At 64.9% G+C, this 56972-nt stretch carries 60 protein-coding genes (1 of these 60 cut by a window edge); 21 read left to right on the plus strand and 39 right to left on the minus strand.

Annotation, left to right across the window (positions count from 1 at the left end):
• Positions 1-144: 144 nt before the first annotated feature.
• The 12 genes from F600_RS0124375 to F600_RS0124430 form a co-directional block, all read right to left on the minus strand.
• Positions 145-681 (minus strand): ComF family protein, encoded by a 537-nt coding sequence (locus F600_RS0124375; protein WP_245541619.1) that lies wholly within the window; start codon positions 679-681, stop codon positions 145-147.
• 110 nt (positions 682-791) lie between these two features.
• The gene (lpqB, locus tag F600_RS0124380; RefSeq protein WP_018163285.1) at positions 792-2561 is read right to left on the minus strand and encodes an MtrAB system accessory lipoprotein LpqB; all 1770 of its coding nucleotides are present in this window, start codon (positions 2559-2561) and stop codon (positions 792-794) included.
• On the minus strand, positions 2558-4240 hold the full coding sequence (mtrB, locus tag F600_RS0124385; RefSeq protein WP_051090907.1) for an MtrAB system histidine kinase MtrB: 1683 nt from the start codon (positions 4238-4240) through the stop codon (positions 2558-2560). Before mtrB ends, lpqB begins: the two co-directional genes overlap by 4 nt.
• 3 nt (positions 4241-4243) lie before the next feature.
• Positions 4244-4921, minus strand: a complete 678-nt coding sequence (mtrA, locus tag F600_RS0124390; RefSeq protein WP_026306907.1) for an MtrAB system response regulator MtrA — start codon at positions 4919-4921, stop codon at positions 4244-4246.
• Positions 4922-4940: 19 nt separating this feature from the next.
• The gene (locus F600_RS0124395) at positions 4941-5591 is read right to left on the minus strand and encodes a dTMP kinase (protein WP_018163288.1); all 651 of its coding nucleotides are present in this window, start codon (positions 5589-5591) and stop codon (positions 4941-4943) included.
• A gap of 73 nt (positions 5592-5664) precedes the next feature.
• Entirely contained in the window at positions 5665-6828 is a 1164-nt protein-coding gene (locus tag F600_RS0124400; protein ID WP_026306908.1) for a GGDEF domain-containing protein, read from the minus strand.
• Positions 6829-6944: 116 nt separating this feature from the next.
• The gene (gene ahcY / locus F600_RS0124405) at positions 6945-8396 is read right to left on the minus strand and encodes an adenosylhomocysteinase (protein WP_018163290.1); all 1452 of its coding nucleotides are present in this window, start codon (positions 8394-8396) and stop codon (positions 6945-6947) included.
• Between the two features lie 86 nt (positions 8397-8482).
• On the minus strand, positions 8483-9076 hold the full coding sequence (locus tag F600_RS0124410; protein WP_245541620.1) for a TetR/AcrR family transcriptional regulator: 594 nt from the start codon (positions 9074-9076) through the stop codon (positions 8483-8485).
• Positions 9066-10289, minus strand: coding sequence for a mannose-6-phosphate isomerase, class I (gene manA, locus F600_RS0124415; RefSeq protein ID WP_018163292.1), 1224 nt, complete (start codon positions 10287-10289; stop codon positions 9066-9068). Before manA ends, F600_RS0124410 begins: the two co-directional genes overlap by 11 nt.
• Positions 10289-11386 (minus strand): hypothetical protein, encoded by a 1098-nt coding sequence (locus F600_RS0124420; RefSeq protein ID WP_018163293.1) that lies wholly within the window; start codon positions 11384-11386, stop codon positions 10289-10291. Before F600_RS0124420 ends, manA begins: the two co-directional genes overlap by 1 nt.
• Positions 11387-11477: 91 nt before the next feature.
• Positions 11478-12842, minus strand: coding sequence for a phosphomannomutase/phosphoglucomutase (locus tag F600_RS0124425; RefSeq protein ID WP_018163294.1), 1365 nt, complete (start codon positions 12840-12842; stop codon positions 11478-11480).
• Between the two features lie 178 nt (positions 12843-13020).
• On the minus strand, positions 13021-13419 hold the full coding sequence (locus tag F600_RS0124430; protein ID WP_026306909.1) for a DUF3499 domain-containing protein: 399 nt from the start codon (positions 13417-13419) through the stop codon (positions 13021-13023).
• A 147-nt stretch (positions 13420-13566) separates the two neighbouring features.
• Here F600_RS0124430 and F600_RS0124435 point away from each other — a divergent pair, with 147 nt between their 5' ends.
• A complete protein-coding gene (locus F600_RS0124435; protein ID WP_018163296.1) occupies positions 13567-14043 on the plus strand; it encodes a metallopeptidase family protein in 477 nt (158 codons plus the stop codon).
• A gap of 9 nt (positions 14044-14052) precedes the next feature.
• Here F600_RS0124435 and F600_RS0124440 read toward each other — a convergent pair whose 3' ends face one another.
• Positions 14053-14475 carry a hypothetical protein gene (locus tag F600_RS0124440; RefSeq protein ID WP_018163297.1) on the minus strand — a complete coding sequence of 141 codons (423 nt, stop codon included), beginning with the start codon at positions 14473-14475 and terminating at the stop codon, positions 14053-14055.
• A 161-nt stretch (positions 14476-14636) separates the two neighbouring features.
• Here F600_RS0124440 and F600_RS0124445 point away from each other — a divergent pair, with 161 nt between their 5' ends.
• Both F600_RS0124445 and F600_RS0124450 read left to right on the plus strand, forming a co-directional pair.
• The gene (locus tag F600_RS0124445; RefSeq protein WP_162141476.1) at positions 14637-16592 is read left to right on the plus strand and encodes a sensor histidine kinase; all 1956 of its coding nucleotides are present in this window, start codon (positions 14637-14639) and stop codon (positions 16590-16592) included.
• The gene (locus tag F600_RS0124450; protein ID WP_018163299.1) at positions 16589-17233 is read left to right on the plus strand and encodes a response regulator; all 645 of its coding nucleotides are present in this window, start codon (positions 16589-16591) and stop codon (positions 17231-17233) included. The genes F600_RS0124445 and F600_RS0124450 overlap by 4 nt, the downstream gene beginning before the upstream one ends.
• Before the next feature lie 72 nt (positions 17234-17305).
• Here F600_RS0124450 and F600_RS0124455 read toward each other — a convergent pair whose 3' ends face one another.
• Entirely contained in the window at positions 17306-17548 is a 243-nt protein-coding gene (locus F600_RS0124455; RefSeq protein WP_156024853.1) for a WhiB family transcriptional regulator, read from the minus strand.
• Between the two features lie 331 nt (positions 17549-17879).
• Here F600_RS0124455 and cofD point away from each other — a divergent pair, with 331 nt between their 5' ends.
• Genes cofD through F600_RS0124470 form a run of 3 tightly spaced genes read left to right on the plus strand, consistent with a single transcriptional unit; the run spans position 17880 to position 20756 of the window.
• On the plus strand, positions 17880-18860 hold the full coding sequence (gene cofD, locus F600_RS0124460; RefSeq protein WP_245541621.1) for a 2-phospho-L-lactate transferase: 981 nt from the start codon (positions 17880-17882) through the stop codon (positions 18858-18860).
• Entirely contained in the window at positions 18860-20197 is a 1338-nt protein-coding gene (locus F600_RS0124465; RefSeq protein WP_018163302.1) for a coenzyme F420-0:L-glutamate ligase, read from the plus strand. Before cofD ends, F600_RS0124465 begins: the two co-directional genes overlap by 1 nt.
• 10 nt (positions 20198-20207) lie before the next feature.
• Positions 20208-20756: an NUDIX hydrolase gene (locus F600_RS0124470; protein ID WP_018163303.1), complete on the plus strand. Its 549-nt coding sequence runs from the start codon at positions 20208-20210 to the stop codon at positions 20754-20756.
• 11 nt (positions 20757-20767) lie between these two features.
• Here F600_RS0124470 and F600_RS0124475 read toward each other — a convergent pair whose 3' ends face one another.
• Both F600_RS0124475 and F600_RS0124480 read right to left on the minus strand, forming a co-directional pair.
• Positions 20768-21997, minus strand: a complete 1230-nt coding sequence (locus tag F600_RS0124475; protein WP_370670698.1) for a DUF222 domain-containing protein — start codon at positions 21995-21997, stop codon at positions 20768-20770.
• Positions 21998-22077: 80 nt separating this feature from the next.
• Positions 22078-22686, minus strand: coding sequence for a TetR/AcrR family transcriptional regulator (locus F600_RS0124480; RefSeq protein ID WP_018163305.1), 609 nt, complete (start codon positions 22684-22686; stop codon positions 22078-22080).
• Between the two features lie 47 nt (positions 22687-22733).
• Between F600_RS0124480 and F600_RS0124485 the strand changes: the two genes are divergently transcribed.
• From F600_RS0124485 to F600_RS0124500, 4 genes are read left to right on the plus strand one after another with little or no spacing between them, the layout of a single operon-like run.
• Positions 22734-25871 (plus strand): acetyl-CoA carboxylase family protein, encoded by a 3138-nt coding sequence (locus F600_RS0124485; protein ID WP_018163306.1) that lies wholly within the window; start codon positions 22734-22736, stop codon positions 25869-25871.
• 35 nt (positions 25872-25906) lie between these two features.
• Positions 25907-27088, plus strand: coding sequence for an MBL fold metallo-hydrolase (locus F600_RS0124490; RefSeq protein WP_156024811.1), 1182 nt, complete (start codon positions 25907-25909; stop codon positions 27086-27088).
• Positions 27088-28044, plus strand: a complete 957-nt coding sequence (locus F600_RS0124495; RefSeq protein WP_018163308.1) for an NAD-dependent epimerase/dehydratase family protein — start codon at positions 27088-27090, stop codon at positions 28042-28044. Before F600_RS0124490 ends, F600_RS0124495 begins: the two co-directional genes overlap by 1 nt.
• An 18-nt stretch (positions 28045-28062) precedes the next feature.
• Positions 28063-29436, plus strand: coding sequence for a WS/DGAT/MGAT family O-acyltransferase (locus F600_RS0124500; RefSeq protein ID WP_018163309.1), 1374 nt, complete (start codon positions 28063-28065; stop codon positions 29434-29436).
• On the opposite strand, the gene F600_RS0124505 is transcribed toward F600_RS0124500, so the two are convergent.
• The 13 genes from F600_RS0124505 to F600_RS29740 form a co-directional block, all read right to left on the minus strand.
• Positions 29433-30050 (minus strand): DUF6230 family protein, encoded by a 618-nt coding sequence (locus F600_RS0124505; RefSeq protein WP_018163310.1) that lies wholly within the window; start codon positions 30048-30050, stop codon positions 29433-29435. The genes F600_RS0124500 and F600_RS0124505 overlap by 4 nt on opposite strands.
• Positions 30043-30756, minus strand: coding sequence for a hypothetical protein (locus F600_RS0124510; protein WP_018163311.1), 714 nt, complete (start codon positions 30754-30756; stop codon positions 30043-30045). Before F600_RS0124510 ends, F600_RS0124505 begins: the two co-directional genes overlap by 8 nt.
• On the minus strand, positions 30753-31160 hold the full coding sequence (locus F600_RS0124515) for a DUF6114 domain-containing protein (protein ID WP_018163312.1): 408 nt from the start codon (positions 31158-31160) through the stop codon (positions 30753-30755). The genes F600_RS0124510 and F600_RS0124515 overlap by 4 nt, the downstream gene beginning before the upstream one ends.
• Complete coding sequence (locus tag F600_RS0124520) at positions 31154-31867, minus strand: DUF6230 family protein (RefSeq protein WP_245541623.1); 714 nt, start codon at positions 31865-31867, stop codon at positions 31154-31156. Before F600_RS0124520 ends, F600_RS0124515 begins: the two co-directional genes overlap by 7 nt.
• Complete coding sequence (locus F600_RS29730; protein ID WP_018163314.1) at positions 31864-32229, minus strand: DUF6114 domain-containing protein; 366 nt, start codon at positions 32227-32229, stop codon at positions 31864-31866. The genes F600_RS0124520 and F600_RS29730 overlap by 4 nt, the downstream gene beginning before the upstream one ends.
• A gap of 1 nt (position 32230) precedes the next feature.
• A complete protein-coding gene (locus tag F600_RS0124530; protein ID WP_156024812.1) occupies positions 32231-32911 on the minus strand; it encodes a hypothetical protein in 681 nt (226 codons plus the stop codon).
• Between the two features lie 339 nt (positions 32912-33250).
• Positions 33251-33865, minus strand: a complete 615-nt coding sequence (locus tag F600_RS0124535; protein WP_018163316.1) for a hypothetical protein — start codon at positions 33863-33865, stop codon at positions 33251-33253.
• A complete protein-coding gene (locus tag F600_RS0124540; protein WP_018163317.1) occupies positions 33858-34610 on the minus strand; it encodes a hypothetical protein in 753 nt (250 codons plus the stop codon). Before F600_RS0124540 ends, F600_RS0124535 begins: the two co-directional genes overlap by 8 nt.
• Positions 34607-35014: a DUF6114 domain-containing protein gene (locus tag F600_RS0124545; RefSeq protein WP_018163318.1), complete on the minus strand. Its 408-nt coding sequence runs from the start codon at positions 35012-35014 to the stop codon at positions 34607-34609. Before F600_RS0124545 ends, F600_RS0124540 begins: the two co-directional genes overlap by 4 nt.
• Positions 35008-35721, minus strand: a complete 714-nt coding sequence (locus tag F600_RS0124550) for a DUF6230 family protein (RefSeq protein WP_245541624.1) — start codon at positions 35719-35721, stop codon at positions 35008-35010. Before F600_RS0124550 ends, F600_RS0124545 begins: the two co-directional genes overlap by 7 nt.
• A complete protein-coding gene (locus F600_RS29735) occupies positions 35718-36089 on the minus strand; it encodes a DUF6114 domain-containing protein (protein ID WP_018163320.1) in 372 nt (123 codons plus the stop codon). The genes F600_RS0124550 and F600_RS29735 overlap by 4 nt, the downstream gene beginning before the upstream one ends.
• A complete protein-coding gene (locus F600_RS0124560) occupies positions 36089-36772 on the minus strand; it encodes a hypothetical protein (RefSeq protein WP_018163321.1) in 684 nt (227 codons plus the stop codon). Before F600_RS0124560 ends, F600_RS29735 begins: the two co-directional genes overlap by 1 nt.
• A gap of 266 nt (positions 36773-37038) precedes the next feature.
• Complete coding sequence (locus F600_RS29740; RefSeq protein ID WP_040632627.1) at positions 37039-38277, minus strand: PucR family transcriptional regulator; 1239 nt, start codon at positions 38275-38277, stop codon at positions 37039-37041.
• Between the two features lie 261 nt (positions 38278-38538).
• On the opposite strand from F600_RS29740, the gene F600_RS29745 reads away from it, so the two are divergent.
• The 3 genes from F600_RS29745 to F600_RS29750 are packed head-to-tail and all read left to right on the plus strand — an operon-like array spanning position 38539 to position 40542.
• Positions 38539-39441, plus strand: coding sequence for an alpha/beta hydrolase (locus F600_RS29745; protein ID WP_018163323.1), 903 nt, complete (start codon positions 38539-38541; stop codon positions 39439-39441).
• Between the two features lie 19 nt (positions 39442-39460).
• Positions 39461-39682 (plus strand): hypothetical protein, encoded by a 222-nt coding sequence (locus F600_RS0124575; protein WP_018163324.1) that lies wholly within the window; start codon positions 39461-39463, stop codon positions 39680-39682.
• Complete coding sequence (locus F600_RS29750) at positions 39682-40542, plus strand: hypothetical protein (RefSeq protein WP_018163325.1); 861 nt, start codon at positions 39682-39684, stop codon at positions 40540-40542. Before F600_RS0124575 ends, F600_RS29750 begins: the two co-directional genes overlap by 1 nt.
• Before the next feature lie 57 nt (positions 40543-40599).
• Here F600_RS29750 and manB read toward each other — a convergent pair whose 3' ends face one another.
• From manB to rfbD, 3 genes are read right to left on the minus strand one after another with little or no spacing between them, the layout of a single operon-like run.
• Positions 40600-41679, minus strand: a complete 1080-nt coding sequence (gene manB, locus F600_RS0124585) for a mannose-1-phosphate guanylyltransferase (protein ID WP_018163326.1) — start codon at positions 41677-41679, stop codon at positions 40600-40602.
• Positions 41676-42608 (minus strand): glycosyltransferase family 2 protein, encoded by a 933-nt coding sequence (locus F600_RS0124590; protein ID WP_018163327.1) that lies wholly within the window; start codon positions 42606-42608, stop codon positions 41676-41678. Before F600_RS0124590 ends, manB begins: the two co-directional genes overlap by 4 nt.
• Before the next feature lie 9 nt (positions 42609-42617).
• Complete coding sequence (gene rfbD, locus F600_RS0124595; protein ID WP_018163328.1) at positions 42618-43475, minus strand: dTDP-4-dehydrorhamnose reductase; 858 nt, start codon at positions 43473-43475, stop codon at positions 42618-42620.
• Between the two features lie 84 nt (positions 43476-43559).
• Between rfbD and F600_RS0124600 the strand changes: the two genes are divergently transcribed.
• Positions 43560-45110 (plus strand): LCP family protein, encoded by a 1551-nt coding sequence (locus F600_RS0124600; protein WP_018163329.1) that lies wholly within the window; start codon positions 43560-43562, stop codon positions 45108-45110.
• A gap of 9 nt (positions 45111-45119) precedes the next feature.
• Positions 45120-45818 carry a TIGR03089 family protein gene (locus F600_RS0124605; protein WP_040632317.1) on the plus strand — a complete coding sequence of 233 codons (699 nt, stop codon included), beginning with the start codon at positions 45120-45122 and terminating at the stop codon, positions 45816-45818.
• A gap of 90 nt (positions 45819-45908) precedes the next feature.
• On the opposite strand, the gene F600_RS0124610 is transcribed toward F600_RS0124605, so the two are convergent.
• The 4 genes from F600_RS0124610 to F600_RS0124625 form a co-directional block, all read right to left on the minus strand.
• Positions 45909-46289: a hypothetical protein gene (locus tag F600_RS0124610; RefSeq protein ID WP_026306917.1), complete on the minus strand. Its 381-nt coding sequence runs from the start codon at positions 46287-46289 to the stop codon at positions 45909-45911.
• Complete coding sequence (locus tag F600_RS0124615) at positions 46286-47446, minus strand: acyl-CoA dehydrogenase (RefSeq protein WP_018163332.1); 1161 nt, start codon at positions 47444-47446, stop codon at positions 46286-46288. The genes F600_RS0124610 and F600_RS0124615 overlap by 4 nt, the downstream gene beginning before the upstream one ends.
• A 124-nt stretch (positions 47447-47570) precedes the next feature.
• On the minus strand, positions 47571-48068 hold the full coding sequence (gene purE, locus F600_RS0124620) for a 5-(carboxyamino)imidazole ribonucleotide mutase (RefSeq protein WP_018163333.1): 498 nt from the start codon (positions 48066-48068) through the stop codon (positions 47571-47573).
• Entirely contained in the window at positions 48065-49375 is a 1311-nt protein-coding gene (locus F600_RS0124625) for a 5-(carboxyamino)imidazole ribonucleotide synthase (RefSeq protein ID WP_018163334.1), read from the minus strand. Before F600_RS0124625 ends, purE begins: the two co-directional genes overlap by 4 nt.
• Positions 49376-49514: 139 nt before the next feature.
• Here F600_RS0124625 and F600_RS0124630 point away from each other — a divergent pair, with 139 nt between their 5' ends.
• Positions 49515-49982, plus strand: coding sequence for a GtrA family protein (locus tag F600_RS0124630; RefSeq protein ID WP_040632642.1), 468 nt, complete (start codon positions 49515-49517; stop codon positions 49980-49982).
• Here the strand turns inward: F600_RS0124630 and F600_RS0124635 are convergent.
• The 3 genes from F600_RS0124635 to F600_RS0124645 form a co-directional block, all read right to left on the minus strand.
• Positions 49963-51267, minus strand: a complete 1305-nt coding sequence (locus F600_RS0124635; protein ID WP_018163336.1) for a sensor histidine kinase — start codon at positions 51265-51267, stop codon at positions 49963-49965. The genes F600_RS0124630 and F600_RS0124635 overlap by 20 nt on opposite strands.
• Before the next feature lie 9 nt (positions 51268-51276).
• The gene (locus F600_RS0124640; RefSeq protein ID WP_018163337.1) at positions 51277-51957 is read right to left on the minus strand and encodes a response regulator transcription factor; all 681 of its coding nucleotides are present in this window, start codon (positions 51955-51957) and stop codon (positions 51277-51279) included.
• Positions 51958-52103: 146 nt separating this feature from the next.
• Positions 52104-52943 carry a DUF559 domain-containing protein gene (locus F600_RS0124645; protein ID WP_018163338.1) on the minus strand — a complete coding sequence of 280 codons (840 nt, stop codon included), beginning with the start codon at positions 52941-52943 and terminating at the stop codon, positions 52104-52106.
• Between the two features lie 348 nt (positions 52944-53291).
• Here F600_RS0124645 and F600_RS0124650 point away from each other — a divergent pair, with 348 nt between their 5' ends.
• The 5 genes in view from F600_RS0124650 to F600_RS0124670 are tightly spaced (at most 22 nt apart) and all read left to right on the plus strand, a layout consistent with a single transcriptional unit that may run on beyond the window.
• Entirely contained in the window at positions 53292-54074 is a 783-nt protein-coding gene (locus F600_RS0124650; RefSeq protein ID WP_018163339.1) for a GntR family transcriptional regulator, read from the plus strand.
• Positions 54075-54302, plus strand: coding sequence for a 4Fe-4S dicluster domain-containing protein (locus F600_RS0124655; RefSeq protein ID WP_018163340.1), 228 nt, complete (start codon positions 54075-54077; stop codon positions 54300-54302).
• A 22-nt stretch (positions 54303-54324) separates the two neighbouring features.
• On the plus strand, positions 54325-55722 hold the full coding sequence (locus F600_RS0124660; protein ID WP_018163341.1) for an ABC transporter substrate-binding protein: 1398 nt from the start codon (positions 54325-54327) through the stop codon (positions 55720-55722).
• Positions 55722-56579 (plus strand): ABC transporter permease, encoded by an 858-nt coding sequence (locus F600_RS0124665; RefSeq protein ID WP_026306918.1) that lies wholly within the window; start codon positions 55722-55724, stop codon positions 56577-56579. Before F600_RS0124660 ends, F600_RS0124665 begins: the two co-directional genes overlap by 1 nt.
• Positions 56576-56972, plus strand: partial view of an ABC transporter ATP-binding protein gene (locus F600_RS0124670; protein ID WP_018163343.1) — the 5' portion only. It continues 332 nt past the right edge of the window; 397 of the gene's 729 nt are visible here — the first part of the coding sequence; it begins with the start codon at positions 56576-56578; the stop codon falls past the right edge of the window. The genes F600_RS0124665 and F600_RS0124670 overlap by 4 nt, the downstream gene beginning before the upstream one ends.

Consider the following 56972-nt stretch of genomic DNA (forward strand, 5'->3'; position numbering starts at 1 on the left):
CCCGGCACTAGAGAATGGGCACCACCTCCCACCGTGCATCGGGTGTGTGAACCGAAGGTAGTCCCCTTTTGCAGGCAAATCCAGCGCTTCTGTGGACTTCGCACAATTCTGTTACGAGGTTTTAAACAACTCCCCAGCATCGAATTACGTGCGGGCCAACACCAAGATCGCCGTGACGTGCACGCCCGTCGTGGACAAAGCGGACACCGATTCCGCGGTCGTCGCACCGGTGGTCAGAACGTCATCGAGCAGCACGACGTTGGCGTCCTTCGCGTCCGGAATTTCGCGAGCTCGCACGTGCCCAACCAGGTTTCGGGCACGGGAACGGGCCGATAGACCTGACGAATCCGACACCCCCTTGGTGAGCGACAACACCGGCTCCACCGTCGCCCCGACGCGCGCTGCAGCCTCCTGTGCGGCCCGGGTCACCGGGTCACCACCGCGCCGCCGGGCGGCACGTTTCGAACTCGGTGCGGGAATGAGAATGAGCGGCGCAAGCTCCGGCGGATCGAGCTCGCCGAAGGTCCGCATCCAACCGATCGCCGCCGCATACAGCCGGCCGAACGCCGGCGCGGTCTCCCGGCGGCCGTGGTCCTTGCCCGCCAGGATGGCCCGACGCAGCGGTCCGCCGTAGTCACCCATCGCCCAGCACGGCGCGCCGGCATCGTGCCGAGCTCGCACCTGCCGTGGCTGCGGCCACAAGCTCCCCTGGCACCGGTCACAGAAGACCGCACCGGGCCGATCACAACCCGCGCAGATCTGCGGAAGAACGAGATCGAGGAGCGCGCGCATCAGCCGGGCAGCACGGGGATCGCCCGAGTGCCCGCCAGTCCCGGAACTTCCCGCCACTCTCGATCGCCAGCGGAGTCGTTGTTGTTGAGCGAATAAACCGAGCGCGCATCGACGACGAACTCGGTCGTCTGCGAAGCGTCGATGGCCAGCACCGGAGCTTCGAGGTTGCGGGTCGGCAACGCGTCGAGGCGGGCGCCGTCGATCGACGAGACGAGTACCGGAACGTCCGATGTCGCCCGCGCGATGACGATCGTCTCCGCAGTGGCCCAATCCAAGGCGAGAGCCGCGCTGCCGAGTTCGCGCGCGATCTGTCGCGGCGCGGTCAGCGAGACCCCGCCGCCGCTCTGCGGTACCACCGTGGCGAGGTACACCTTGCCGTCGATGATGAGCGCGGCACGGACGCCGTCCCGCGCGAGCCGGAGCTCGGTGATCGAGCCGGGGAGGTCATTGAACTCGTGGGTGTCGACCTCCGCGAGCGAAATCGCACCGTTGTTCCGGTCGCGGGTCGCGGCGATGACCCGACGGCCATCGACCACCGCCCAGGCGGTCGCGCCGTCGGCTGTCCACGTCGGACGCGAAATCGTCGATCCCGCCACGACCGTATCCGCAACCGGCGACTGCCCGCCGAGCATGAGCGCACGCGCCGGTTCCGGCTGGGATCGCCCGGTTTCCGACACCGCCGCGATGAGCGATCCGTCGTGGTTGATCGCGGCCGATCGCAGGCTCGTCGTGCTCCCGAAGTACCCCGGGACGGGTTCCAGACGGCTGCCGTTCACCGTCACGAGCTGTCCACCGGCGAGCGCATGCAGCCCGACTTCGGCCTCGGCCGCGCGAACGGGGTCGAACTCGGACACGTCCGTCGTCGACCAGCCCGAGGCATGGGCCGGGTCGAGAGGCTCGCCGTCCGCGAGGATCACGTACGGACCCGACACTTCGGCCTTGGCGAGGGTCCAGACGATTTGCGCGGCAGCGAGGCGGCGGGTGTCCGGGTTGGCGTTGCCGAGCCCACCGAGATCGATCCGCACGCCGCTTCCCGGCGCAGCAGCCGCCATCGACTCGCCGGCCGCGTTCGTGACGTCGCCCCGAATCGAGACTCCCTCGAGTGCATTTTCCAAGGCCGGACGAAGCACGTCACGAGGTCCGCCGACGAGGAGCGCCATCAGTGCCCCTGCCGTCTGTGGCCGGCTTACCGAAATCCACCGCTGATCCGGCACCGGGATCTGCCCAGCAGCATTGAAGTAGTACAGAGTCCGGCGCTGGTAGGTGTTGAGGAACTGCGACCGCTCGACCAGCACACCCGGCGGCAGCGACGAGACGCGCCACTCCCCATCGGCCTTCGCCAGCGAGACCCGCACTTCGAGGCGTGAGTCGTCCGGCTTGTAGATACCGCCGGAACGCAGTTCGCCAACCTTGTGGGCTCGCACGACGAACGTTGCGTTGTCGCCGGTGCGGCCGTCCGCCACCACGTCGACACTCTCGATGAGCGTCACCGAACCGGCGTCGTCCCAACCCTGCGCAACCCCGGGCAGAAGGAAGCGCCGGGCGGCGGCATGCCGATCGGTCGGATCGCCGCTGGCGCGGATGAAGTCACGCAGTAGCGCCTCCGGCTTCGCGCCCGGCGTCGGCTCGGCGAAATTCGTGCCGACAGCGCCCGGCACAGTCCCCACGGCCTGCGGGGTGGAGGTGTCCGGAAGGCTCGCGCACCCGGCGGTAGACAACGCAAACGCGACGACTGCTGCGATCGCAGCAGTCGACTTCAGGGGGTTCACGAATGGTGCTCCGGAATACGCACATCCAAGGTCTGCTGATCCGCGTCGATCGCAGCCGGCAGCGGTCGGCGGACCGGCGGCTTGAGCGGCAACGGCGACCCGAGGACCTTGCGGCCGCGCTGACGCGGGAGGGTCAGGCGGAAGACCGAACCCTGGCCGGGCTCGCCCCATGCCTCGAGCTTACCGTCGTGAAGGTGCGCGTCCTCGACGCTGATCGCCAGCCCGAGACCGGTACCGCCCGAACGGCGCACGCGCGACGGGTCCGCACGCCAGAAACGGTTGAAGACGAGCTTCTCTTCGCCAGGGCGAAGGCCGACACCTTGGTCGCGCACGATGATCGCGGCCGCATTGTCGTTGGCGCGAAGCCGGATGAGCACCGGTTTCCCTTCGCTGTGGTCGATGGCATTCGCAAGAAGATTGCGCAGGATTCGTTCGACGCGACGCGGGTCGACAGCGACCATGACGCCCTGCGGCGGCACATCCACGATGAGCTCGGTCGATGAGTCGATGGCCAGCTGTCGCACCGTCGCGACGGCAGCGTTGACGCACATGCGCAGGTCCAGCAGCTCGACCGAGAGTTCGGCGACACCCGCATCGTGACGTGAGATCTCCAGCAGGTCGCCCAGCAACGACTCGAAGCGGTCGAGTTCGTTGACGAGCAGCTCCGAGGCGCGACCGAGACTCGGACTCAACTCGTCCTTGTCGTCGTAGATGAGGTCGGCCGCCATGCGGACCGTGGTAAGTGGAGTGCGCAGCTCATGGCTGACATCGGAGGTGAAGCGTTTCTGCAGATTGCCGAACTCTTCGAGCTGCGTGATCTGTTTGGACAGACTCTCGGCCATCTGGTTGAACGACATCGCCAATCTGGCCATGTCATCTTCGCCCCGGACGGGCATTCGCTCTTTGAGGCGACCATCGGCAAAGCGGACGGCGATACGCGCGGCCGAACGGGTCGGAATGACGACCTGCCTCGACACGAGCATCGAGATCGCCACGAGCAGCACCAGCAGCACGACGCCACCGATGAGCATCGTGCCGCGAATGAGCGTCAGGATCCGTTCTTCGCTGGCCAGCGGATAGATCAGATACAGCTCGAGACCGTCGACCTCACCGACCGTCGGCGTGCCCACGATGAGCGCGCGGCCGTTGTAGCCGTCGGGGTCCGAGACGGTCGCATACTGGCGCGTGATCTGACCGGCCTTGACGAAGTCTCGCAGCGCCTGCGGAATCTGATTGGCCGGACCGCTCGTGAGCGCGGGGCTCGTCGCACTCGCCGGAACAATCAACACCGGCTCGAACGTGCCGGCCGCACTCGACTCCTGGCTACCGTCCGGTGAGGGACTGGTCAGCGCGGCGCGCGCACTCTCGAGGCGTGCCTCCGGGGCATCGAGAACGTCTGGTCCCGCGAGTTTCGCCTCGACGGCGTTACGGGCCCGGTCGAGCTCCTCGATGGCGGCGTTGATTTTCGCCTCGAGGAGTCGATCGGTGATCTGGCTGGTGAGAACGACGCCGAGGACGCTGATGACGATCAGCGACAACGTCAGCGTCGATACCACCACACGCAGCTGCAGCGACCGGCGCCAAGCCCGCCCCATCGATCCGCCGAGGTTCTGGAACCACCGCATGAAGGGGGCAAGAGCACGGTCGACCCGTCGCTGCAGCCTAGAAAGTCCCAGCATTTCTTACGGCGGGCCGGCCTTGTAACCAACGCCGCGGACCGTGAGGACGACTTCCGGGTTTTCCGGGTCCTTCTCGACCTTCGCGCGAAGACGCTGCACGTGGACGTTCACCAGACGCGTGTCGGCAGCGTGGCGGTAACCCCACACCTGCTCCAACAGCACCTCACGAGTGAACACCTGACGCGGCTTGCGAGCGAGCGCGACCAGGAGGTCGAACTCGAGCGGCGTCAGGGAGATGAGCTTGTCGTCGCGCGTGACCTTGTGCGCCGGCACGTCGATCACCACGTCCGCGATCGAGAGAACCTCGGAAGGCTCCTCCTCGGTCCGACGAAGGCGCGCACGCACGCGAGCAACGAGCTCCTTCGGCTTGAACGGCTTGACGATGTAATCGTCAGCACCTGATTCAAGACCGAGAACAACATCGACGGTGTCCGTCTTCGCCGTCAGCATGACGATCGGAACACCGGAATCAGCCCGTAGAACCCGGCAGACATCGATGCCGTTCATACCGGGCAACATGAGGTCGAGCAGCACCAGGTCAGGACGGGTCTCTCGAACGGCGGCCAGAGCCTGCGATCCATCCCCGACGACGAAAGGCTCAAAGCCCTCGCCGCGAAGGACGATCGTCAGCATCTCCGCTAATGCTGTGTCGTCGTCGACAACCAGAATCCTTGGTTTCATGTCTCAATCGTGTCACTCATCAGGCCTGGAATAGCTGATTGACCAGTTCATTCGCGTGTTGCGTCGCGTCTGCCGTGTTATCAACGGTTTGCCACGGGCTGATCCAGCCCTGTTCGGCAAGCTGACCGTAGATCGCGGCGGTGCGGGCCTGCAAGTCTGAATCCCGTTCGTAACTGTCCCGCGCACGGTCCGAATCGGTTTCCTCACGCTGGCGCGCACGCGCCTGTGCGATTTCGACCGGAACCGAAACCAGAAGCTGCAGATCCGGTTTCGGCAGACCGAAGCGCTCGAACTCGAGTTCGCGGATCCATTTGACGACCGTGCCCTCCGCATCCTGCCGAAGCCGGGCGGCGCTGTACGCCGCGTTCGAGGCGACGTAGCGATCGAGGATCACCACGTCGTGGCGGTTGATTTGGCGCTGTAGCTCGCCGAGTGCCGCGTGCCGATCGAGCGCAAACATTGTCGCCATCGCATAAACGCTGTCGGCGAGGTCTCCGTGCTCTCCGCGGAGCGCTTCGGCCGCCAAGTCGGCGTGAACGGATTCTCCATAGCGCGGGAAGCCCACGCGGATGACGTCCTTGCCGCGATCTTCGAGTTCGCGCGCAATCGCTCGCGTCAGCGTCTGCTTGCCTGCCCCGTCGACGCCTTCGATGGCGATGAGAATGCCCACTTGCGCATCGTAGGCTCCGCACCACCCGATTAAGGGGCGGATGCCCGACCGCAATCGGTTCGGCGGTGGTCCGTCACATCATCGAGAGCTGATCCGCGAAGGTGCGATTTCGACCCGCTCGCTTCGCGAGGTACAGCTGGCGATCCGCCTCGCCCAGAACCGAGGCCACCGAAGCGCCCGCAGCGACTGCGGCGACACCGAAACTCGCGGTGACCCGCGCCTGCGGAGCGATGTCGTCGAGACTCTCCTCGATGAGCGCTGTCCGCAGCCGCTCGGCCAGGGCGAAACCGCCCGCCAGGTCGACGTCTCGGGCGAGAATCGCGAACTCTTCACCACCGACCCGACCGACGACGTCTCCGAGCCGCACGGAAGCGTTCAGGAGCACGCCAAACCGGCGCAGGACCGCGTCGCCGGCCGCATGGCCGAATTTGTCGTTGACGGCCTTGAAATGGTCGATGTCGCACACGATCATCACGTGTCCGCGCGAGCTGAAGGCGCGAAGTTCCTGCGCGGCGAGAGCCTCGAATCCGCCGCGGTTCAGCACGCCGGTGAGCATGTCGGCATCGCGCTCCCGCCGCAGACCAGCGACGACATCGCCGAGATAGGCGGCCCAGATCGCACCCGTGAGTGCTGCGCCGAGCAGTGCCATCACCAGGTGCATGACGACCCAGAGAAGGGTCCCGACCGAGTACGGGTCCTCACCCGACTTGGCGAGCTCGACCATGATGGCGGTGCGCGGCACGAACTGGAGCGCGAAAATCGTCAGCACCCAGTTGAGGACCGTGTCGACCGAGCGATGGGTGCGCAAGAGCCACAAGCGGCAGGCGGCGACAAGCAGGACAAATCCACAACTGGCACTGCGCAGATAGATCTCGGCCGCGGTCTGGGGATCGAAGTAGACGAGCGCGCCACAGCCGCCGGTCACGACGGCCAGCACCCCGACGCAGAACCGCATCGGGAACGCGAGTTGGCTCCTCTTCAGAATGCCTTGGGCGAGAAGAAGAACCGATCCGATGATGGCGGTATCGGAGAGGACGGCGTTGAGCGCCGGGTTGGCCGGTTCGTCGAAGATCCGGATCAGAACACCGATCGAGAACACGAAGGGCGCGATCCCGATCAGGCGCAGATAGGTCCGCTGCCGGTCGAGAAACCACGCCCAGCAGAAGAAGAGGCCGAACACGGAAAGAACGGCAGGCGCGAGCAGAGCGATGGTGACGGCCCCGCTGGAATCGTTCAACGGAGTCACCTCATCTCAATCGCGAACGCACAGCTAATTGTCGCGAGCGAGACACCGACACGCCAACCCAGTGTGTCCTTCATCAAAGGGACACACCGGGGTGACGTTGGCCACGGTCAGTAGCGGTAGTGCTCCGGCTTGTACGGGCCCTCGACATCGACACCGATGTACTCGGCCTGTTCCTTGGAGAGCTTGGTCAGCGTTCCACCGAGTGCCTCGACGTGAATCCGCGCAACCTTCTCATCGAGGTGCTTCGGCAGGCGGAACACCTCGTTGGCGTACTCCTCGGGCTTGGTCCAGATCTCGATCTGGGCGATCACCTGGTTCGAGAAGCTGTTGCTCATGACGAACGACGGGTGACCGGTCGCGTTGCCGAGGTTGAGCAGACGTCCCTCGGAGAGCACGATGATCGACTTGCCCGAGTCACCGAAGGTCCACTGGTCGACCTGAGGCTTGATCGTCAGACGGACGGCGCCCGACTTCTCCAGACGAGCCATCTGGATCTCGTCGTCGAAGTGACCGATGTTGCCGAGGATCGCCTGTTCCTTCATCGCGCGCATGTGCTCGAGCGTGATGATGTCCTTGTTGCCCGTGGAGGTGATGACGATGTCCGCGTTGGCGATGGCCTCATCGACCGTGACCACGTCGAATCCGTCCATGAGCGCCTGCAGCGCGTTGATCGGGTCGATCTCGGTGACCTGGACGCGCGCACCCTGACCGGCCATCGACTCGGCGCAGCCCTTGCCGACATCGCCGTAACCGCAGATGAGGACCTTCTTGCCACCGATGAGCACGTCGGTGCCGCGGTTGATGCCATCGATGAGCGAGTGCCGCGTGCCGTACTTGTTGTCGAACTTGCTCTTGGTGACCGAGTCGTTGACGTTGATCGCCGGGAACGGCAGGGTTCCGGCGGCCGCGAACTGGTACAGCCGCAGGACGCCGGTGGTGGTCTCCTCGGTGACACCGCGGACCGCGTCCGCGACCTTCGTCCACTTGGTGCTGTCGGCCTCGAGGCTGCGACGAAGCAGGTTGAGGAAGACCTTGTACTCGGTCGAGTGCGAGTCGTCCTCCGGCGGCACGATGCCGGCCTGCTCGAACTCCTTGCCCTTGAGCACGAGCATCGTCGCGTCGCCACCGTCGTCGAGGATCATGTTGCAGGGTTCGCCCGGCCAGGTCATGGTCTTCTCGGCGCACCACCAGTACTCCTCGAGCGTCTCGCCCTTCCAGGCGAAGACCGGAACACCTTGCGGCACTTCGGGAGTGCCGTGCGGTCCGACGACGACCGCGGCGGCCGCGTGGTCCTGGGTCGAGAAGATGTTGCACGAAGCCCAGCGCACCTCGGCACCGAGGCTCACGAGCGTCTCGATGAGGACCGCGGTCTGGATGGTCATGTGGAGCGAACCGGAGATCCGTGCGCCCTTGAGGGGCTGGACCTCGGCGTATTCGCGGCGCAGGGCCATCAGGCCCGGCATCTCGTGCTCGGCGAGGCGAATCTCCTTGCGGCCGAAGTCGGCGAGCGCGAGATCGGCGACCTTGAAGTCAATGCCATTGAGAACGTCGGCGATCAACTCGCCCTCCGTTGATGTTTCTAGGGTGTTGGTCACGGCAGACAGGCTATCGGGCAATTCGCCCCGGTGGAACAAATGGCCGACACTTAATCCTGAGGTTTGTCCAACAAAGAGTGGATAAACGGGGTCAGTATGGCTGCGAAGTCCGCAGCGGGGTCCGCATCCGGCTCTGGCGGCATCGCGATGTAGCTCATCGCCATCCGCACCGCCATCCGCGCGAACTGCTTTGATTCGACGGCGGGAGGGTTGACCCAACTGTCCCGTAGGACACCGTCGAGGCGTTCGCTCGCGTTGACGAGGATCGGCTCGCTGTTGACCGTGACCAGCCGCAGGAGCTCGCCGTTCTTCTCACCGAGCAACAGTGATCGAACCATCGGGTTCGCCGCCGCGTCGAGGAAGAATCCCTGGACCGCGTGCGTCAATCCGAGCTCGAGATCGCCCTGGTGCGACTCAATCGCCACCTCGACATGGTCGACGAAGCCTTCGGCCAGACGCACGGCGTAAGCCTGCGCCAACCCCGTGCGATTTCCGAACTCGTTGTACAGCGTCTGGCGGCTGATCCCCACCGATTTGGCGACGTCTCCCAGCGTGATCTTCGACCATTCGTTGGCTTCGAGCAGTCGATGCAAAGCGTCGAGGACGTGGGTCCGCAGCAACTGCTGCTGGCGTTCAGCTCGCACCGGTTGCGACCCCGTCTGCCGCACAGAAGAGCACCGCGGCATCATCTGCCGACGCAGTCACCGCACCGTTGGCCGCCGGCAGCCAGGCCGACTGGCCCGGAGCGAGGTCCAGCGTGGAGTTTCGGTCCTTCAGCCGGACGTTGCCCTCGGTGCACACCACGATCCGAGGTCCGTCGGCCGGGAGATCGGAGTCGACGCCGGGTTCGATGTCGACGCGATACAGCGCGAATTCCGGCGCCGGTGTTTCATATCGAGCCAGGCCGCGGCCGCACTGGACGGGCACCGCGATCGGCGGGTCGATCGGTCGGAAGTCGAGAACCTTCAACAACTCTGGGACGTCGATGTGCTTCGGCGTCAGGCCCCCACGCAGCACGTTGTCCGAGTTCGCCATGAGCTCGACACCCAGGCCGCGCAAGTACGCGTGGAGGTTTCCGGCCGCAAGGAACAATCCCTCGCCCGCCTGCAACTGGACGCGGTTGAGCAACATGACGCCCAGAACGCCGGCATCACCGGGATAGATGTTTGCGATTTCCAGGACGAGGCGGACGTCTTGGGCATACTCACGCGAGGTTCCGGACAGATACTTCACGCAGCCGTCGAGAACTTGCGCGATGAGCGCCTCCATCGCGGGGGGCGGCATCGTGATCCACGTCGTGAACACCGCGCGCAGGCCGGACTCGTCGGGCGCCCCGGCCAGCAGATCGATGTAGGTCTGCAGAGCGGGCACCTCGAGTGCGGCGAGCAACGCGATGGTCCGGTGAGGGTCGCGGAAGCCCGCGAGCGCGTCGAAGGGACTCAAGGCCACGATCAGTTCGGGCTTGTGGCTCTCGTCCTTGTAGTTGCGGACGGGCGAATCGATCGGAACTCCGGCGCGATTCTCCCTGGTGAATCCCTCTTTCGCTTGTGCCAGGCTCGGATGCGCCTGCAGCGACAGCGGCTCATCGGCGGCGAGAATCTTCAGCAGATACGGCAGCCGAGGTCCGAACGCCGGCAGCACCTGGGTTCCGAGCGAGGACTCGGGAGATGTCGCGATGACATCGAGCAGCGACGTTCGCGCTCCGTCGGATACGACGAACGCCGGGTCTCCCGGATGCGCACCGAGCCAAAGTTCGGCTTCCGGGTGCTTGGACGGCGACGGCCGGCCACACAGATCAGCGATCGCGGTGCGCGAACCCCACGCGTAGGACCTCAACGCTCCTTCGAGTAGTTGCACTACCGTCCACCTACCAATTCGGAATATGCCGCTGTCAGTTCGAGACGAATCGTCAACATCGCCAAGTCGATCAACCGTCCTCCCGGTTTGGGCACCGCCATCGCCGCGACCGCGTCGGCCCCGTCCTCGGCAGTCACGAGCGCGACGTCGGGCAGGGCCGCTGTGCGGCGGCGAACGCCCGCGAAATCCGGCCCCAGGGTCAAGACGAACACTCGTGCCGGGTCTTGCGGGCGCGGACCATCGATCTCGTCATCGTGGAAAATCGGGTCATAGTCATCGGAAATGCCGCCACCAGTGCCGCCGAGTCCGCCAGCCCCGACGAGCACATCATTCATGTGCGCATCCGCGGCGAGAACACCCGAGCGCAGCAGCATCTGCGCACCGTGTGACGCGATGATGACAGTCGCGGGGTCGTCACCAGCGAGGACCACTCGACGATTCTGCATCCGCGCAGCCAGCGACTTGGCCGGATTGCGGAACACTTCGTTGGCCGGACGATCGAGCATCGCCTCACCGTCGATCGCGTCCGCGAGCTCATCGAGCGTCGGAAGGACGCTCGCTCCACGCGGGTCGATCGCGGCGAGGACCGCACACGCGCACGCCAGGAATCGGAGCATCGTGTTGTCTTCACGAACCGTGACGCGGGGCGGCAACGACATCGCACGACCGGCACCGACGGCCCGCAGCGGCCCTTCATCCGGTCCGGCCACCACGACCTCTGCGCCGCGGCGCAGGGCTGCGTCGACCGCCTCGATCATTCGCGGATCGGCCGCGTCGTCGCCGGCCACGAGGACGACGTCGAGCGGACCGACCCAGGGCGGGGTGTTCGGTAAATGGACAATCGGCACGCCAGACACCGAACCAGCAATGGCGACAAGCAGTTTCGCCGCATCTTCGGCGCGCGAATTGCCGGTCACGATCAGCATGCTGCGCGGACGCATCCCCGCCAGCGGCGAGAGAGCGCCTTCGGCGACAGCGGCGCCCGCGGCGCGTACCTGGGCTCCGCCGGATGCCGCCGAGCGCAGAATTCCCCGGCGATCCGCAGCTTCGATCGCAGCAACATCGTCGAGATCGTGGACAGGAGACAGTGCGTTCACGACTGGTCACCGCCCCTTTCCTCGTCGATCGAGCCGCGCCAAACTACATGAAAATACCGACCTTTGTTGCCTCTTACTACAACTATTCCAGCTATCCGCGAACGATGGACAAGATCTCCTTGACAAGATCATCGGTCGCCTGCTTGGAGGGCGACTCCGCGTTGAGGCGAAGCAGCGGCTCGGTGTTCGAGGCGCGCAGGTTGAACCACGTGCCGTTGCCGAGCTCGACCGTGAGGCCATCGAGTTCATCGGTCGACACCGTGCGGTCGGCAAACGCGGCCCGAACCGCTTCCGTGCGTGCCTTGGCGTCGTCGACCGTCGAGTTGATCTCCCCCGACGCCACGTAGCGCTCGTACTTCGCACCGAGGTCGGACAGCTTCTGTTCCTTCTCGCCAAGTGCCGACAGCACGTGCATTGCGGCCAGCATGCCCGAGTCGGCGCCCCAGAAGTCGCGGAAGTAGTAGTGCGCCGAGTGCTCGCCGCCGAACACCGCGCCCGTCTCCGCCATCTGCTGCTTGATGAACGAGTGGCCCACGCGCGTCCGGACCACCTTTCCACCGAGCTCGGTGACGATCTCCGGCACCGCGTGTGAGGTGATCAGGTTGTGGATGATCGTGGCGCCGGGCTCTTTCGCGAGCTCGCGCTCGGCGACGAGGGCGGTGATCGCCGAGGGAGACACCGGGTCGCCCTTTTCATCGACGACGAAGCAGCGGTCGGCGTCGCCGTCAAAGGCAATGCCGATGTCTGCGCCGCATTCGACCGTCAGCTTCTGCAGATCGACGAGGTTCTTCGGGTCGAGCGGGTTGGCCTCGTGGTTCGGGAACGAGCCGTCGAGTTCGAAGTACAGCGGCACGATTTCCATGTCCAGGGGTCCGAGGACCTCGGGAACGGTGTAGCCGCCCATGCCGTTGCCCGCGTCGACCGCGACCTTCAGGTGGCGCAGCCCGGAGAGGTCGACCTGTTCGCGAATGAACTCGGCGTAGTCAGAGAGAACGTTGACCTCACGCGAGGTTCCCGGTTCGCCGTCGTAGGCGGGAACGCCTTCGATGATCTCGGCGGAAATCGCCCGCAGGCCGGTGTCCTGGCCGACCGGCTTGGCACCGGCGTAACACATCTTGATGCCGTTGTACTTGGCCGGATTGTGGCTGGCGGTGAACATTGCGCCGGGGCAGTCGAACTTTCCCGATGCGTAATACAGCTGGTCGGTCGACGCGAGGCCGATGTGCACGACGTTGAGGCCCTGCGACTGCGCGCCCTCGCCGAACGCGCGAGAAAGCGCCGGCGACGAATCGCGCATGTCATGACCGATGACGATCTCGGTTGCCTTATCGCGAACGAGTCGGGCGAATGAGGCGCCTACGTCGCGGACAAGCTCTTCGGTGATCTGCTCGCCGACGACGCCTCGCACGTCGTAAGCCTTGATCGTGGCACTGACCAGTTCGCTTGAATGACCCACGGAATTCCGCTCCCCCGCCTACAACCCAGCCGATGTGACAGGGGTCAGCCTAGCGAGAAAGCGTGCGGTTGGGGCCCCAAGCGCAAGGAGGACGAGTGAGCATCGCAGCGACGAAGGAGCGAGGAGCGGAGCGAAGGACGGTGCGCGCTGAGGCGCTAGAGCGATTGAGGAGCCAAGCTCAGATGGAAGGATCGGGCAAGACCCGGAGGTGGCCGCGGCGGCCCGTTCGGACGGCCGGCCCAGCGTGCGGCATGACCGGAGAGAAATCGGTGTGCGCGACCGCGGCCCGCGCGGCTTCGACGCGGGGACGACCAGCTTCGCGAACCGCTTCCGCGAGGGCGGTCAGGTCGTCTTCGTCCTGGGAGTTGGCGGAGAATCCGCCCTCGTGTCGGACGAGCGCCCAGCCCTTCGGAGCGGTGATCCGGGAGGCGTGCACATCGCACAGATCCCACGAATGCGGCTCCGCGACAGTGGCTAACGGACCGACCACAGCGGTCGAATCTGAGTAGACATACGTCAGCGTCGCAACGGCGGTGTTTTTGCACGCTGGCCTGCAGCAACGACGAGCAAGTCTCACAAAGGGGAGATTATCTGTCTCTCAGGAACTATCGCGTTGGACACACCGGGCATGCGCTCGGCATGCGTCTCAACTGCATAAACATGCCTACCGCGATTAACGCATGCACCGTTACACGGTGCTGGATGCGCTGGGTATTCTCCGACCATGCCTCCGCGTTCCCGCCGCCGTCCGATCACCACTCGGAGCATCGCGCGGCGCGGTCGAGGCCTGCGCGGTCAGCTGTTGCCGCAGACTCTTCCCGGCTGGCGGACCCGTGGCGAGAAGTTCGACGAACTCGTTCTCGAAGCCTTCAGTCCGATCGACTCGCGCTGGCACGACCGGCTCACCAAGCTCGATATCGCCGTCGACGATGTGCCCAAGATCCGCCCGATCGACCCGGAAAGCGTCACGTGGCCGGAGGAAGTCGTCGCGGACGGGCCCGTCCCGTTGTCACGGCTGATTCCGCCCGGCAAGGACAAGAACGGTCAGGCGACCCGGGCGCGGATCGTCATCTTCCGGCGTCCGCTGGAACTTCGCGCCAAGGATCCGGACGACATGGCGGACCTGCTGCACGACATCCTCGTGCAGCAGGTCGCGACCTATCTGCGGGTCGACCCGGACATCATCGATCCGGACCTGTAGACCGGCGATTCAGCCGACCACCGCCAACACGCCAGCCAGAACCACGGTCACCAGAGCCACGCCAATTGCGGTTGTGGTGGCCGCATTCCGCGTCCGGGCCCGCACTGCCGCCGCGACTGCGGCCGACGCCAGCACCGACGGCAGCCCCGCCCAGAACACCGCCAGACTCAGAAAGCCGATCCCGGCCAGAACGAGGGCCACCGTAGCGGTGGAGAAGCGAACCGCCACCGCGACGGCAATCGCCGCGGCGATGACCGTGATCGCCGCCCCGACCAGGTACTCGAACACACCCTGCGAATTGGCCGGGTCGTCGTTTCCCATCACGTCCCAGAACGTGCCGATCGCGGTGAAGATCAGAGACAGCGCGACTCCGATGACCGCCAGGAGCGGCCAGCTCGGTGCGCTGGTCCGTTCGATCGTGGTGCTTGCCATGTTTCCTCCAAGAGTTGTCAGTGGGTGAGGTGTCACCACACTGACTCCCCGGCCGTCCCGTCGAGAAGGTGCGCGCGACCGGCGGGGGCCGGGCAGTCTGCCCGGTCAAACCGGGACAAAAGCCCATGACAACCAGGGCCTCGGTCACCCACACTTGCGCCATGACTGTGAGCGACCGAGGCGCGAGAGCCGCGGCGATGACGCTGTTCGCGGTCACCACCGCACTGGTCATCTCCTACGTGCTGCTGTCCGACGGGATCGGCAACGAGCCGCCGCTCCAGCCCGGCACCACAGCTCTGGACGTCGGGACCGCCACCTCGGCGATGTCGGCGGCTGCTGTGGGACTCGTGATCACCTGGTTCCGCCCGCGAAATCCCGTTGGATGGCTGGTCAGCCTTCCCGGGTTCCTGTTGGCGCTGTGCGATGCCGGCCAGCAGTACGGCGCGCGGGCCGCGGCTTTTCCCGACAGCGGCCTTCCGCTTCGGGACTGGGCGCTGGCGGTCAGCGCACCACTGTGGATCCCGGCGCTCACAATTCCCGCCACGGCCCTGCTCGTCCGGTACCCCAACGGCAACATCGAGAACCGCCCCGCACGCTGGTTCAACGGCATGTACGCCGTCGGTATGCCCCTCGGAGTCGTCCTGTACATGGGTTCTGACAACTCGGTGAGCGACGTGATCATCGGCGGACACAGCCCGATCAACGCCGACGGCATGCCGGGGTGGCTGTGGCTCACCTTGATCTGCGTGGCCGTTGGATTGTGCTCGGTCGCTGCGGTCGGAATCATCGGCGACGCCGCGTACCGAGCACTGCGCAGCCCACGCCCGCAACGCGTTTCGCTGCTGTTGCTCCTTCCGACCGCGGTGCTCGCCGTGGTCCTGGTAGTCCTGGGACCGTGGGAGTGGCTCGGCTCGCTCGCCTATTTCCTGGTTCTCGCCGCGATCGCCGTGGGCGTGCTCCAGTTCGGCGCCACCGGCATCGAAGAGGTTGTCCGGCGCAGTCTCCTGTACGTCGTACTCACCGGACTGGTGCTCGGTGCCTTTGTCGCGGTGGCAGCCGGGCTGGCGTGGGTGCTGCCGAGCGGACCCACACCGCAGATCGTCGCCGCGGCACTCGTCGCCGTGTGTCTGGGCCCGGCACGCGATCGCGTGCAGCGCACCATCGACCGCCTGCTGTACGGCGATCGCGGCGATCCGATCGCCGCAATGCAACGCCTCGCTCTTCCGGTCGGGACCGAGAGACCTGACCTGGTGCCGGACGTCCTCACGGCTCTGGCCGAAGCCGTTCGGGCTGACTCGGCCACCCTGATCCCGCCCGGCGGCGACGGCATCGCATTGCGTTTCGGTGGCGACGAACTCGGCCGCCTCGTCGTGACGCCGGGAGACGGGGCCACGACACTTCGACGAGCCGACCGAATTCTCGTCGAAGCCGTAGCGCCGATGGTCGCGGCCGTCGTCCACGCCGCAGCGCTTGCGGAGGATCTGGAGATCGAGCGAAACCGCGTCGTCGCAGCCACGCAGGAAGAACGGGAGCGGCTCCGCCGGGAACTGCATGACGGCCTCGGTCCCTCACTCACCGGTATCGGGCTGGCGCTCGCCGCGGCCCGCCGGTCGAGCGCGACAGCTGAATTGCTCGACCGCCTGCATGCGGAGTCCCTCTCGGCGCTGGAAGAAGTTCGCCGCATCATCGACGACCTGAGCCCGACCGCGCTCGATCATCGCAGCCTGGGTGCGGCCATCCGGCATCGAAGCGAGCAACTGGCGACGACCGTCGACATCCAGGTCGAGGCGTCGGAGTGCGGCACGGTCCCGCCGCGGTTGGTCACCGCGCTGTACCGGATCGCCGATGAGGCGCTGACGAACGTCGTACGACACTCAGGTGCACGCTCGTGCCGCGTCCGCCTCACCGTCGCCGATCGCGTCGTGCTCGAAGTCGCCGACGACGGCACGGGCCCCGGAACACTACGACCCGGAGGCATCGGATTGATGTCCATGCGAGAGCGCACGGAACGTCTCGGGGGACGGTTTACGCTCGTTGCCACCACGCCTGGCACGACGCTCCGTGCAGACTTCCCCTTGATGGGGTCCACCGAATTCGGAATCGAGGACATTCCATGACAACCATCCGGGTCGTGGTCGCCGACGACCATCCCATGGTTCGTTATGGCATCACGGCCGTTCTCGCCGGTGAACCCGATATCGAGGTGGTGGCCGAGGCCTCCGATGGCGAAGAGTTGGTGGCCGCGGTGACCCGCACCTACCCCGACCTGGTGATCACGGATCTCGCGATGCCCAAGCTGAACGGCATCGGTGCAATCGCCCGGCTGCGACACGCCGCACCCGACGCGCCAGTGCTGGTACTCACGATGCACGCCGATGACGAATCCGTCTTCGCGGCTTTGCGTGCCGGCGCGCGGGGCTACCTGATCAAAGGCACGGATGCTGCCGAACTGGTGCGGGCGATCCGGTCGGTGGCCGCGGGTGACGCGGTGTACGGCGCTCCGATCGCCGCTCGGCTCATCGCTTCCTTCACTGGGTCCGCACCGGCCGCGCAGCCTTTTGCGGACCTGACGCAACGCGAGAGGGAGGTCCTCGACCTCCTCGCCGCCGGGCTACGGAATCATGCCATCGCCGCACGCTTGGACCTAGCCGAGAAGACGGTGCGCAACCATGTTTCGGCCGTTTTGATCAAGCTGCAGGTATCCGATCGGACGGCGGCTGCGATCAAGGCCCGGGAAGCCGGACTCGGCGATCACTGAGCCTGCTACGCCGCAAACGCAATCAGCCCCGGCTCATCTGAGCTGGGGCTGATTAGCAGATTCTCTATTTAATTAGCTGATGGTGCGCTTGAGGCGACGACGCTCACGTTCGGAGAGTCCGCCCCAAATACCAAAACGCTCGTCGTGAGCAAGTGCGTATTCCAGGCACTCGTCACGAACTTCGCAGCCCTGGCAAATGCGCTTGGCTTCGCGGGTCGATCCACCCTTTTCCGGAAAGAATGCCTCGGGGTCGGTCTGGGCACAGAGCGCACGCTCTTGCCAAGACTCAGGTTCGACCTCGAGCAGGTTCTCCATGCCCTCGACGATCAGGCTCAGGCGCGGTGCGCCGCCGACCTCAAGTCCATGGGTTTGCGGTACGCCGTCCACTCGGCTCGAGGGAGTGCCGATTCTCCCAAGGGCGATGGCCATCGCTCCGCCTCCTCACATTGTTAAGCAGTAAAAATTGGGGAAGAGCCCCCCGAAAGGGACCAAGGTGCTGTCGCTTACGCGACGTTCGTGAGTGCAGGTCTGCCATCCAAGTGTGTTCGGAATGACATGGCTGTGATTATGGCACGGGTTAACACTGCCGGGTCAAGTAACGATGCAATTCCCTTACCATCTTGTGAACGCCCTAGGCTGTTGCCTTGTGTCACGGTCGAGTCTCAGTTCGAACCTCAAAATCACCGTCCTCGTCGGGGGCGTTGGTGGTGCAAAGTTCCTGGTAGGGCTACGTGAGCTGCTTCCAGAGCCCAGCCAGATCACCGCGTTGGTCAACGTCGGCGACGACATCTGGCTTCATGGACTACGCATATGTCCCGATTTGGATACATGTATGTACACCCTGGGTGGAGGCGTAGACAAAGCCCGTGGTTGGGGCCAGGCGGACGAATCCTGGACCGTCGGTGAGGAACTCGCGAGGTACAACGCAATTCCGGACTGGTTCTCCCTCGGCGACCGCGATATTGCCACCCACCTCATCCGCAGCCAGATGCTTCGGGCCGGCTACGCGCTTGCGGACGTCACCGAGGCACTGTGTGCGCGGTGGAAGCCGGGCGTGCGACTGCTCCCCGTGTCGAACGATCGCGCCGAAACGCACGTCGTCGTCACCGATGCCGAAACCGGGAATCGGCAGGCGATCCATTTCCAGGAATGGTGGGTGCGCCACCGGACAAACATCCCGACGCACGAATTTCTGAACATCGGATCAGACCAAGCAAAACCCGCCCCGGGCGTGTTGACCGCGATCGAGGAGGCCGATGTCGTGCTGTTCGCGCCGTCGAACCCGATCGTCAGCATCGATCCGATCCTCGCCATTCCGGGTGTGCGCGGTGCTCTGCGGAAGACCACGGCGAAGGTCGTCGGGCTGTCGCCGATCATCGGCGGTAAGCCTCTGCGCGGCATGGCGGACGCCTGCCTCGACGTCCTCGGCATCGAAACCAGCGCCGAGGCAGTGGGCCGCCACTTCGGTGGACGCTCCGAGGGCGGCGTTCTCGACGGCTGGCTCATCCACACGGGCGACACCGCGGAAGTTCTGGGCGTCGAGGTCCGGTCGGTCCCGTTGCTCATGACGGACCCCACCACGACCGCCGAGATGGCACGTCAAGCACTCGACCTGGCCGGCATCTGATGACCGATCACGCCGCTGCTGAACTGCGCATTCGACCGATCACCGGGCTGCCGGAGTTCCGGCCGGGGGATGACGTCGCCTCGGCTATCGCGGCGGCCGCGCCGTGGCTTGCGGACGGCGACATCCTGGTCGTGACGAGCAAGATCATCTCGAAGTGCGAAGGTCGCATCGTCGCTGCGCCGTCGGACCCCGACGAGCGCGATGCTTTGCGCCGCGAACTGGTCGATGCGGAGGCCGTCCGCGTTCTCGCACAGTTCAAGCGCACTCTGATCACCGAGAACCGGCTCGGCATCGTGGCCGCGGCGTCCGGAGTCGACGGCTCGAATGTCGACACCGGAGAACTTGCGCTGCTACCCGTCGATCCCGATGCCAGCGCGGCCGCACTCCGCGAGCGACTGCGCGAACTGCTGGGAATTTCTGTCGCGGTGATCATCACCGACACGATGGGGCGCGCCTGGCGCAACGGTCAGATCGATGCCGCGATCGGCTCTTCGGGGTTGCAGGTTCTGCACGGTTACGCGGGCACACAAGACCGTCACGGCAACGACCTCATGGTCACCGAGGTCGCGGTTGCCGATGAGCTCAGTGCCGCCGCTGACCTGGTCAAAGGCAAACTCGGCGGCGTCCCGGTCGCGGTCGTCAGCGGCTTTCCGACGCGCGACGACGGCTCGACCGCAGCCGACCTGATTCGGCGAGAAGACGACCTGTTCTGGCTGGGTGCGGACGCGGCGATTGCCCGCGGCCGAACCGAGGCACTCCGCCTCCGAAAGTCCGTGCGCGAGTTCGCCGATGCACCCGTCGATCCGGAGTCGATCCGGCGTGCCGTGGCGCGCGCCTCCACGGCGCCGGCTCCGCACCACACCCGCCCCGTGCGCTTCGTGTGGCTTCGCGATCCCGCCGTTCGCCGCACGCTCCTCGACGCCATGCGGGACAAGTGGCGCAACGATTTGTCAGGTGACGGACGCACTCCGGAAAGCGTCGAGAAGCGCGTGAAGCGTGGCGACATCCTGTACCGCGCACCCGAAGTCGTGATCCCGTTCTGGGTCCCGGACGGTGCCCACACCTACCGTGACTCGGTTCGCCAGACCGCTGAGTCGACGATGTTCACGGTTGCCGCCGGCGCCGCAGTCCAGGCTCTACTCGTGGCGCTGGCGACCGACGGTGTCGGCAGTTGCTGGATCGGCTCCACGATCTTCACGCCCGACACCGTTCGCGAGGTTCTCGATCTGCCCGCAGACTGGAGCCCGCTGGGCGCCATCGCAATCGGTCACCCGACCGAACCCCTGACACCTCGCCCCGAACCCGCCGTGTGGGACGGACTGCTGACCGAACGATGAGGACTCACTCATGAGCGCCCGCTCGCTGAACGAATCCGCCACTGCCCTGCTCACCGAATTTCGCGGCCGAAACGACGCCGAGGAGTCGCTGCGGCTCACACTGCTGGCCTTCCTCGGTTCCGCGCCCGACGGCTGCCTGCGCAAGCACGTCCCCGGCCACATCACCGCATCCGCGCTGGTCATGGACGACAACCACGAGAAGGTGCTGCTGACCCTGCACCCGAAGGTGGGCAAGTGGATTCAGCTCGGCGGCCACTGCGAGAAGAGCGACGAGACAATCGTCGACGCGGCTCTGCGGGAAGCGACCGAGGAGTCGGGCATCGAGGATTTGCGCATCGACCCGAAGTTGTTGCACCTCCACACGCACCCGATCACATGCTCACTCGGTGTACCGACCCGGCACCTCGATCTGCGCTTCCTCGTGCACGCACGTCCCGACGCCCAGCCGGTCATCAGCAATGAATCCGTCGACCTGGCATGGTGGCCGATCGATGCACTGCCGGAGAACCGCGAGGCGGGCGTCCTCGAGGACATGATCGCGCTGGCGAACGCGCGCTAGCCCGGCCTTGGTCAAATGACCGGTGGTGCGGTGGATTCGTACGTGTGTCCGGTCGGTGTTTGGATCTCGAACGTGTGCCGGTCACCGTCGATCGGCTTCTCCCTGACCCCGGGAGCCTCCTTGTTGTAGTTGCAAAGCGCACAGCGCCCGCACCCGTTGCAGCCCGAGGTCGGGCCACCGCACCGATCTGGGACGATGTGGTCGTGATGGCGGATCGGCGCCCCACAGTAGGGCGTACGGCACCGGTCATCACGAATGTCGAAGAACTCGGCCATCGCCTTCGGGAACAGGCGCTGACGGGAGTCCATCGAGATCAACTCCCCCGTCGTCGGTGCGATGAAGAGCCGCCGAATCCACGCTTTCACCTTGGCCGACTGCGCGACCCACAAGCGTGCGATCGCAGCCGGAATCGACCCGTACCCGGGAATGCGGGCCGGGTGATCATCATTGCCGAGCAACGCCAGATCGGTCATCACCAGATTGACCGCAACCGGGATCTCATCCGCCTTGCTCACCCCGAGAACGCGTTCGACCAGCAGATCCGCCTCGTACTGCGCCGGCGTGCGCGGCTCTCCGTCGGTGATCCACTGCGCCGCCTTCGCCAGGCTCGCCTTCACCGCGATCGCCTGCTTGAGCGGCAGGAGTGCGGTCAGGTACGCCATCCCATCCGCGGCCGGGTGGACCGTGACGCGACGCTGCGCTTCGGCCAGCTTGTTCCGTCGCAGGCGTGCCTCGACATCGAGCAGGTCCGCTGCTTTGCGGGTTTCAGTTTCGAACCGGTGGTCACTCCAACCGGCGAACGTGCTCGCGGAACTGCAGAGTGCGGTGTCGACCGCGGCACGGTCGATCGCATCGAGGTGGCTGATGCCGCGCCGGATGATCTGGGCACGGTGTTCGCTGAGCGTGCCCTCACGCATGCGGGCCAGCGCGTTGGACATTTCGGTGTCCAAACAACGGGCCAGAGTCACGTGCGCTTGCCCCGCGGTCGGCGACTCCCGGCGCGCGAGAGCGACCTGCGCCGCGACACCCACGCCGTGCTTGTCTTTCGGCAACCCGAGCGCCGCGTGCTCGGCCCGCACCGCACGATCCAAGTCCGCCGCATCCATCGCCTGCGCCGCGCAGATCTGCGCCTTCAATTCCTCCATCTGCGCGACCCGATCGACCCGAGTCGCGTTATCCACAAGCCGATCCAACGCCACCAGGTGGCGCTGGAACTCGGTGATCACATCGCTTCGCACCATTCGAACATACATGCGACTACCGACAAGTTTCCGCAGGTCATGACCAATATTGCACGCGATCTAGAGTCAAACGCAGGACATCACATTGCTATCCCCAGCAACTGAAGGCCGACCGCAATCATGTGGCCTTCGAACTCAGCCCTGGCCGTCGCGTCCAGGCGGGCCAGAATGCCCCGAGTCAGCGTGTGACCGATTGTCTCGGCGACAACCCGATTCGGAACTGTCGGCGAGATGAGCCCCGCCTGCAGTTGCCGGTCGAGGTACTTCGTGAACCGCAGGATCGGACGCTCGTTGATCTCGTCGGCGAGGGCTGCGATGGCCGGGTCCAGCACCGCCCGCTGCTCGATCAGCGTCAACAACGCGCCATGCGTGTGAACCGCCGCCGCGAAGGACCGGACCGTCACAGCCAGCATCTCCGCGGGCGAATCCGCAACGTGTTCAGGCTCCTGCGCCGCCAGAAAATCATCCCGAACGCGTGCGGCCAACGCCGCGAAGATCTCCTCGCGCGAGGCGAAGTAGACGTAGAACGTCGGACGAGATACGCCGGCTTGGGCAGTGATCGCTGCGGCGGTCGCGCCGGAGTACCCGCGCTCGACGAACACTCGTGCTGCGGCGTCGAGGAGGTCGAGGTGCCGGGGCGTGTCCGACCGCTCCCGCGCTTCTCGAACCGCCCAGTTCGCTTGAGCCACAGCGCCATCCTATTGACATTGACGTCAATGTCAATGAGGGTGAGATCGTGAATGCACTGCCACCAGTCGTCATCGCCAATCGCGGAGAGATCGCCGTTCGCGTGCTCCGAACGGCCCGGGAACTCGGCCACCGGGTGCGAGTTCTCCACTCCCCGGACGACCGGGACTCACTGGCGGTGCGGATGGCCGATGACGCTGTCGAACTGTCCGGTCGCGGACCCGCCGCCTACCTGGACGTGGCCGGCGTGACCCGGGCGGCCGGCCACGAGGGCCTACTCCACCCCGGCTACGGATTCCTCAGCGAGAGCGCCGACCTCGCCGAAGAATGTGCGAAAACCGGGCTCGTTTTCGTCGGACCCGCAGCTCATGTTCTGCGCACCTTCGGCGACAAAGTCGCGGCCCGCCAACAGGCCGTGGCGGCTGGCATCGACGTGCTCCCCGGGACGCCACCAGGATCCGGGTTCCCGGAGATCGCCGCCCTGCTCGCCGCCCACGCCGACGGAATCATGATCAAAGCCCTCGCCGGTGGCGGCGGGCGCGGAATGCGTGCAGTCACCGACCCGAATGACCTGAAGTCGGCGTACGAACGCTGCCGCTCCGAAGCATTGGCGGGATTCGGCGACGATTCCGTCTTCGCGGAAGTCCTCGCCCATAACGCGCGCCACATCGAAGTGCAGGTCGTTGCGGATGGCACCCTTGCGATCGCCGTCGGTGATCGCGACTGCAGCATCCAGCGGCGCCACCAGAAGTTGATCGAGATCGCCCCAGCACCATCGCTTTCCGACGCCCTGCGCGAGCGACTCCACAGCAATGCAGTTCGGATCATCGAATCGGTCGGGTATCGCGGGGTCGCCACTGTCGAGTTCCTTGTCCGGCGCGAGGAGGCGTACTTCCTCGAAGTAAACCCCCGCCTGCAGGTCGAGCACACCGTGACCGAGCAGGTCACCGGCATCGACCTTGTCGCGGTGCAGTTGGCGTTGGCCAGTGGTTCGACGCTCGCGGACCTGCAGCTTCAGCCGGTCCCCCGCGGCCACGCGATTCAAGCGCGAGTGAACGCCGAGCGCATCATGGCCAACGGAGACCTGGTACCGAGCGTCGGGACGCTCACCCGTTTCTCTCCGCCGACCGGGCCCGGAGTCCGAGTGGACACGGCCGGCTTTCCTGGCTTGGAGCAGAGTCCGATGTACGACTCGCTGTTGGCCAAGGTGATCACCAGCGGCGGCAGCCTGAACGCGGCGTTGCGGCGTTGTCTTCAGGCGCTCAGTGAGTTCGACATCTCAGGTGTCGAAACGAATCTCGGGCTGCTCCGAGCGTTGCTCGACGATCCCGCCTGGGGCGATTCGCAACCGATCACGACGACATGGCTTGCCGATCGGCTCCCGGATTTGGTGACGCATCCGGCGGAAGTCGCGAAGACGCCCGCCATCGCCGACGGCGAGTTCACCCTGCGCACCCACGTCACCGGTGTCGTTGTCTGGTTGCCGTCGCCGCATGCCACCATCGCCTCCGGCGACGAAGCCGCGGTCATCGAAGCGATGAAGATGGAACACGTCGTTCGCGCCGAGCAGCCGCTCGAAGTTGTCCGGACGGTCATCGAACCCGGCACGGTCGTCGAAGCCGGCGCTCCCCTGTTCGTGTACCGACTGTCCAGCGAAACGGGAACCGGCGCAACATCTTCCGAGGTCGACCTGCACCGCCTTCGCGACGATCTCGCGGAGGTCGAGAACCGTCACCGGCTCACCCGCGACGAAGCTCGGTCAGCAGCGGTCGCGAAGCGCCATCGTCTCGGCCGGCGCACCGCCCGCGAGAACATCGCCGATCTCGTCGACGACGGCAGCTTCGTCGAGTACGGCGCACTGGCGATCGCTGCGCAACGCCTGCGCCGCAGCGAGGAAGACCTCATCGCGAACACGCCCGCCGACGGACTGGTCACCGGGATTGCCACGATCAATGGGGATCGCGCCGCGGTGTTGTCCTACGACTACACGGTGCTCGCCGGCACACAAGGAATGCGCAACCACGCGAAGACGGATCGGCTCCTCGATCTGGCGCACGACCAGAGTCTTCCGGTCGTCCTCTTTGCCGAAGGTGGGGGTGGACGCCCGGGCGACACCGACCAGGCGACCGTATCGGGCCTCGACCTCATGACCTTTCACACGATGGGCTCGCTGTCGGGTCGCGTACCACTCGTCGGAATCGTGTCGGGCCGTTGCTTCGCCGGAAACGCCGCTCTCCTGGGGACCTGTGATGTCGTCATCGCGACGCCGGACGCGAACGTCGGCATGGGTGGCCCGGCGATGATCGAGGGTGGTGGCCTCGGGGTTTTCGCGCCGGAGGACATCGGCCCGATCGACATCCAGCGCCGAAACGGTGTCGTCCATGTGGTCGCCGAGGACGAAGCCGACGCGGTCGACATTGCTCGGCGCTACCTGGGCTACTTCCAGGGTGCCCTGCCCGACTGGCAGGCTCCCGATCCTCGACTCGCCCGCCACGTGATTCCCGAGAATCGCCTGCGGTCGTATGACGTGCGCGCCGCGATCGACGCCATCGTCGACGCAGGATCGGTCCTCGAACTGCGCCGCGATTGGGGCGTCGGGGTCGTGACCGCGCTCGTCCGCGTCGAGGGACGTCCGTACGGGCTGGTCGCGAACGACAACCACCATCTCGGCGGAGCGATCGATGCCCCGGCCGCCGACAAGCTGAGCGCATTTCTGCAGCTGTGCAATGCGCACCGGTTGCCGATCGTGTCCCTATGCGACACACCGGGATTCATGGTCGGTCCGGAGGCCGAGAAGCACGCCACGGTCACCAAGTTCAGCCGGCTCTTCATCGACGGTGCCAACTTGACGGTCCCGCTCGGAACGGTGATCCTGCGCAAGGGTTACGGGCTCGGCGCGATGGCGATGACCGCCGGGTCGTTCCGCGCTCCACGATTCGTGGTGGCGTGGCCAACCGGCGAGGTCGGCGGCATGGGGCTCGAAGGTGCGGTTCGGCTCGGCTTCCGCAAGGAACTCGAAGCGATTGCCGATCCAATCGAGCGGCAGACCGCGTTCGACAACCTCGTCGCCATGGCATACGCGAGCGGCAAGGCACTCACCGCCGCCTCCGTCCTGGAACTCGACGACGTCATCGACCCGGCCGAGACGCGGCGGTGGATTTCCACCCTGGCGGACGCACAAGGCTGAGGCAACGCGAACCGTCGTCCGATAACGTGGCGCACGTGCGCGCAGCCCCACTTGATGCCCTGAAGAAGCTCGGTCCCCGCAGTTCCAGCATGGTGACGCCCCCGCCTGCCGAGCCACTCGAGATCCCCGTACCGACGACGACCGACCTCGGCGCCGAGATCTCGACCCTCGACGTCATCCACGGCATCGACCACTCCGAAGGGCCGGGCGCCGCACTGCGGACCGCGCGACTGCGGGCCGCCGATTTCCGTCACGAGTTCGCCCAGACCGGTAAGCCGACCGCGGTCTCGACACATGACCTCGTGACGCTTCCCTACCCGACCAAGTTCGGATTGTGGCGTGCCCCGGCGTCGCCGACCCCGTTCTTGTTCATCACGAACCGCTTGGTGATCGTCCGCTGGACCGACTCCGACGGCCAGCAGCGAATCCTGTTATGGGAGCCGAGCGATGCCGAACTCGACGCGAACACCCCGTACTTCGCCTCGATCAGCCGCGGCATCCCCGAGCGCGTGCAGAACCTGGCGGTCAAAAGGTACGCGACGGTCATAGAACGCGTCCGCGAAGCCGGTATCGATCCCGCCGATGTCGACTACCTCGCGTTCGATCACCTGCACACCCAGGATGTTCGCCGCCTCATCGGCACGACCCGGCCGCAGGCCGACATCTCGCCCGACTTCCCGGTCGAAGCCGCCTTCCCCAACGCCCGACTCGTCGTTCAGCGTCACGAGCTCGTCGCCATGCGCGACCTGCACCCAATTCAGCGTCCGTGGTACCAGCCCGAGACGTTTGTCGACATCAACCCGGACCGTCTGCTCGTCATCGACGGTGACCGCCTGCTCGGACCAGGTGTGGCCATCGTCCGAACTCCGGGCCACGCGACCGGCAACCAGACTCTGGTGCTGAACACCGATTCGGGCGTGTGGGCGCTGTCGGAGAACGTCATCGCGACCGAGTGCCTCACGCCGGAATTGAGCAAGATTCCCGGCGTCTCGAGCTGGGCGAAGCACTGGGGTCAGGAGATCGTCCTCAATGCCAACACCATCGAGTCGACGGCCACGCAGTACAACTTCTGCATTCTCGAGAAGACTCTCGTCGACCGGTCGGCCACGGACGAGCGATTCCTCCAGTTCTTCCCGACGAGCGAACTCACCTCCAGCGTGCTGAGCCCGGGTACCGCGCCGACCTTCACCCACGGTTCGATCCGCCACGGCATCTGATGCGTGTTCTCGTCACGGGAGCCGGCGGATTCATCGGCCGGACACTCGCCAACACGCTGCGGGAGCGCGGAGATGAGGTCATCGGACTCGACCTCATCGCCGGGCCAAACATCGTGGCCGGCAACGTCGCGGAAGCCGGCCCCTGGCAGGACAGCTTCGACTCCGTCGATCTCGTCATCCACACTGCGGCGCTGGTGTCGAACGTGCCGACGCTCGATGAAGCGTGGCGCGTCAACGTCGTGGGCACTCGCAACGTCCTCGACGCCGCCGTCCGCGCGGGCGTCCAGCGGTTCGTCCATTTCTCGTCGATTCGCGCGTTCTCCGACCTCGGATTTCCGGACGGCGTCACCGAACACCACCCGGTCCGCCCCGATGGCAACCCCTACGTCGACACCCGAGTTGCCAGTGAACAGGTTGTGCTGCAAGCACATTCCGCTGGTGAAATCGCGGCGACGATCGTGCGCCCGGGGGACGTCTACGGCCCGGGATCACGCCCGTGGACGGTGCTCCCGATTCAGCTGATCAAGCAGAACCTGTTCGTTTTGCCGGCTATGGGCAACGGCATCTTCTCGCCGATCTACATCGACGACCTCGTCGCCGGAGTCCTGCTCGCTGCGGACTCCCCGGCCGCGATCGGGCAGGTGTTCACGATCAGCGGTGGAATCGGCATCACGACGAAGGAGTTCTTCGCCCACTACTACCGAATGCTGCACAAGCGCGGCCCGGTTGTCGTGCCGACGAGCGTCGCGATCGCGCTCTCGACCGGCTCCGCGCAGTTGTCGAAATTCACGAGCATCAACGCCGAACTCAGCCCGGTGAGCGTGAAGTACCTGTGCCGCACGGGTACCTACTCGATCGACAAAGCCCGGCAGATGCTGGGATTCGAACCGAAGATCGATCTCGAAACCGGCATGGCATTGACTCGGAAGTGGCTAGCGTCAGAAGGGATGATCTGACGCGACCGGAGGCCACGGATGGTTAAGCGGCTCAATCCTCTCGACCTGGGTTTTCTCATGGCCGAGTCGCGGGAATCGATGTTCCACGTCGCATCGCTGCTTACGTTCAGCGCCCGCGAAGACCTCTCGCCCGACTACTTCCGCGAACTCATCGAGCAGTATCACGATCCGTCCGAGGTCCAGTCACCGTGGAACCTCAAGCTGAAGACCCCGGGCCTGCTGAAGAATCCGCTGCAGAGCTGGGTGTTGGACAAGAATATGGACCCCGACTACCACGTGCGGCGGGCGGCACTACCGGCGCCCGGTGGCGAACGGGAGCTCGGCACGATCGTCTCCCACCTCCACGGTCAGGCGATCGACTTCCATCGCCCGCCGTGGGAAATGCACCTCATCGAGGGTCTGCCGAACAATCGCTTCGCGCTCTACATGAAGGTCCATCACTCCTTGGTCGACGGGTACACGGGCGTTCAGATGCTCAACCGCGCGATGTCGAAAACCCCCGATGACCCCGACACCCCGCTCTTCTACACCGTCCGGAATCCTTCCCGGTCACCTCGATCGGAAAGCGACGGACCGGACTTCGGCCAGCTGCTCACCAACTCCGTCAAGTCGATTCTCAACGTCGGGCAGGTGGCGTTCCGGCGATCACTCAAGCGCGACATCGAGAATCTCGTCTCGTGGAACCAGGCCCCGCAGAGTGTCCTCAACGGTCGCATCACCCGCAACCGCCGGTTCGCCACTCAGGACTTCTCGTTACCGCTACTCAAAGACCTCGCCAAGGCGTCCGGTGGGTCCCTGAACGACATCGTGCTCGCCCTGTGCGGCGGCGCCCTTCGCCGGTTCCTGCTCGATCAGGACGCGCTGCCCGAAAAGTCGCTCATCGCCATGTTGCCCGTGAACATCCGGCCGAAAAATGACCCGGGTGGCGGTAATGCGGTGGGCGCGATCCTGGCCACCCTCGGCACCGACATCGCCGACCCCCGCCAACGCCTCGAGACCATCATCTCCTCCACGAGCCGGGCCAAAGAGCTGATCAGTGGCCTGTCTGCGACCGAGATCATGGCGAGCAGCGCAATGCTCATGTCCCCGCTGGGAATGCAGATCGCGCGGGCGGTGACGGGCATCAACGCGAAGATCCCGATCAACTGCAATGTCGTCATCTCGAACGTGCCCGGCCCGACGGAGCATCTGTACTTCCGCGGATCGCGGCTCGAAACCAACTTCCCGGTGTCGATCCCGATGCACGGCCTCGCCCTCAACATCACGTGCTACAGCTACGTCGATCGCTTGTGCTTCGGCTTCATCGGTTGCCGGGACGCGCTTCCACACCTGCAGCGTCTCGCCGTGTACACCGGCGAGACGATGAACGAGCTGGAGACGATCCTCGGCTAGCAGCTCACGTCCCCCGGCACCAGCCGGGCATGGAAGTCGGCCAACGACGCGCCCTTGATGTTCGCCGCCTGCAGCGTGCCATGGGCCGGGCCGAGCGTCGCGCCCTGCGTCGTAATGCCGAGTTCACCGAGAACTCCGCCGAGCGATTCGCCGCCCGCCACGACGTCCGACGCGTTCTGGTTGAGCTGCAGACTGCCCGACGCGTTCAGCGACGTCTGGACCGTATGCAACGTCGCCCAGACCCCGGTGACCTGCACCGCCTGGTCGCCCGTTTCGATGAGGATCGTCATCGTCTGGCCGAACACGGACATCTTCTCCGCGACGCACAGGCCCTGGACCGTCGCATTGGTCGCCTGCAGCTTCACGACGTACTGCTTGTACGTGTTGCCGTTGGCGTCCTTGGCGAGTTGCGGATGAATGATGATTCCGACCGCATCGTTCGTCACGATCCCTTGGGTGGTGAAGGTGCCCCGCAGCGACTGCGTTGCCATGGCCATCGCAAGAGCGTTCTTGGCCGTCGCCGCGCCCAGGATCGCAACCGGGACGAGGGCGGCGATCATGAACAGCAACGCGCGGAGCCACCGCGTGCCATAGCGCGATGTTGAGTCAGTCATTCTCGACCCCGATCCCGGCCAGAGGCAGCGAGAGGCTGTTGACGCCCGGTGCAGCCGCAACGTTGAGGGCGTACAAGTTGATGTCGATGTTCGTGGCCGGCAAGTCGCTAGGCAGCGGAACACCCGCCTGCACGATGGTCGACAGCAGCGGGAGCAGTCTCGCCAGTGGGACACACGGGCCGGCCGCCGAACCGGTGGGTCCGAAGATGTCCGTGATCTGAGCGAGCACGTTCGGCAGATTCGCACCGAACGACGCGGCGTACGAGTTCACCAGGGTGGTGAGCGTCTGGGCACTGATGCACAGATCGAGGCTCGCGACCTGGGCCCACGCGTCGGTTGTCGTGCCGGCCGCACCGATCCGCGCGGCCGTCGAGGCGTCGCCCCCGTTCGCGTTGGTCAGCGACAACGAGCGGCCGTTGACGTTCTGCGCGATCACGAGGTTGTTGAGCGTCAAGTACTGAAGCCGCAGGTAGACCGTGTCCGATGCCGACATCGAGCCATTCGCCAACCGGATCGGGCTGTTGGCCGCGATCCAGGTCAGGTTCATGATGTGGGCGCTGTCCGAGGTGACATGCACCGGATTCGACGCGGGGACGAATCCGAGAGTCCCCCGACTCGGGACGGAACCGTCCTGGGCGAACGACGGGGCAGCGGCAACTCCGACCGCGATGAGAAGTGCCGTTCCAACGGCAAGCAGTCGCTTCATTCCGAAGTCTCTTCCGTCGTCTCGGCGACTCGCTTCGGACCCCACGCGATCACCATGGAACCGCCGATGATCCCGAGCAGCATGCCGATGAAGAATCCGCCGAGGTTCGACACCACGAGCGACGAGATGGCCAGCAGCAGGCCGATGATCCCCGAGACGATCCGATGCCCCGGATCGGCCCAGACGAGGACCGCGCAGACGATGAGTCCACCGCCGGTGAGCCAGCCACCGAAACTGGTGATTCCGCCAGACACCGCGGCACCCAGCGACACCGCCGAGACGCGCAGAATCAGGAAACCGCCGAGGAACATCCACAGGCCGCCCCAGAACGGACGCGTCCGACGCAGGTCCCGGAACCAGGCGAGCGCTTCCTGCACCTTGTCGTTCTTGACCAACGTCAGCATGTGGTCACCTCGCCGGGCTTGATCGTCGTGGTGAAGTCGGCGGCTTTGATGGCGCCCAGGAGTTCGGCGCTCCACGCGGTGGCGTGCAGGTTCTCTAGATGGACGATGGCGTCGGGGCCGTCGATTCCGAGGCCACCGGCCTGGCCACCGAGGCTCTGGCCGTTGAGTGAGATCTCGTCAGCCGAGCGTCCGACCAGCAGGTTCTGTGCTCGAACGTTGACCGCCTTGGCGTCGGTCGCATCGAAGATGAGGTTCTGGCCCGATCCCTCGCCGGTGGTGGCGGCCTTGATGATGATCGAGTAGCCGACGCCCTTGATCGTCTGCTTCGCGATGATGCAGACACCGCGCAGTTTTCCGTGCCCGATGGCGAGGTGCAGTGTGCCGACCGCGTGCGACGATCCGTCCGCATTCTTCGCGTTCACCGACGAGACCACGGCGGCGAGGCCGGTGCCGTCGACCGAGTCGATGCTCGCGATCAGCGCCTGATCTGCGACGTTGAAGTTCGCGGCCATCGCACCGCTCTGCAATGAGTAGCTCAGCGCAGCGACGGCCGCCGTGCTCGGCACCACCAGGGCGAGTCCGCGACCCCACCGAGTGCGGCCGGCAGCCGTACTCGCCTGTGTGCGCATTCCGTCGTTCCACGAATTCGCGGATTCCCGAGTGCGGGCCGCAAGGTCACGCACGACTTTGGACATCGATGTCCTCATGCTTCGATCCCTTTCGGTGTTGAAATGTCGGAGGTCCAGGCCAGCGCCATGCAACCGCCGAAGATGGCGAGCAGCATGCCGACGATGAATCCACCGAGGTTGGTGACCGGATAGGAGGCGAGTCCGAGCACGATCGCGATAATCGCCGCGAGTCCGCGTTGAATCGGGATCAGCAGGATCACCAGGCTCATCGCAATCAGGACGGCACCGAGAACCACTCCGGCGTAACCGCCGATACCGGCAGCGACGACGTCATTGACCGGTCCCAGCGGCAGCCACGCGATGATCAGGCCCGCGATGAGGACATAGAGGCTTCCCCAGAACGGCCGGGTGTACCGGAAGTTCCGAAATCGAGTTCGCATGTCAGAAGCACTCCCCGTGCGCAGTACCGCGACCGTGCGATATCCAGGGGAGCTTGAGGCCGCTGATCGACAGAATCCCGCGAATCGTGGCGCTCTTTCCGCCGATCTGGAGGCTGCCGGCGCGAACAGCGCCGGGAAGCTCGAGACCGAGGGTCCCGCGGTGACCGGCGAACTCGAGTTCGGACGCGTCCTTGTTGGCCCGAATCGGCCGAGTCACGTTGTGCATGTCATCCGACGCCGGCTTGCCGTCGTCGGTCGCCGGGTTCAGCTCTGCTCCCGACGCGGACACCACGTCGACGTGCGCCGTGACATCGGTGAGTCGTGTCTTTCCCGTCGTCTGCAGCTGGACCGTGAAGGTGCCAGCCCACGGGAAGGTCAACACCAGCGACAAGCAGACGCCGTCGGATATCTGGGCCGAGCCGAGCTTCGCGTTCAGCGCCGGGTCGATGCGGCCGTCCTTCATGGTGACGACATCCGCGTATGCGGTCGCGCCCTCCGCTGCAACGACGGTCGAACCGTCCCGCGAAGCGAGCTTGAAGTCCTGTCCGTTGAGGGCGAGGTTGAGGGGCGTTTGGCCGGTGAGGGTCAGCGCTGCCAGTACCAGGATGCCGAGCATCGGGACCACCAACAGGACGACGCATTTACGCCACCTGGTGCCACCGCGAATCACATTCTGCGCCAACGCGAATCACTCCCTTGTGAATCCGAAATTCAAGCCTCAGAACGCGCCTTGACCAGGTACTTTCCGATTTCGACTTGAAATTTGGGACTGAGAGTAGAGGGCAGAAATTCAGACGACAATTCGGCGAATACGGCAGGGAAATGACATTCACCACACGAAATCTGGTCCATTTTGATCTTGTCGCGCGCCTGCCAGCACCTTTGTTTCGAACCACAAGATCGCACCGGCTCCAGTTGTGACGCGAGGGTGCGGGATGTCTCACAGCCCGGACGACGAAAACAGAGCACGGTCCGTGGCGAATGCCAACGGACCGTGCTCTGTTCTTGAACTACTAGCGGTTCACCCGCAGGAGACGTCTCCCGGAACGAGGCGAGCGTGGAGATCGCTGATCGATCCACCCTTGAGCATCGCGCCCTGAAGCGTGCCGCTGGCTGATCCGAGGCTCGCGCCGCCCGCGGTAATCCCCAACTCACCGAATGCGCCACCCAGTGAAACACCGCCGGCAGAGACATCGGCCGCGTTCTGGTTCAGCCGTACCGTGCCAGTTGCCTTGAGCGAGGTACTCACCGTATGAATCGTCGCCGAGACTCCGCTGATCTGGATTTCCTGATCTCCCGATTCAATGAGAATCGTCAGAGTCTGACCAAACAACGAGACCTTCTCCGCGACGCAAATCCCACGCGCGACCGCATTCGATGCCTGGAGTTTCACGACGTACTCCGTGTAGGTGTTGCCGTTCTTGTCCTTCACCAGTTGGGGATGCACGATGATCCCGAGCGGATCGTCGGTCGAGATGCCCGCGGTGGTGAATGACGCCTGGTCCGACTGCATCGCCAACCCGGCGCCCAGCGCGCTGCTGGCCGCCGCCGCACCGATGAACCCTGCGGGGATGAGCGCGCCGATGATGAGTGCGAGAGCGCGGCCCCAACGTGTGCCGTTCTTGGAGTCAGTCATTTGCGACCTCGAGTCTGGCCACGGGCAACGACAGCGCGTTGACCCCCGGACCTGCGGCGATATTTCCGGCGTAGACCGTGAGATCGATGTTCACCGCGGGCAGGTCGTTCGGCAGCGGCACACCCGCCTGCACAAGCAGCGTCAACAGCGGCAGCAGTTTCACGAGCGAGATGCATGGCCCGGCCTTGCCGAGGGGCGTTCCGACTGCGGGCGCGAAGATTGACGCAACAAGCGCCGTCGCGGGTGCAACACTGCCGCCGAGCAGACCCGAGTAACCATTGATGATCGTGTAGAAGGTTTCGGCGGTCACGCACAAGTCGAGACTCGCCACCCCGCTCCACACGTCGACAGTGGTGCCTTCGGCGCCGAGGCGAGCCGCGGTGTTCGGATCGCCCCCGTTTAGGTTCGTCAACGTCAACGAACGACCGTTGACGTTCTGCGTGATCGCCGCGCCGTCTGCGGTCAGATATTCGAAGCGCAGGTAATACGTGTCCTGCTGCGACATCCTTCCGCCGGCGAGGGGAATGGACTTGTTCGCGTCCACCCACGTCAGCCCGAAGATGTGCCCTGCGGCCGCCTGCACCCGGATCGGATTCGACGCCGGAGTGAATTCGATTGTCCCGCGCGCAGGCACCGCATTGCCTTCGCCCTTGGCGACGGAACGAGCTGTCGCGAATCCGACGATGACAAAGAACGCGATCAGGACGGTGATGAGCCGCCTGCTGGCCATCCCTTTCGTGGTCATCCGTCAGCCTCTTCGGTCAGCTCGCGAACCGGCTTGGGTCCCCAGGCGATCGCCATAGCGCCGCCGATGATGCCGAACAGCATGCCGATGAAGAATCCACCGAGGTTCGACACGACGAGCGATGCGATCGCCAGCAGCAGGCCGATGATGCCTGCGACGAAACGATGCTCTTCACCGGCCCACACGAGCAGTCCACAGATAATGAGCCCACCGCCGGTCATCCAGCCGCCGAAGCCGGTGATTCCTCCGGATACCGCCGACTCCAGCGATACTGCCGAGACCCGAAGGATCATCGAGCCGCCCAGCACCATCCACAGCCCGCCCCAGAACGGGCGGGTCCGACGGAAGTCGCGGAACCAATCGCGGGCCTCTTGGGCCCTCTCGCCTTTGACCAACGTCAGCACGTGGTCACCTCCCCTGGTTTGATGGTGGCGGTGAAGTCGGCGGCCTTGATAGCGCCGAGCAACTCGGCACTCCATGCGGTGCCGGTGACGTTCTCGAGATGGACGTGGGCGTCGGGACCGTCGATACCGAGCCCTCCAGGCTGTCCGCCGAGGCTCTGCCCGTTGAGCGAGATCTCGTCAGCGGAACGACCGACCAGCAGATTCTCCGCGGTCACGTTGAACGCCTTCGCGTCTGTCGCGTCGAGGACGAGGTTCTGCCCTGTACCCTCGCCGGTCGTCGCTGCCTTGATGACGATCGAATAGCCGACACCCATGACCGTCTGCTTGGCGATGATGCAAACTCCGCGCAGTTTCCCGTTCCCGATCGCGAGGTGCAGGGTTCCGACAGGTCGCGTCGAGCCGTCTGCGTTCTTCGCATTGACCGTCGAGACCACCGCTGCCAAGCCATTGCCGTCGACAGATTCGATGTGCGCTATGAGCGCCTGATCGGCCACGTTGAAGCTCGCCGCCATCGCACCGGCCTGCAACGAGTAACTCAGCGCCGCGACTGCCGCCGTGCTGGGCACGATGAGTGCCAGTCCGCGACCCCAACGGGTGCCGCCGGTGGTGGTCTTTGCCTTCGTGCGCATTCCGTTGTTCCACGAGCCGAACGACTCGCGGGAACTTCTCGTGAGGTCGCGCACGGCTTTGGACACCGATGTCCTCATGCTTCGATCCCTTTCGATCGTTGTGATGGTTTGTCGTCGGTCCACGCGAGGGCCATGCAGCCGCCGAACACCGCGAGCACCATGCCGGCGAAGAATCCGCCGAGGTTCGTCACCGGGTATGAGGCGAGACCGAGAACGATCGCGACGATGGCCGCCAGGTGGTGCGCCTTGGGGATCACGAGGATCACCACGCCCATCGCGATCAGGACGGCGCCGAGGAGCACCCCGGCGAAGCCGCCGATGCCCGCTGCGACAATGTCATTGACCGGACCGAGGGGCAGCCACGTGATGATGAGCCCCGCGAGGAGGACATAGAGGCCGCCCCAGAACGGGCGGGTGTACCGGAAGTTCCTCAGTCGAGTACGCATCAATAGCACTCGCCGTGAGCAGTACCGCGACCGTGCGAGATCCACGGGAACTTGATGCCGCCGATCGAGAGGGTGCCGCGAATCGTGGCGCCCTTGCCGCCCACGAAGAGGCTCTTCGCTCGGACTGCACCCGGCGCTTCGAGGCCTAAGGTGCCGGCGTGGCCACCGGCTATGTCGAGCTTCGATGCGTCCTTGTTGATACGTACCGGCGCAGTCACGTTGCTCATGTCATCGCGGGGCGGTTTGCCGTCGTTGGTCCGGGCGTTCAACTCCACACCCGTGGCGCCCATGCGGTCGACGTAGCCGGTCATGTCCGTGATGACGGTGTGGCCCGTCGTCTGCAGCTGGACCGTGTACGTCCCGATCAGGGGGAACGTGAGCACGAGCGACAGGCAGACTCCGTCCGAAATATCCGCCGAGTCGAGCTTTGCCTTGAGGGCCGGGTCGACGCTGCCGTCCTTCATCGTGATGAGGTCGGCGTATCCGGTCGCGCCCTGCTCGACCACAACGTATGAGCCTGGTCGAGAGGCGAGCTTGAAATCCTGGCCGGTGATCGCGAGGTTGAGCGGCGTTATGCCGGTCAGCGTCAGCGCCGCCATCCCCAGGATGCCGATCATCGGGGCGAACAGCAGGATGACGCATCGGCGCCATCGGGTGCCACCCCGCTTCGGACTCTGCGTCATCGCAGTCTCCTCTAGGTCAATTGAAAATCGGCCGAAATCTAGACCGCCGAAATCGAATAAACAATTCAACGACTTCAACCGACGACAAAGATAACCACAGAATTCCGGATGACGAAATTAGGCAAATCAGCCAATAACGATCATTGTGTGGCAAATTCAACTGAGTGTTGCGAACAATTTGTGACGCGAAACAACCGGGCTACGAGAGCCTGGTTTTCCGGACCAAGAAATGATGTGACGCAGGTCCCAGAAATAATCGTCAGGGCTCAGGACCCGGACTGGGTGCCTTCGAGGCGATGGACCATCAGGGCGGCCGCGAGCAAGCGCGAGCCGTCCGGCGTCATGGGGTTGATTCCGGTGACTTCACCGATGCGACGCAGTCGGTACGTAAGGGTGTTCGGGTGTACGAACAGCTCCGCGGCGGCCGACTTCCGGTCTCCACCGTGCCGGAGATGCACTTCGAGGGCCTCGAGCAGGTGCGTCTGCTCAAGTAGCGGCTCGGCCTGCTTCGCCAGTCGATCCCGGGCCGGACCAGGCCTCGAAAGCTGGTACTCGAGCATGACGTCGTCGATCGTGTAGAGGCCCGGTGGCCGTCCGACGATCTGCGCGAGGTTCGCAACCTCGGCACACTCGGCGGCGGCATCCGGGATCTTGTCGACCGTTACCGCGAGGGAGGCGCCGTACAGGCCGTCGACGTACTCGGACAACTCGTCGACGAGGTCGCCGGCGAGATGACGCTGATCCGCTTCGCTCGCACCATCGACGAGCGGGATCAGAATGACGCCCCGCGCGCCGTCGAAATCAGACAGGGTAAGTGCCTGGTTTGCCTGGTCGAAGTGCCTTTGAACGAGCCGCATCCGCTTGCGGGCGACGAGTGCATCGCCCAATCGGGCAGCCGACGGACGAGCGCCAACATGCAGTGCTACCAGCAGGTATTCGCTCGCAAGGGGTATTCCGGTGCGGGCCGCTTCCGGCGCGACACCAGACCCGCGGACCATCGCGGCACATAACGCCCGGCGTGCTGACCGGGCGGCCGATTCGAACGAGCCCTCGACGTCGCTGTAGATCTCGCTGATGATGCATGCGGTCTCGGTGAAGTAGTAGATGAGCTCCGCCCCCATGGCACCGATGTCGTCGAGGTCAGCCTCAGTCGACTCCTTACGGATCAGCGTCCACATGTGACCGAGGGCAGCGCCAAGCGCCCGCAGGAGAGTCTGCGGCGGAATTCCGTCCTGCATGTGACGCTCGACGATCGGTTCGACGATCTGCGCAAACTCCGCTCGGGACAGCCGCCGTCGGTTGTCAATAGCGTCGAGAGCCGCCGCAATGCCGACTATCGCTCCCGGAATGATCTCGTCGACGAAGTGATCGGGCGGCAGCGTGTCAGCTTCGGGCATCGAAGCAACGGCCTGCTCGAGCAGCTCCATCGCAAGCTTCGGCACGTTCTCCTGAAACGCCACCACTAGGCGCGCGCTCCTGGACAGCTGCGGAAGCTCGGATGTCATGCGCTCATTCTTGCGCATGACCCGTTCCTGCGACATCCCGACCGTTCGACCGACTTGTTTCGCGTGACAAACATTCGAGAAAGACTCTGTTTCCCGGGCGCAGTGACATTCTTTGGAACATCCCGGACAATTGAATGATTCGTTCATTGAGCCAGAAAGCACATAGAAGTGTCTGTGACTCCATTTTCGCGCATAAATGCGAATCCGAACAGTGAATCAACCGAACTGAACCGCACAGATTTCCGCGGCGAATCAACGCAAATGCGGATCGTGGACTGTTCTCTTCGAGCAACCGTCAAGACATTCCTTCGCCTCTGGGCGCTTACGTCGACGCTGCCGTGGCCGACCTGGGTGGTCGACCATGCCGGCCGGGTTCTCTCCCCGGTCAAGGGCGTTTCCCAAGGAGCGGTCGAACTACCGCGCTGTACGGCAACCCTCTACTCACCACCGGCAATCGATTCCGACCGCTGCGTGCTGTACCTCCACGGCGGCGCGTTCATGGTCGGTGGGCGTCACCTCCACCGAAACATGATCGGGCGCATCACCGAGCGAGTGTCCGCGCCGGTTCTCGCGGTGGACTACCGGAAGATGCCGAAACACACGATTTCGGAGGCGATCGAGGACTGCATCGGTGGCTACCTCTACCTGCTCGAGCGGGGCATACCTGCGGATCGAATCACCATCATGGGCGACTCGGCAGGCGGGTACCTGAGCCTCGTGCTCGGCTCGGTCCTGCAGGACAACGGCCTACCGCAGCCGGGCGCGATCGTGGTGATGTCGCCGCTCACCGACCTCGACCACTCGGACAAGTTGGCCGCGCCGACGAACTGCGCGCTCTTCCCGAGTTCGGCGGTCATCGCCTTCACCCAGCTGATGAGCCGTCGTGCGGGCGGGCGACTGATCTCCCCCGTGCACGCGAACCTCACCGACTTTCCACCGACGCTCCTGCACGTTGGCCGGCGCGAGTACCTCTACCCGGATTCGGTCCTGATGGCCAAGCGACTTCGTTCGGCGGGCCGCGTCTGCCATCTCCACACCTGGGACACCGCCGTTCACGTCTTCCAAGCCGCGGGCCACACACCGGAAGCGGTCCATGCCCTCGACAGGATTGTCGACTTCGTCGACCAACACGTTCCGCGCGCGCTGAGTCGCCGCGCCCTCTGATCCCCCTAGAAAGGACCCCATGACCGACGCAAAGGCCGAGCTCGAACGTGAGCTCGGAGCCTCGATTGCCCTCATCGATCGGCTCGACCCCACCGAAGCTGCGGACCTGCTCAGTCTGTTCCGCACTGCGATGGACGAAGAGGCAGTTGAACTGCATCACGCCGTCGACGACACGATCAACGGGCTTCCCCGCCTGTTCCGCGGTCCCGCCCGCAAGATCGTCTTCCCCGGAGGCAAGTGATGAGTGACCTTCTCCACCGCGCCCAGATCGAACTGCTCGCGAAGCAACTCGGGGTCACTCCGGAACGAATCGCGTACCTCGAGCGCTTCTCGTCCGTTGAGCTGCATGAACTCCGCAACCGCATCTCGGACGCCATGTTCGACTCAAACGCGGACATGTTTCGACGCATCAGCGCCTTGATGCCCATCGTGCCGCTGTCTATCGCCATGCCGATCTGCCAGAAGATCTGCCCACCCGAGATGGGCGGCAAAGCGGCCGGCGCCATCGCACTGGCACACCCGAAGAAGGTTGCCCACGCGCTATCGCTGGTCAAGCCGGAGTACGGCGCAAGTGCCGCCCCTTACCTCGACCCGCGCGCAGTTCGACACGTCGCGCATCTCGCGCCGCCGCTTCCCGTGGTGGCCATCGCCAACGAGATCCTCCAGCGCCGCGACTACGTCACCGCCGGCCAGTTCGTCGATGCAGCGACTCCAGAGCTCATCCTCGAGGTCGAAAAGGGCATCGACGACGACGCCGGCCTCATCCTGTCCGGGGCCTACGTCTTCGATGCCGAGGTACTCAACAACGTCGTCGGACTCATCGCCGCGCACAACCGCGCCCGAGTCAACCGCATCGTGGCCGCGATGCTGAACGGCGAGCGTGAACTCCAACTGGCGAGCCTGTCGGTGTTCTCGCGACTGCGGCCAGAGTTGATCGCGCTGGTCGGCGACGTGCTCCTCGAAGAGGGCGACGACGCATCCATCAGCGCCCTGTTCCAGACGTTCCGCGACGCCGGAGCCGACGACGACTTCGCCAACCTTCTTCGTGCCATGAAGCCGGAGACGCACGCCGCGCTCGACGCCATCTACGCCCAGCGCTAGCGGCTGACATGACGCGAGCCGGGCCACCCACAAGGTGACCCGGCTCGTTCAGTCAGTTCAGACGTCCGTGGAGAACCGCACGCCGTTGTCGGGGATGACGACGCCCGGCCAGATGCGAGCGCCACGAAGGAATTCGCAGCGCGCACCGACATGCGCCCCGTCACCGATGACCGCGTCGCGGATGAGTGCCCGCGGACCGACAATGGCTCCCGCACCGATGATGGACCGCTCGATTCGGGCACCGGCTTCGACCTTGGCGCCGTCGAACAGGATCGCGCCATCGAGACGAGCACCGGCGGCCACCTCGGCGCCGCGGCCGACCACGGTCCCGCCCAGGAGCCACGCTCCCGGCGCGACACCGGCACCTGGATGCACGAGTGAATCACCGCGATGCCCGTTGAGCACCGGCGACGGCGCAATTCCGCGCACGAGGTCCGACGAACCCTGCACGAAGTCGTCCGGGGTTCCCATGTCCTTCCAGTACGCCATGTCGACGTGACCGTAAACCCGAGATCCATCCCGCAGGAGACCGGGGAAGACCTCGCGCTCGACGGACACCGGACGGCCGGACGGGATGGCCTCGACGACCTTCTTCTTGAAGACATAGCAACCGGCGTTGATCTGATCGGTCGGCGGGTCCTCGGTCTTCTCGAGGAACGCCGTCACGCGGCCGTCCATGTCGGTCGGCACGCAACCGAACGCGCGCGGGTCGCTCACGCGCACAAGATGCAGCGTGACGTCGGCGTCGTTGTCGATGTGGGTCTGGTAGATCGCCTTCAGGTCGGCGCCGCTGAGCACGTCGCCGTTGAAGATCATGACGTTGTCCGACTGGATCTTGGAGAGGACGTTGCGGATACCGCCACCCGTTCCCATCGGCTCGGTCTCCTGGACGTACACGATCTCCAGGCCGAATTCGGACCCGTCGCCGAAGTAGTCGCTGAAGACCTCCGCCTTGTACGCGGTGCCCAGAATGACGCGCTTGATGCCGGCCTCGGCGATGCGCGCGAGGAGGTGCTGCAAGAACGGCACGCCGGCCGTTGGCAGCATCGGCTTCGGCGCCGACAGCGTGAGCGGTCGAAGTCGCGTTCCCTGTCCACCGACGAGGATGATCGCGTCCGCCGCGACGATGTCACTCATTCCGCTCCCCTTTTTGAAAGACTTTGTGCCTCACGAGCTTGGGCTCGCAGAGCAGAACGAACAGCGACGCGCGAACGCGTTTTCAGCCCCGCCCTCAGAGCCATTCTTAGCGGAGACTGCCACCACTTCGGGTGCCGATCGGAAAGAAAGCGGTAGGCACTGTCGTGGTGCGCCGTCAGCATGATCTCCGGGTGCTTCGACGCCGAGTGTCCCTGCGCGTGCGTGACCTCCGCGGACGGCACGTAGACGTTCTGCCAACCTGCCTTGCTCAGCCGATCGCCGAAGTCGACGTCCTCCATGTACATGAAGTAGCGCGAGTCGAATCCGCCGATGGACTCGAAGGCCCGGCGGCGCACCAGCAGGCACGATCCGGACAGCCAACCGGCGGTGCGCTCGGAGATCTCAGCGTTGTGCTGGCGGTACTTCGCCGTCCACGGGTTCTTCGGCCAGATCTTGCCGAGGACGGCGTGGCCGGAGCCCGCGCCGAGCGTCGGGACCTGGCGGGCGGAGGGATAGGTCGAGCCGTCTGGCTCCCGGATCAGCGGCCCGAGGCTCCCCGCGCGCGGCCACCGGTGCGCGGCGTCGAGGAGCACGTCGATGCTGGACCGCCCCCATTCGATGTCCGGATTGACGATGATGACGAACTCGACGTCAGGGTCGATCTCGGTGACGGCTCGATTGATTGCGCCGCCGTATCCGATGTTCCCGCCGGTGCGCAGCAGGCGAACGCCAGGTCGCTCGGCGGCCGCTTCCGGCGACCCATCAGTCGATCCGTTGTCGGCGAGAATGACCTCATAGGGCCGGCTGCACGCCTGCGGGATCGAGTCGAGGAACGTCGAAAGATGCTCGCCCGGAGAGTAAGTCACCGTCACGATGACGATCCGCTCGGCGCCAGAATCTCGCCCATGGCGCGCCGTAAACTCGGTCACAGCATCAGACTAGCCAGCCAAGGACGCGTGTAGTGCCTCTCGCCAACCCCGAAGTGGCGTAAGTCCCACTCCGGCCCACGCTTTCGACGACAGCACCGAGTACGCCGGGCGCGGAGCGGGACGTACGAACTCGACACTCGTCGTCGGTTGTACGCGGTCGGGATCGGCGCCGATCTCGGCGAAGATCGCGCGGGCGAACTCGTACCAGCTCGTCGCGCCCGCATTGGTGGCATGCAGGATCAGCGGCGCCTGCGGCAGCTCTGCGAGCTCGAGCAGTCCGTCTGCCAAATCCGCTGCGTACGTCGGTGATCCGACCTGATCGGTGACGACGCGGACGGTGTCGCGCTCGGCTTCCAGCCGACGCATCGTGGCCACGAAATCGGTGCCCACTCCGGTGTAGACCCACGCTGTCCGGACGATCGTCGAGGTCGGTGCGAACTCGGCGATCGCTCGCTCACCTGCGAGCTTCGAGGCCCCGTAGACCGTCTTGGGACCGGTCGGGTCGTTCGGTTCATACGGCCTGTCGGACGTGCCGGAGAACACGTAATCCGTCGATACGTGGATGAGGCGAGCTCCGGCCTCCGAGCAGGCACGCGCCAGGTTCGCCGCGCCGGTTTCGTTGATCGCGTACGCGGTGTCCGCGTCGGCCTCGGCTTTGTCGACGGCCGTGTACGCCGCGCAGTTGATGACCGTCACCGGTTCGCCGATACGCCCGCGGACCGCATCGAGGTCAGTGATGTCGAGATCGCGGCGGGAGAGGGGGACGACCTCGACTCCCCGATCGGTCGATTTCCGAATCAGCTGCTTGCCGAGTTGGCCCTGAGCTCCGGTCACCAAGACTGTGCGCACGATGAGAAAGTCTGGCACGCCGAATCGCCTGGCCGGGCTTAGCACACCTGACCGTTAGCCTAAGTCTCAAGTTCTCAATGAGAGTTTGAGAGAGGTCGGTTTTTGGGCGGGCTCATCACCGAAGAACGGGTCCGGCGACCACAGGTCGACCGGCCGCTCCCGGACGTGGAGTTTTCGGGTCGACCGAAGGCAGCACGTCGACTTCGGGCACTCGTCGCGGTCATCTCCACGCTGACTCTCGTCATCACCGGTAGCGCGTGGTACTTCGTCGATGCCGTTCAATCTGGCCTGGCCAAGTTCGACCTGGGCCTCGGTGGCGTGGACGACGGCGCCACGGACATCCTGCTCGTCGGCACCGACAGTCGTACCGATGCTCACGGAAATCCGCTGTCGGCGAGTGAAATCGATTCGCTCCACGCCGGCCCGGTCGCGACGACCAACACCGACACGATCATCCTGGTCCGCATTCCCGACGACGGATCGTCGGCGACTGCCATCAATATCCCGCGTGACTCGTACGTCGCGGTGCCTGGATTCCAGGGCAAGATCAAGATCAACTCCGCGTACGGCTCGACGAAGCAGGCCACGTGGGACCGCCTCGTCGCGCAAGGGCAGAGCCCGAAGGAATCCGAACCGGCTGCCACCGAAGCCGGACGCAAAGCCTTGATCCATACCGTCGAGGACCTGACCGGTCAGACCATCGACCACTACGCCGAGGTCGGCCTTCTCGGATTCGTGCTTCTCACCGATGCCGTCGGCGGTGTCGACGTGTGTCTTCGAAACTCGGTCGACGAACCCCTCTCCGGCGCGGATTTCCGTGCCGGAGAACAGATTCTGCGCGGATCGCAGGCACTGAGCTTCGTTCGCCAGCGCCACGAACTCCCCCGCGGCGACCTCGACCGCATCGTCCGTCAGCAGGTCTTCATGGCCTCGCTCGCGAGCAAGGTCCTGAGCCAGAACACGCTGAGCGACCCGTCGAAACTGAGCCTCATGCGGTCGGCGATCAACCGTTCGGTCGTCCTCGACGACAACTGGGACGTCTTCAGTTTCGCCGGCAAGCTGGCACACATGGCCGGTGGCGACGTGTCGTTCCAGACGATCCCGGTCGTCGACGCGGCCGCCATGACCGATCAGGGCGAGTCGATCGTCAAGGTCGACCCGGCCCAGGTGAAGAAGTTCGTCGCGGGACTCCTCACGAAGAACGACCCGGTCAAGGATGCGAACGGCGACTCCGTGACGTCGGTCGACGTTTGGAACGACACCGGAATCGGCGGACTGGCCTCGGCCGTATCCGCGCAGTTGACCGGCCTCGGCTTCCATGAGGGCGACGTCGGCAACAACAAGGCCAAGCACTACGCGAAGACGACCGTCCTCGTCAAAGACCGTTCGAGCGACGTCGCGCAGGATGTGGCACGCAAACTCGGTGGACTTCCGATCGTCGAGGACCCGGATCTCCCCGACACGACCGTGCGCGTGGTGCTGTCGGGTGACTACCGCGGCCCCGGATCAGACCGCTACCACGGCCCGTCGTACGCCAAGCCGGGCTGGCAGAAGAAGGCTGCCGAGAAGGCCGCGGCCAACTCGGAAACCGATGCCACCGGCGCTCCGAAGCGAGTCAACGCCGCGCCCGGCGGACCGCGCTGTGTGAACTAAACTTCTACGGTGCGTGAAACAAACCTGACGGCAGTGCTGCTGGACCCGATTCTCCAGCGCGACCCGGCCGGACCGCGGATCACGCACTACGACGACGCCACCGGCGCGCGGATCGAACTCTCGGCACTGACGCTCGCGAACTGGGCCGCCAAGACCGCGAACTTCATTCGCGACGAGTTCGGCCTCGACCCGGGCGCCCGCGCCGCGATCCTGCTCCCGCCCCACTGGCAGTCCGCGGGCGTCTACCTCGGCGCCTGGTGGGCAGGACTCGAGGTGACCCTGGACCCGGAGGCCGACGCAGACGTCGCCTTCGTCACCGCGGCCGGCCTCGATTCGGTCGATGCCCCGGAGGTCGTCGTGCTGTCGCTCGACGCATTCGGACGGCCGGTGCCCAACCTGCCGGTGGGCGTCACCGACTACGCGACCAGCGTGCGCGTCCACGGAGATCGATTCTCGGCGACGGTTGCCAGTGCCGCGCTCGAAGGCCGCGACGTCGGCTCGGTGCTCGCGGAAGCCCGGGATTCGGCTGAGCGGCAGGGTATTTCATCGTCGGATCGAGTGCTTTCGGCGAACGACTGGGCGACCCCGGACACGATCATCGACAACCTGCTCGCGGTGTACGCGGCCGGCGCATCACTCGTTCAGGTGTCGAATTCCGAAGACCCGAATCGTCACGCCGCGGCCGAACGGGTCACGAAGTCGCTCTGACCGGACGATGTCTGCTCAAATGTGCGTCCCACACGCGAGGAAGACCCATATACGGCTTTCCTCCGGTGACAGCCGTCATCTTGGACAGGATCAGACGCGCGGGCTGTACCCGCCGTCTTCGAGCCCGGCTTCGATTTCGAACCGGTTCTTCTCCCGCGGATGCCGCAACTCCTCGAAGGGATACATCAGCGCGAACCGGAACCCGTACCGCGCCCACTGTTCGGCGTGCACCGACTCGTGCCGCAAGACCTGTTGTGACAGGTTGTTCCCCGTCAGATAGACGCCACCGATCGTCGTTCCGCCGCGACCGAAGCCGAATCGCATTCCGCTGCAGACGAAGAGATCCCAACGCGGATCGAAACCGATATGGGCCCGGCAGAGCCGGGCCCATATCAAGGCAATTCGAGTGACGGCCCGCGCCTGTCGGCTCCCCCGCGAAGCGCGGTCGAGCTGGACGCGGGCAGTTGTCACTTCAGCAGTGCGCGCGACATGACGACGCGCTGAATCTGGTTCGTGCCCTCGTAGATCTGGGTGATCTTGGCGTCGCGCATCATGCGCTCAGCGGCAAAGTCCATCGTGTAGCCGGCGCCACCGAGCAGCTGGACGGCGTCGGTCGTGACCTTCATGGCGACATCGGACGCGAAGCACTTCGACGCGGCGGCGATGAAGCTGATGTCCTTCTCACCGCGCTCGGCACGCGCGGCAGCGTGGTAGACCATGAGACGCGCAGCTTCGAGCTCCATCGCCATGTCGGCGAGCATGAACTGGATGCCCTGGAAGTCCGAGATCGACTTGCCGAACTGCTTGCGGTCCTTCACGTACTCGATCGCGAGGTCGAGCGCACCCTGCGCGACACCGACAGCCTGCGCGCCGATCGTCTGACGCGTGTGGTCGAGCGTCTGCAGAGCGGTCTTGAAACCGGTGCCTTCGTCGCCGATGATGCGGTCACCTGGAATGACGCAGTTCTCGAAGGCGAGCTCAGCGGTCGGCGAGCCCTTGATGCCGAGCTTGCGCTCGTAACCGGTGACCGAGAAGCCCGGGTCGTCCTTGTGGACTATGAACGAGGAGATGCCGTTGGCACCCTTGTCCGGGTCGGTGACGGCCATGACGGTGTACCAGGTCGACTTTCCGCCGTTGGTGATCCAACACTTCGAGCCGTTGAGGATCCAGTTGTCGCCGTCACGGCGGGCCTTGGTGCGCATCGACGCAGCGTCAGAGCCGGCCTCACGCTCGGACAGCGCGTACGAAGCCATCGCCGAACCATCGGCGATCGACGGCAGGACCTGCTGCTTGAGCTCCTCAGAACCATTGAGGATGAGACCCATCGTGCCGAGCTTGTTCACGCCCGGGATGAGCGACGACGAGACGCAGACGCGAGCGACTTCCTCGATGACGATGGCGACCATGACGCTGTCTGCGCCGGCGCCGCCGTACTCCTCAGGGACGTGGACAGCATTGAAGCCAGACGCAACGAGTGCTTCTTCGGCCTCGACCGGGAACCGGTGGTTCTCGTCGACTTCCGCGGCGAAGGGCTTGATCTGCTTCTCGCAGATGTCGCGCAGTGCCTCGCGCATTTCCTGGTGCTCTTCGGGAAGCTGGAAGAGGTCGAAATCTGGATTACCTGCCACGGCCGCAAAGCCTCCTACGTCGATGAACAATCTCGGCTCGGCACTGACATTACCTCTGCTCAGCCCCGAGAATTCCGTGCCCGGAAACAAAACTGTTGGTGCCCAAGAACAACACTGGCTGGATTCAGCCCAGGAGACGCTTCCGCAGCGCTTCGTCCTTCTCGAGAACCATCCGTTCTAGGCCAGACTGGAATTCTGCGACCTTGTTTTGCAACTCAGAATCGGCGGTCGCGAGAATTCTCACAGCCAACAATCCCGCATTTCGGGCGCCGCCGACCGATACCGTCGCGACCGGAATTCCAGCCGGCATCTGCACGATCGACAGCAGTGAATCCATGCCGTCGAGGTACTTCAACGGCACCGGCACACCGATCACCGGAAGCACCGTCGCCGAGGCGACCATGCCCGGCAGATGCGCCGCCCCACCGGCCCCCGCGATGATGACCTTGAGGCCACGATCGACGGCCGACTTCGCGTAATCGAGCATGCGCTGGGGCGTGCGGTGCGCGGAGACGACGCCCACCTCGAACGGCACTCCGAACTCGGCGAGCGCCAGCGCGGCGGCCTCCATCGTCGGCCAGTCGGAGTCGCTGCCCATGATGAGGCCCACCTGTGCGGTCACTTGTGTTCGCCTTCCCCGTGTGGGTCCCAGCCATCGGTCCAGACGGCTGTCGACAAGAACTTTGCCGCCAGTTCGGCGCGTGCGCGAACGGCTTCGACGTATTCGGCGTCGGCGAGCGATCCGTCAGCTTCACCAACGATGTTCACGTGGCCGATCTTGCGGTCCTGGCGTTCGGACTTTCCGTACATGTGCACCTTCGCGTCGGGCATCCGTGCGAAGAGGTGATGAATGCGCTCATCCATGCTCATGTCCGGGGCTTCCGCGGCGCCGAGGACATTCGCCATGACGGTCACCGGCGCGATCGGCCGGGTGTCGCCGAGCGGGTAGTCGAGAACGGCCCGCAAGTGCTGCTCGAACTGTGACGTACGCGACCCGTCCATCGACCAGTGGCCCGAGTTGTGCGGGCGCATCGCCAGCTCGTTGACGAGAAGTTCGCCACTCTTGGTCTCGAACAGCTCGACCGCCATGACCCCGACGACATCGAGCTCGTTGGCGATGCGAAGACCCATCTCCTCGGCGGCGAGCGCCACGTCGTCCGGCAGTCCCGCAGCCGGTGCGATGACGACCGAACACTGACCGTTGACCTGAACGGTTTCGACGATCGGCCACGCGGCACCCTGCCCGAACGGTGAGTGCGCGACGAGCGCCGAGAGTTCGCGCTTGAGATCGACTCGCTCTTCGACGAGGAACTCGACATCGGTACCACCGGCGAGGATCTCGGCAGCCTCCTCGGTGCTGTCGACGAACCAGACGCCACGCCCGTCGTAGCCACCGGTCGCGGCCTTGAGGATGACCGGCCAACCGTGCTCGTCGCCGAACTTCGTGACGTCGTCAACGCTGTCTACCTGCGCAAATGCTGGCTGCGCGATGTTCAGCGACGCCATCCGGCGGCGCATGACGAGCTTGTCCTGCGCATAGACCAGAGCCGCGGGCGACGGCGAAACCGGAACGCCGCGCTCGACCAGAGCTTCGATGAGATCGTTGGGAACCTGCTCGTGATCGAACGTGACGGCGGCGGCGCCTTCGGCGGCAGCGGCCAGTGCAGCCGGGTCGCTATGCGTCCCGAAGACGATGTCCGGGCACACCTGCGCGGCCGGATCGTTCGGGCTCTCCGCCAGCACTCGGAGGCTCTGTCCGAGCGCAATCGCCGCCTGCTGCGTCATTCGGGCAAGCTGTCCGCCACCGATCATGGCGACAATCGGCAACCGCGCGCCGTGTCCCTCGCCGTGGCCTTGACTCACCGCGCGAGGTTCCTTGATGCCTGAGACATTCCCCGTCGCTTCGCTCGCCACTGCTTCACCGTCCACAGCACTCAATCGTGGCATGAGTACCGCGGAAGTTACGAATACCACGATCGAGCACTCTTAACCCGCCGTCCACCTAGACTCGGATGATGTGTCCGTAGTCGATTCTGTCATTGAGCACATTCCCGACAAGTTCCACGAAATGGCCCTGCGCCATAAGGAACTCATCAAGTTCGCGATCGTTGGTGGTACGACCTTCGTGATCGACGCGGCCATCTTCTACTTCCTCAAGCTCACCGTGCTCGAGGAAAAGCCCGTCACCGCGAAGATCATCTCTGGTGTCATCGCCGTCATCTGCTCGTACATCCTGAACCGCGAATGGACTTTCCAAGATCGCGGCGGTCGCGAGACGCATCACGAGGCGATGCTGTTCTTCGGCGTCAGCGGCGTGGGCGTCGTGCTCAGCTTCCTGCCGCTGTGGGTCTCGCGCTACGTGCTGCACCTGCAGGTTCCGGACGTCAGCTTCACTGTCGAGAACATCGCAGACTTCGTCAGCGCCTTCATCATCGGCAATATTCTGCAGATGATCTTCCGCTTCTGGTCGATGCGCCGATGGGTCTTCCCGGACGAACTCGAAGCCGAAGCGTCGATCAACGCGGCTCGGGACTGAGACCCCGAGCCACCTTCTCGGGCTTCGATAGCAGGAAAACCCCGAACACCGCAGGCCGGCGGCGACGCAGTTCCAAGCGTCCGCCGTCGGCCTCTACCAATGCACGCGCCAGCGCAAGGCCCACGCCCGTCGACCCGCCGCCGGAGAATCCGCGCTCGAAAATATGAGGTGCGAGGCCGTCGCTGACGCCGGTCCCGTCATCGGTCACCTCCACACACACCGTTCGTTCTGCGTCGTGGGATCCGCGCGGTTGAATCACGGACACCCGGCACGTTCCACCGCCATGCGCCAAGGCGTTGTCGACGAGGACGGATACCGCCTCCCGGAGTCGCGATCCAGTGACATAGGCCCGCAGGCTGTGATCGCCGGTGAGTACCAATTCCCGGCCCGCGTCGGCGTACGGCCGCTGCCACTCCTCGACCACCGCCGACAACTCCTCGACGACCGGGATGAACTTCTTCGACGAACCGTCGCTTCGAGCGGCCCGAACGAGGTCGTCGACGGAATCGGTGAGGCGGTCGACCTGGCTCATCGCCTCCTCGGCCTCGGTCACGACCTCGGGATCCGGGTGGCTCGCGAGTTCGTCGAGACGGAGACGGACTGCCGTGAGACGACTGCGGAGCTGGTGCGACACGTCCGCGACGAGCGACCGTTCACGCTGAAGCTGGTGAGCGATCTCCACGGTCGCGGCGTCGAGCACGTCGGACACGCGGTCGAGTTCGGAGATGCCGTGCCGCGTCGGGTCCGGGCGGAAGTCCCCGCGCGTGAGCCGCGCGGCGCGATCGGCCACCTCCTGGAGGGGGTCGCCGAGCCTCCTCGCCGTGATGGCGGCGACGAGCGTTCCCGCCGAGAACGTCACCAAGACCGCGAGACCGATGCCGGCAACGGCTTGTGCCCGAATCTGATTGACCTTCTCCCCGTCTGACGACAGGGTCAGCGTCCCTTCATCGCCGAGCTCGTACTTCTCGACAAACGTCGGATCGGTCAAGTGCGGCCCGACCTCGAGCCGATGCACCGCCCCGTCCGGAGTCGGGTAGCGCACGAGCAAACTCGCATCATTGGGTACGAGAAGGCCGAGTTTCGTCGCGTCGATCTCCCGCAGCACCCCGCCCTGCGCGGATTCCTGCACCGCAATTTCCGACGCCACGCGCTGCAACTGACCCTGCATGTTGGCGCGCGCGAGCGCTTCGATCCACAGCCAAGCCGTGACGGTCAACGGGACGCCGAGAACGATGGTCGTAAATCCGACGACGGCAGTTGTCGAGAGCAGGATGCGGCGACGCATCAGCGGCTGCTAGTCCGCATTGAACCGGAATCCGACCCCACGAACGGTGACGATCCGACGTTCGGCGGCCGGTCCCTCGTCGCCGATCTTTCGACGCAACCACGACATGTGCATGTCGAGTGTCTTCGACCCGCGGAGGTCGACGTCGCCCCACACCTCGCTGAGGATGGTCTCTCGAGACACGACCTGACCTGCGCGTTCGAGAAGAACGCGCAGGAGCTCGTACTCCTTGTTCGCGAGCGAGATCTCGGCACCGTTGACGGTGACCCGACGACCGGCCGGTTCCATCCGCACTCCGCAGGCTTCGAGCGTGGTCTCGTCCGCGGAGACGCGTCGGCGCAGGAGAGCGCGAACCCGGGCCATGAGCTCGGCGAGGCGGAACGGCTTGCCCACGTAGTCGTCGGCGCCGGCGTCGAGCCCGACGACGAAGTCGACCTCATCGGTGCGGGCCGTCAGCATAAGCACCGCCAGGTTGGTGTTCTGCGCGCGCACCTGGCGGCAGACCTCGAGACCGTCCATCCCAGGTAGGCCGAGGTCGAGGATCAGCAGGTCATGGTCACCGGTGAGTGCGAGGTCCAGCGCCGCCGGTCCGTCACGCTCCACCGTCACCGTGTACCCCTCGCGACCGAGGGCGCGCGCCAGTGGCGCGGCGATGGCTTCGTCATCTTCGGCAAGCAGGACCGAGCTCATAGGTGCCATTGTGCGTCACTTTCCCGCACACGCTGGGAAAGGACTGGGCAGTTCAGGGGAACATCAGGCTGTTCTCACGACGAAGCGGACAAAGGTCCCAACGGCCGACCGACCTGACACCCTCGCCAGCGAAAAATATCGATGGCTCAGACGACCGGTCGATCGGCCGTGAGCTTCAGGTGCCCCCGGCGCCGAACGACCGCGAGAATGTCCTCCAGCGACTCATTCCACTGATGGACGACGTCGTCGTAAGTGAGGCGAATGACGACGTATCCCAGCGCGAGTAGTCTTCGATCGCGCTTTACGTCCTGCTGACGCTTGCCCTTGTGGGTGTCCCAACCGTCGGTCTCGATCACGAGCGACGTACCTATCAGGAGGTCAACACGGCCGATGTCGCCGATGGTCACCTGGGTGCGAAGGTGAATCTGCAACGCTCGCAACCGGACCCGAACCATCGTCTCCAGACCCGACTCGCTCTTGCGATCGAGGTGGTCAGCCAGATCGAGATGCCGGAATCGGGACGCCGTGAGAAAGGTTCGCGCGTCGGACTCCGCGATTATCTTTTGATTCAGCATCGAGTCGAGCACGACCAGGACCCCCTCGCGATCGAGACAGTTCAGTGCTGCGCCAACGGCAAGGTCGATCGAATCCACGGCTGCATGCACCGGCGCGCTCGACCGATACGGACGACAGTTGACGTAGCGCCGTTTTCCCTTGCCGGGAAACCGAATGTGTGTCCGCGTGGTTTCCGGGACCCAGACACCGTGTTTCTCCAGCGCGGATACGCAACTCACCGCCGCACCCTTCTTCACCGCCGCTACGACGCTTTCGCTCGCTCCCGGCGCTTGGTACCAACCGCGTCGTATCGTCATCCACCCGAAGTCCCGTAGCTGCCGGATGTCGGAGTAAGCAATTCCGGCCTCGCGCAGTTGTGCCGCAGACACCACACCACCGTTGGCTTTGATCAAATCCCCGAGCTGGTCCACGCTGTCATCTCAAAGGCCGCGCGCTCAGCGGTCAATACGCAAGAAAGCGAACAACTTTCAGATCCGTGCAGAATGCGTTGTGGTTCGGCCAACCGACCTGACAGCGTCGCCAGCGACACATATTGATGGCTCAGCCCACACGTCGATCGGCCGCAGGGCCAGCGTTGCTCGACTTTGATTCATCGAGATTTGAACTCGATGTGGGCCACTGCAGGTGGCGTAATCGCATAAACCGCGTGTATCGCCGCAGGTCGTCACCCGGCTGCAGCGGCGGATTGCCGCTGCGGTGATCGGGCCGCGGGTTCGACGCCGGTGGCAGGCGAATTTTCGCCGTTAGGGTCCCTGTTCATGCAGTTCAGCGACCAATTCTCCGATTCTCGAGGCGACTTCACGTCGGCTCGACGACTGCGCGCCGACCAGGCGCGGCAGGTCGCAGACGTCCTGCGTCACCAGATCCTCGCGGGCACTTATACCGAAACCCTGCCGGCCGAGCAGCAGCTCGCCGACGAATTCACCGTGTCCCGCAACACCGTTCGCGAAGCGCTGTCCCTCCTTCGCACCGACGGACTGATTGACCGCGCACCGAAGGTCGGGACCCGGCCCACGACCCGCAAGTTCGACCACAGTCTCGAAGCACTGCTCGGACTGCAGGAGACGCTGAAGGAACACGGCACTGTGCGAAACGAGGTGCGGACGGCCACCCTCATTTCCGCACCGACTGCGGTGGCCCGACGCCTTGGGCTCGATCCGGGCGCGCGCGTTGTCTATATCGAGCGACTCCGGTTCCTCGCCGATCTTCCCCTGAGCCTCGATCTCACCTATCTGACTCCCGAGATCGGCGCCGAAGTACTCCGTCACGACCTCGAGACGAACGACATCTTCGTTCTGCTCGAGCAGATCAGCGGTCAATCGCTCGGCCGCGCCGACCTGGCACTCGAAGCCGTCGCCGCCGATCCGCACACCGCGACAACTCTTGATTCGCCGGTCGGAGCGCCGCTCCTCATGCTCGAACGCCTCAGTCATCTCGAGGACGAAACCCCGGTCGACCTCGAATACATCCGCATGCGCGGAGACCGCATCACGATGCGCGGCTCACTCACCCGCGCCACCCCCGAATGGAAGGTGTTGTAGATGGCACTCGTCCCCCAACGTGCGGACGTCCCCGTGACGATCGACGAATCGCTGTGCATTACCGGCTGCACCCTGTGCGTCGACATGTGCCCACTCGACTCGCTGGCCATCCACACCGAGTCCGGCAAGGCCTACATGCACGTCGACGAGTGCTGGTACTGCGGCCCGTGCGCGGCCCGATGTCCCACCGGTGCCGTGACCGTCAACATGCCCTACCTGCTGCGCTGACTTCTCCCCTGAAAGAACCTTGATGAAACTCCGTTCCCGACTCGTCCCCGCACTCCTGGCCGTCAGCATCGCGGCCTCCGGGTGCTCGCTCGAATCGACCAAGTCCGACGCTCCCGCCGGTTCGGTGGAGATCGTCATCGGCTACCAGTCGAAGACCATCAACACAGTCACCGCGGGCGCACTGCTCAAGGCCAAAGGCTTCCTGGTCAACCGCTTGAAGGAACTCACCGCCAAGGGTGGTCCGAACTACATCGTCGACTGGCAGGACTACGACACCGGCGCCCCGATCACCGCCCAGATGGTGGCCGGAAAGATCGACATCGGCTCGATGGGCGACTACCCGCTCCTCATCAACGGATCGCGCACGCAGGTCAGTGAGCAGTCGAAGACCGAACTCGTCTCGGTTACCGGGTACAACCCCAAAGGCGCGCTCAACATGGTCGTCGTCAACCCCGATTCCACCGCTACGAAGCTCGCCGACCTTGCCGGTCAGAAGGTGTCCACAAGCGTCGGATCGGCCGGTCACGGCACCCTTGTTCGCGGTCTGAAGAACGACGGAATCGACCCGGCGACGGGCGTCGAAGTCCTCAACCAGCAGCCACAGATCGGCGCGACTGCACTCGAATCGCACCAGGTCGCGGCACTGTCGCAGTTCGTCGCGTGGCCGGGTCTGCTGGTGTTCCAAGACAAGGCGAAGCTGCTATACGACGGCGCCGAGGGCAACACCCCGACGTTCCATGGCGTGGTGGCCCGCCGGGCGTTCGCCAAGGAACACCCCGAGGTCTTGCAGGCGTTCCTCGAGGCCCAGATCGACGCCACCAAGTTCCAGAACGAGCACCCGTTCGAGGCCGCCGAATACGTCGCCGACGAATCGGAGCTGCCAAAGGAGGTCGTGTACCTCTACAACGGACCGGGCGGCACGAGCTTCGACACGACCCTCAAGCCCAGCCTGATTTCGGCCTTCAAGGACGACGTCTCGTACCTCAAGTCCATCGGCGACTTCAAGGACCTCGACATCGACCAGTTCGTCCAGGACGGACCGCTGCGCAAGGCATTCGAGGCGACGAACTCGGGAAGCTACGACACGCAACTGGCCAGCACGACGAACCCCGACCTCCTACCGCAGGGCGAAAAGGCGGGCGAAATCTGGATCGACGGAGACCAGCCGCAGGCTGTCGCGGACGCGAATGCTCTTCTCAAGGCTGTTCAGTCGGCCAAGGCGGCGGGAAAGAAGATCCGGGCGGTGTACATCCCGGATGCCGAACTCGGCACTCGCTGGTTCGCCGACAAGGCGGTCTGGGTGCGCGACGGTGACACCTTCCTGCCGTTCACGACCTCGGCGGCGGCTGACCGATACCTCAGTGCTCACCCGACCGGCGCCGTCGTCAGCTACGACCAGGCCGTGACGGACGTCAAGTGATGAGCACGGTTACGGTGTCCCGACCTGCGTCTGCGCAGGTCGGGACCCTCCCCGTGGAGGAGAAGGCGCGCCCGCCTCGACGTTCGGCCTGGCGCTCCCGGCTCGTGCGCCTGCTGGCGGTGGTGTCGGCCGTGGGCCTGTGGGAGTTGCTCACGGTCAATCACGTCCGATTCTGGCTGCGATTCGACACCCTCCCGACGGTCGGCGAGATCGCCACGAATCTCGTCAAGCATCTGCAGTCGCAGCAGTACTACCTCGACATCGCGCAGTCGTTGATCCGGATCGTCACCGGTTTCGGACTGGCCGCAGTGGTCGGCGTCGTGGCCGGCATCGGTCTCGGCCGGTCGCGTTGGCTGGCCGACGTCTTCGGCCCGCTCACCGAACTCGTTCGTCCGATCCCGGCGATCGCGCTCGTGCCGGTGGCGATCCTGCTGTTCCCCACCGATGAATCCGGGATCGTGTTCATCACCTTTACGGCCTCGGTGTTCCCGATTCTGGTCAGCACCCGTCACGCGGTTCGCGCGATCCCGACGATCTGGGAGGACGCCGCGGTGACCCTCGGCGGTCGCCGGCGAGACGTGCTCCTGCGCGTCGTTCTGCCCGGCATCCTGCCGGGAGTGTTCAGCGGTCTGTCGGTGGGCATGGGCGTCGCGTGGATCTGTCTCATCTCGGCCGAGATGATCTCGGGCCAACTCGGCATCGGTTACCGCACGTGGCAGTCGTACACGATCGTCGACTACCCCGCGGTCTTCGTCGGAATGATCACGATCGGCGTGCTCGGGTTCGTCACCTCGGGCCTCGTCGAACTCACCGGCCGCCGCGTCACGCGCTGGCTGCCGCGGGAAGGAGTCAGATGACCGCCGCCACGACCCTGGGAATGGGCCTCACGCTTTCTCGCGTGGGCATTGCCTATGGCAGCAACCACGTCATCGACGGACTCGACCTCGAGGTTCGCCCGGGCGAGATCCTCGTGATCGCCGGCAAGTCGGGGTGCGGGAAGTCGACGCTGCTGCGCGCTCTCGCCGGCTTGCGCAATCCGGACACGGGAACGATTCGCGCCGATGGCGTCCCGGTCGAAAGGCCTTCGGCCGATCGGGCTTTGGTGTTTCAGGACGACGCGCTCCTGCCATGGCGGACCGTCCGCAACAACATCGGGTTCGCCCTGCGATTGCGGGGTTACTCGCGCGCCGATAGCAAGGCAAAGGCACTGCGGTGGATCGACGAAGTCGGTCTGACCGGCTACGCCGACT

The sequence above is a fragment of the Smaragdicoccus niigatensis DSM 44881 = NBRC 103563 genome, from assembly GCF_000380645.1.
In the GTDB taxonomy this organism is placed as follows: Bacteria; Actinomycetota; Actinomycetes; order Mycobacteriales; family Mycobacteriaceae; genus Smaragdicoccus; species Smaragdicoccus niigatensis.

Bases quoted from the DNA above. Each gene is read 5' to 3' on its own strand.
- F600_RS0124550 (WP_245541624.1), bottom strand. From the start codon at position 35,721: ATGAGGACATCGGTGTCCAAAGCCGTGCGCGACCTCACGAGAAGTTCC.
- F600_RS0124575 (WP_018163324.1), top strand. From the start codon at position 39,461: ATGACCGACGCAAAGGCCGAGCTCGAACGTGAGCTCGGAGCCTCGATT.
- F600_RS0124520 (WP_245541623.1), bottom strand. From the start codon at position 31,867: ATGAGGACATCGATGTCCAAAGTCGTGCGTGACCTTGCGGCCCGCACT.
- F600_RS0124440 (WP_018163297.1), bottom strand. From the start codon at position 14,475: ATGGCAAGCACCACGATCGAACGGACCAGCGCACCGAGCTGGCCGCTC.
- F600_RS0124500 (WP_018163309.1), top strand. From the start codon at position 28,063: ATGGTTAAGCGGCTCAATCCTCTCGACCTGGGTTTTCTCATGGCCGAG.
- F600_RS0124495 (WP_018163308.1), top strand. From the start codon at position 27,088: ATGCGTGTTCTCGTCACGGGAGCCGGCGGATTCATCGGCCGGACACTC.
- F600_RS0124665 (WP_026306918.1), top strand. From the start codon at position 55,722: ATGAGCACGGTTACGGTGTCCCGACCTGCGTCTGCGCAGGTCGGGACC.
- F600_RS0124650 (WP_018163339.1), top strand. From the start codon at position 53,292: ATGCAGTTCAGCGACCAATTCTCCGATTCTCGAGGCGACTTCACGTCG.
- F600_RS29740 (WP_040632627.1), bottom strand. From the start codon at position 38,277: ATGACATCCGAGCTTCCGCAGCTGTCCAGGAGCGCGCGCCTAGTGGTG.
- F600_RS29735 (WP_018163320.1), bottom strand. From the start codon at position 36,089: ATGCGTACTCGACTGAGGAACTTCCGGTACACCCGCCCGTTCTGGGGC.
- F600_RS0124435 (WP_018163296.1), top strand. From the start codon at position 13,567: ATGCCTCCGCGTTCCCGCCGCCGTCCGATCACCACTCGGAGCATCGCG.
- F600_RS0124455 (WP_156024853.1), bottom strand. From the start codon at position 17,548: ATGGAGAACCTGCTCGAGGTCGAACCTGAGTCTTGGCAAGAGCGTGCG.
- mtrA (WP_026306907.1), bottom strand. From the start codon at position 4,921: ATGAAACCAAGGATTCTGGTTGTCGACGACGACACAGCATTAGCGGAG.
- F600_RS0124630 (WP_040632642.1), top strand. From the start codon at position 49,515: ATGGCCCTGCGCCATAAGGAACTCATCAAGTTCGCGATCGTTGGTGGT.
- F600_RS0124660 (WP_018163341.1), top strand. From the start codon at position 54,325: ATGAAACTCCGTTCCCGACTCGTCCCCGCACTCCTGGCCGTCAGCATC.
- F600_RS0124640 (WP_018163337.1), bottom strand. From the start codon at position 51,957: ATGAGCTCGGTCCTGCTTGCCGAAGATGACGAAGCCATCGCCGCGCCA.
- F600_RS0124465 (WP_018163302.1), top strand. From the start codon at position 18,860: ATGACCGATCACGCCGCTGCTGAACTGCGCATTCGACCGATCACCGGG.
- F600_RS29745 (WP_018163323.1), top strand. From the start codon at position 38,539: ATGCGGATCGTGGACTGTTCTCTTCGAGCAACCGTCAAGACATTCCTT.
- F600_RS29730 (WP_018163314.1), bottom strand. From the start codon at position 32,229: ATGCGAACTCGATTTCGGAACTTCCGGTACACCCGGCCGTTCTGGGGA.
- F600_RS0124560 (WP_018163321.1), bottom strand. From the start codon at position 36,772: ATGACGCAGAGTCCGAAGCGGGGTGGCACCCGATGGCGCCGATGCGTC.
- F600_RS0124515 (WP_018163312.1), bottom strand. From the start codon at position 31,160: ATGCTGACGTTGGTCAAGAACGACAAGGTGCAGGAAGCGCTCGCCTGG.
- F600_RS0124445 (WP_162141476.1), top strand. From the start codon at position 14,637: ATGACTGTGAGCGACCGAGGCGCGAGAGCCGCGGCGATGACGCTGTTC.
- mtrB (WP_051090907.1), bottom strand. From the start codon at position 4,240: ATGCTGGGACTTTCTAGGCTGCAGCGACGGGTCGACCGTGCTCTTGCC.
- F600_RS0124540 (WP_018163317.1), bottom strand. From the start codon at position 34,610: ATGACCACGAAAGGGATGGCCAGCAGGCGGCTCATCACCGTCCTGATC.
- F600_RS0124535 (WP_018163316.1), bottom strand. From the start codon at position 33,865: ATGACTGACTCCAAGAACGGCACACGTTGGGGCCGCGCTCTCGCACTC.
- F600_RS0124505 (WP_018163310.1), bottom strand. From the start codon at position 30,050: ATGACTGACTCAACATCGCGCTATGGCACGCGGTGGCTCCGCGCGTTG.
- F600_RS0124450 (WP_018163299.1), top strand. From the start codon at position 16,589: ATGACAACCATCCGGGTCGTGGTCGCCGACGACCATCCCATGGTTCGT.
- manB (WP_018163326.1), bottom strand. From the start codon at position 41,679: ATGAGTGACATCGTCGCGGCGGACGCGATCATCCTCGTCGGTGGACAG.
- F600_RS0124510 (WP_018163311.1), bottom strand. From the start codon at position 30,756: ATGAAGCGACTGCTTGCCGTTGGAACGGCACTTCTCATCGCGGTCGGA.
- F600_RS0124655 (WP_018163340.1), top strand. From the start codon at position 54,075: ATGGCACTCGTCCCCCAACGTGCGGACGTCCCCGTGACGATCGACGAA.
- F600_RS29750 (WP_018163325.1), top strand. From the start codon at position 39,682: ATGAGTGACCTTCTCCACCGCGCCCAGATCGAACTGCTCGCGAAGCAA.
- F600_RS0124470 (WP_018163303.1), top strand. From the start codon at position 20,208: ATGAGCGCCCGCTCGCTGAACGAATCCGCCACTGCCCTGCTCACCGAA.
- F600_RS0124475 (WP_370670698.1), bottom strand. From the start codon at position 21,997: ATGGTGCGAAGCGATGTGATCACCGAGTTCCAGCGCCACCTGGTGGCG.
- F600_RS0124635 (WP_018163336.1), bottom strand. From the start codon at position 51,267: ATGCGTCGCCGCATCCTGCTCTCGACAACTGCCGTCGTCGGATTTACG.